The organism is Desulfosporosinus sp. BICA1-9 (assembly GCF_000802135.1).
Window position 1 is genome coordinate 1 of record NZ_JUEE01000066.1, and the last position, 57671, is coordinate 57671.

Sequence of the window (57671 nt, forward strand, 5' to 3'; positions counted from 1 at the left end):
TCAGCAAGAAGAAAAAGGTGGCTCTCGTGGCCGTCATGCACAAACTTCTTCACTACATATTTGCTGTTCTTCGTGACCAAAAGCCCTTTGTGATTAAACGACCTGAAGATCATCAAACTTGGAGGACAACAAAGCCTCAACCAGCAGCTGCTTAAAGGAATAGTTTGGATACGACAGAGCCATTCGGATCGTGTCAAAGGTGATGCGAGGGATACCGGAGGGCGTTAGACCGAGGATATGCTCGCCATCATCCTATTGACACGTGCACTACACCCAAACGCTTGAAGACTGCAAAGTCTCTTTTACTCCAGAGAGTTACCCCAAATTGAAAGAGAGTTTGCTTGGCTAGCGCCGAGCGTCCCGTTTCTCTAGGTGGGCTTCCCAAAAATTAACGTTTAGGTCATTGTTCGGATTTTTCAATGGCTTAGTTTGTTATGCCGTATTTTACAAACCGAAAATTAAAAGAAATAATCAGACAAACTCTTGACTTTTATTAGCTGGTCTATTTTTTAAGTGTACGGTAGCCTTGATCCTATCTGCTCCATTCATCCCTTCCAACTCTTGCAGAAGAGTCTAAATTTACGCGCAACTTATTCTTAAGCAAGATCCATGCCAATAGCAAATAGAACCCTGAAAGCCTTAGCCTCCACGGTTCTATAGAAAAAGCTATTATTGAAGTAGTCAGCACTATGTAGCCATTACGCAACACTCGCTACCTGTTTAATCTAAAATATCCTTGTTATTCTCCGACCCTAGCATTTTGTGTCGCTTTTTCGCTACATGTTGCGATATAACAACGTAATGAGGAAAAAGGTATATTGTCGGCACTTTATAGACCATACTTCTCCATTTTTCGATAAAGATTCGTCCGATGAATTCCTAAAATCTCTGAGGTTTTAACCTTATTCCCCCCCGTTGTCTTCAGCGCCTTTAGTATGGCCTTACGCTCCGCCTCCGCAAGTTCGAGCGCTAATGGTTGAAGAGATGTGTTTTTTCGCCGTCCCTCTAAATCTTGTAGATATAAGGGAAGATCCTTAAGTTGAATCATACCCCCTTCCGCAACATTGATGGCTCTTTCCATCGCATTCTGAAGTTCACGAACATTTCCTGGCCACGCGTAAAGCTGAAATAGTTCCATAACCCAACGATCGAGCTTTCTCAAGGATAATCCCAGTTCGTGTTGGAATTTGGACAATAGATGTTCACTTAAAAGTAAGACATCACCCTCCCGTTCTCGTAAAGGCGGTATCGTAACCGTAAAAACATTGAGCCGATAATAGAGATCGCGCCGAAATTCCCCTAACCCTATCATTTTTTCCAAGTCTCGATGGGTAGCAGCTATAACTCTTATGTCTAGTTGCTGCAACCGATTGCTTCCTACTCTTTCGACTTCTTTTTCTTGTAAGATCCGTAAAACTTTGGCTTGCATAGTGAGTGGAAGATCACCGATCTCGTCTAGGAAGATTGTCCCTCTATTGGCCAACTCGAATTTTCCGGGCTTACCCCCTTTCTTGGCTCCGGTAAAGGCACCTTCTTCATATCCGAAAAGTTCTGACTCCAAAAGCTCCGCTGGAATTGCTCCACAGTTCACTCTCACAAACGGTTGATCATGGCGCGTACTGGCTGCATGAATGGCATGGGCAAAGAGCTCTTTACCCGTCCCGCTCTCCCCACGCAAAAGGACCGTTGATTTCACTAGCGCCGCCCTTTCCGCCAACTCGATCGCCCGGAGAATGGCTTGGCTTTTGCCAACGATATTGCTAAAAGTGTAGCGGAATTTCTGATAGTGTTTTAATTCCTTCTCATAGAATTTCAGCTTATTCTCTAATAAATCCAACTTTTCTGCCAAAGTACGAAGGTCCCGAACATCCCGAAACATAACCTTGCCCACAGCACCGATGAGTTTACCCTCTTCTCTGCGAGGAAGGCGCATCACCATCGCTTCTTTACCGTTAATATCCATAACTTCTCCGATTTCTGCGACTCCAGTCTGGGCAACAATATGCATACGACTATTCGGTAGTACCTCAGTACAAAGACGACCAATCGCCTCCTCTTGCTCAATATTAAGGAACCGACAGTAGCTCTTTGTTATGCGGGTTATAATGCCTTTAGAATCTACGACCATAACACCGTCATAGGCCTGCTCAAAAATACCTTCCAAGCTTGTAAGGCAAGTTTGCGTATGATCTAAACGAGATAATACCCTTTGTAATTCACTGCCATCCTGAAAAACTGCAACCGCACCGACCGTTTCTCCATCTTGATTTATGGGAGAACGGTTGGTAATAAACATCCGTTCCCCGATGAACAGTTGATCAGAGTTGGCTTCTCCATCCTGGATCACGCTATGAAGTTTGGAATTAGGAATAACTTCCATTATTTTCTTACCGATAATACCTTCCACATCTAACCCAATGAATGTAGCTGCAGTGGGGTTACAATAACAGACTGCATCTTGATCATCTGTCACAATAATGCCAGCGTTAACTGCTTGAAAGATTTGATCCAATTTTATTATTTGATGAGACTCCATGCCTTTTCCCTCCCATTTACGGTCATCGTGTGGCGCGAAACAAGTAACGTAAGCTAAATAACACCTTCCCCGCATTGTCCGGTCATCATTATAATGTTTCCGTTCCTGTAAAAAGTTGTTATACTCAAGTATAGCATGTTTGTCCAAATCTTAGCCCATTACATTAAGTCGAGGTGAAACAATGGATGACCTGACTCTACCGCAAGCAATCACGATCGGCCGCCTCCAAGAAACTTTATCTTTACAGGTTCTTGGCGACATTAACGCCTTAGTTCAAAGTGTTTCCCTGTTATCCATTCAGACGATTCACTTCACTGGGATTAATACCTTCTCCTTACCGTTTGTCGGTGAAACGATAACTCTAGCAGCTACCGATAACGGGTTTATTTCTCTAACCATAGGGATTTCCACCGAAAAAATCTGCTTGCTTTTTTCCCAATTGGACCCTTCTCCTTGGCCAATCGTTTGCGAAAAAGCAACAGATTGGTTAGAGCGCGAACTAGGGCGCATTCTTTTAACGAGTGAACGCTATTCACAGATGATCGCAGAACACTTGACAAGCGGAAATGGATTTTCCTTTCTAACCAACTTACAAGATATTTTCAGATGTGATATCTTCCTAATCAATAAGCAACTCGAAGTTCTCAGGTGGGCAGGAGGAAAAGCCCTTCCCTTAACGCCAATCTCTTTTAAATCCCCAGAAACGACCCCTACGTCATCCACCCTGCCCAAACCCTTCGCCCCACTCTATATAGGGCAATGGACTGAGAAAAGGTATCATAGTATTCCACTAACTTGGTGTCCTCTATCTGGGCCAAAAGGAGTCTTGGGATTTCTTGGACTGGCTGCAACTATCCAGGACATAGGGAGTATTGAACAATTTTTCCTTCAAAAAACAACAACATTAATCTTGCTTGAACTTGTTAAAACCCAGAGCATTCAGGACAGTGAACGCCAACACCATAGAGATTTCCTCTTTGATTTGCTTTATAATAATTTCGATTCTCTTGAAGTGATCATTTCACGAGGTAAGTTGTGGGGTTGGAATTTTGCTAACCCTCACTTTGTAGTAGTTGGCGAAATAACAGATTATAATCCCGATTCAGCCGACCGCGAACGTTTCGAAGAATTAGTGACAGAAATGACCACCATTTTGCATAAACGTCAACCCAAGACAATTTGTATCGAACGCAATGGTCAGGTTGTTTTACTTCCCTCCCTATGTTCTGAAAATCCATAACGAACTTCTCCTCGCGCTAAGCCAATTTTTCGCAAAAGGAGGCGAAAAACTACCGCAAACCTTAAGTCCACTCGTGAAATCTTATTCAGCTATATCCGAACATTATAAAGTAGATAAGCTGCTTCTGACCAACGAGGTTTTGGACCAATGCTCTAAAGCGGATGACGACGAATTTCTCGTTATGCGCTTCGAATTTAATCGTCTTTTCGTCGGCCCATCTTCTCCTCTTGCGCCCCCCTATGAATCTGTTTATGTGTCCCCTGACCATTTAGTGATGGGAGAACAAGCCTTAGCAGTCCGCAAGATTTATAAACAAGAAAATTTGCAAGCTACAGGGCAAGGGCGTGAACCGGATGACTTTATTTCAACTGAACTTGAATTCGCCGCTTACCTCCTAAGTCAGATTATGGACGCCCAAGCTACCAAGAACGATGTTAAAGTTCAACTCTATAAAACCTTATACCACGAGTTTTGGAAGCAACACCTTGGCCTCTGGTTAGGAACATTTGCTCACACTGTTACCCAGTCGGCCAAGCATCCTCTCTTCTCTGCCTTAAGTGACGTTCTCGTTACACTCACAACTCTTCATGCCCCATTAAACACGAAGGAGGCCTATTATGAAACTTTCTCGCCGCAAATTTCTCGGGGGAGCAGCAGCTGCTGCCTCTAGCCTAACTCTATTTAACTTTAATTTATTAACAAATTCCCCCGCTGCCTCTGCAGCCGATCAACCCTCTGAGACTATGAAAACGTTCCGCAATGTCTGTCCCCGTAACTGTTACGACACATGTGGGATGATTACCTATGTACAAGACGGAATCCTCAAAAAAGTTGAAGGAGATCCTAAACATGGCTACACCAAAGGAAAGCTTTGCCTAAAGGGTTATGCTTATCCGCGTCGAGTCTATAGCCCGGATCGTATCAAATATCCCATGAAGCAATCCCCTCGTGGTTCCGGTAACTGGACCCGGATCAGTTGGGATGAGGCCATGGATACGATTGCCAAGAAAATTTTAGATTTAAAGAAGCGCTACGATTCCACACTTCCGATCTGCTTTGATAAGTACTCCGGAAACTTTGGCATTGTTCACTATGGTGCAGATGGAACAATGTCTAGCCTCGGCTATACAACTCGCGCCGTAGGCACACCCTGCTGGCCCGCCGGCATTGATGCTCAAACCTATGATTTTGGTACGCTTTATTGTAACGACCCCGAAGACATGGTTAATGCCAAGTATCTTATTCTCTGGGGACAAAATGCTGCCTGGACAGCGATTCACAGTTTCCCATTCATCAACAAAGCTCAGGAACGCGGGGCTAAACTCGTGGTGATCGATCCAATTTTAACGTCAACCGCTTCAAAAGCCGATCTCTATATCCAAGTCAACCCCAGTACGGATGGGGCTCTCGCTTTGGGCATGGCGCGCTATATCATAGATAATAATTGGGTCGACTGGGAATATGCCCGCGCCAACAGTCTCGGCTTCGATGAATGGGTCGACTATATCAAAAAGGATATCACCCTGGACTGGGCTTCTGAAAAAACCGGCGTGCCTAAAGATATCATCATGGAAATTGCCCGCGAATACGCGACAACGAAACCAGCCAGTATGTGGGTTGGCTACGGTATGCAACGCCATGTTAACGGTGGACAAAATGTACGCATTATAGATGCTCTCGGAGTCATGACCGGCAATGTCGGCAAATCTGGTGGGGGGGTTAACTATGGTCACTTAGAAACGTGGGGCTTCAACTATAATGCTATGGTCAATCCTGCACCAAAGGGGTCTAAAGGGTTTATTGGCCCTGATGGCAAAGAAGGGGATCGTGCCATCAACATGAATAACTTTGCGGACGATGTCTCCGCCCAAAGCGACCCTCCAGTAAAAATGCTCTGGCTGGCGTGCCGGAACCCTGGCGCCCAAGATCCCGACACTAACGCCATCGAAAAAATGTTTGCCTCCATGGAATTTGTCGTTACCGTAGACTCGTTTTTCAACAAAACCGTCGAGATGTCCGATATCGTCTTGCCGGTAACCACCCATTTTGAAGACTGGGATGTCATGGCCAGCTATTGGCACTATTGGATCGGTATTAATCAACGCGCTATTGACCCTTTGTATGAATCAAAAAGTGATGTTGAAATTGCCATAGAACTTTCTAAAAAAATGAATGTCTTGGAACCTGGTTCTTGTACCTTCCCAACTTCAGGAACACCGGAGGAATGGTTAGCCAAAGAATTTAACCCAGGAATACACCAGATGCTTGGCATTAAAGACTATAAAGAACTCATCGATGGGCCTCGCAAGGCAAATATGCCTTCGGCTTCCTGGTCCGATGGAAAATTCCGAACCCCTTCTAAGAAGATAGAAATTCACAGTGATCTCGCCGAGAAGAACGGACTACCTGCCCTTCCAATCTGGGTTGAAGAAATGAAGGCCCCCGAGAAGTATCCGATTCGGTTTATGACACCCCATCCGCAGCATGCCTTGCACTCCCAGTTTCAAAACCTAGACTGGATGATGACCACGAACCCCGAACCCAAGGTAGAGATTCACCCTGTTCTAGCCGCCAAATATGGTATCAATGAAGGATCTATGGTTAAAATCTCCAATGACCTGGGTTCAATCACCGTCAAAGCCCATCTTACCCGGACAACCTCCCCCGATGTCATTGTCGCCTATGAGGCCTGGTATAAAAATACTGTCTTTAATGTTAATTACACCTTGAAAGCCATCCCCAGTGATATGGGAAAACAAGCGACTGGCAACGACGGGTTAGCCTTTCACGATAATTTTGTAATGATTGAAAAAGCATAAGGAGGAATCCCTTTGAATAAACAGCTTGGCTTTTTACACAACTCAGAGAAATGTGTGGGCTGTCGGGGGTGTGAAATGGCTTGCAAGAACGAGTATCAAATTGACGCAACCCCCGAGTGGCGTAAGGTTTTCCAACTCCATGAAGACGACTATTCACTGCCTACCCGAATGTTTTTCTCGATGGCTTGTAACCACTGCGCTCATCCAGAATGTCTCCGGGTCTGTCCGGTAATGGCCTACACTAAACGTGACGATGGTATTGTGATCCATGATCCTAATCGATGCATTGGCTGTCGCTTATGTACTATGGCCTGTCCCTATGATCGTCCCCAAATTAACCCTGCCAAAAAGAAAGTCGAGAAATGCAATTTATGTTACCAGCGAATTGACAACGGAGAACAACCAGCTTGTGTCGCCGCCTGCATTCCGGGAGCCCTAGAACTAGTGGAAATTAATGATACCCTCGACCAAAAAACCGGTGTACTCAAAACTTTACCTGGGCTACCCAGCCCGAAACTTACAACGCCGTCGATTCGTTTCATCGGACCGAAACAAGGCAAACAAATTAGGAGGGATTAACCTATGGGAGACTGGGAATGGCCTTTAATTCTTTTTACCGTTCTTGGACAAATCGCGATCGGCATAATCCTTATGCTCTGGTGGCTCGACCGTGGCCGGGATCATCTTGATACCCAATTATTCAAACAAAGTGTCCTTATTTCTGGGGGCCTATTGATACTTGCTCTATTGGCCTCACTTTTCCATCTGGGGCATCCAGAAGCGGCCTACCGCGCCTTAGCCCACCTTGGCTCCTCTTGGCTAAGCAGGGAAATCCTCTTGTTCCTCCTCACGTTTCTGGCCTGGATCTACCTTTTTTGGCAGTCCAAACAACAAACGGGTAGCCGCACCCTCGGTTTAGGAATCACCTCTGTACTAGGTCTATTGGGCGTAGTAAGTAGCGCCATGATTTATGTTCTGCTCCGAGTTCCTGCTTGGAATAATGCCGGCCCCGTTCTTTGCTTTCTACTCACCACAGGATTGCTAGGCGCTCTCTGTACTTTGGTATTAGGTAGAAAATTGCTTCAAACCACTCAAAAAAAGCTTCTTCTTCAATTTTCACTCGGGTGCACCATCGCCAGCCTACTCCTCTATATAATTTATAGTTCTATGCTAAGTGCAAGCACGGAAGGAGCAGCCACCTTAAACTTCCTTTTAAACAGCCCTCTATTTTGGAGTCGTGCTCTTTTAGGTTGGTTTGCCCCACTCCTTCTTCTGATTAGCATTCTTAAAAATCCTCAAGTCGACAAAACTAATCTTATCTTAACCGTTACTCTACTAGCAGGTTTAGGAGAAATCTTAGGTCGAGCACTGTTCTACCTTAGTGCAACAGGCATTCAGATCACTGCTTTGTTCTAAACGTGACTCCCTACTTTTTTGAAGCCCAGGAACAGCAGTTTGCGCTTACAAGCATCTAAACTACAGTTCCTGGGCTCTTTTAGTTTGCTAATGGATTTTTTTGATCATTTCGGATACTATTAAATTAACCATTACGCTTTAAGTTTTAGTCTTTAGCTCTATGGATTAACGTTAGGCGGAGTGATTCATAAATGGCTGCTCAAAAGACTGTATCCAATTCTCCAAAGAAGCTTACAAAATTTAGCAAATCCTTAATATGGGGATTGTCAATAAGCGTTTTACTTCTTGCTATATTTGCGAAATTAAGCAATGATCTTCTTTATCATGAACTTGAAACCTTCGATAGAGTTATCGGAGAACTTATCAGAGGATTCGACACTCCATACTTGACAAGTGTTGCCATAATTATCACCCATTTAGGTTCAGCTTATATAGAGATTGGCTTGATGTTCATAGTAGGTGCTTTGTTGTGGTTTCGCTTAAATCATACATGGGAAACTGTTCTTCTGGCAATCAGCTTTGGTGGGGCTTGGTTACTAAATACTATTCTAAAAGAGCTATTTCATCGGGCTCGACCAGATATTGTACATCTTGTCAAAGCAGGTGGTTATAGTTTTCCAAGCGGTCATGCAATGGTTGCTACTGCCTTTTACGGCGTAATTGGTTATTTACTCTGGTTGCATCTCAGAAATCGATCTAAACCCTCATGGTATATTATTGTCCTCACATTTGCGCTTATTATCATGATTGGAATTAGCCGCATCTATCTTGGAGTGCATTTTGCCAGCGACGTGATCGCGGGATATGCCTCCGGAGGAGTATGGGCAATTGCCTGCATCATTGGTTTAAAAGAGATCCGAAAGTATAAAGAAAAAAGTTGTGCTTAAGTGAGTAACGAATGACCATTGCTAAGATATGGGGGATAAACTATGGAATTTCATCAGACTATCTGCCCTCGTAACTGCTACGATACGTGTAGTATTATTAGCACTACCCGCAAGGGAGTCCTGATCTCTGTTGAAGGCAACCCCAAGCACGAATACACCTCAGGCAAACTTTGTCCGAAGGCTCTTGATGAAGTGAAAAAGGTTTATAGTCCTCAGCGCATCCGTTACCCCATGCGCCAAAGGAGTCGTTATAGTGGTTTTTGGGAGCGGATTTCATGGGATGAGGCATTAACCCTGATCGCTGAGAAAATTCTTGACCTAAAAGATCAGTATGGCACCTCATTACCCCTCGCTTTGAATAAGTACTCTGGGAATTTCGGCATCTTACACAATGCCATGGAAGGCCTCTTCACAGGCATCGGAGCAACCACGAGAGCGGTCGGGTCGCCATGTTGGTCAGCAGGGGTCGAAGCTCAAACCCTAGATTTCGGGACGTTCTTTTGTTCGGATCCACTAGATATGGCTAAAGCTAAGCTAATATGGCTCTGGGGAATAAACCCGGCCTGGACAGCTGTTCACCAGATGCCGATTATTTTTGACGCCATCGATCACGGTGCAAAGGTGGTTTGTTTCGATACACATTTTAGTGCTACAGCCGCCCGCGCCCATCAGTATATACAGGTTCGCCCAGGAACAGATGGACTTCTAGCTCTAGGGTTCGCCAAGGTTCTTCTAGAAGAAAACCTTATAGATCCTAACCTGGAGTCCTATACGTTCGGGCACAAAGAATTCAACGACTATCTCCAAACAGAAATTTCCCTTGATTATTGTTCAGAAATTACCGAAGTTCCAATGTCGACCATTCGCGAACTTGCCGTAGAATACGGTCAAACACATCCAGCCTGTATATGGGCAGGTTTTGGTTTACAACGTTATACCAACGGGGGACAAACCCTACGCGCTATTGATGCCTTGGGGGCACTTGCCGGACACCTTGGTGAACAAGGAGGGGGTGTTCAATACGCTCAATTCGAAACCTGCCGTTTTTCCGGGGCCATACAGAATCCATCCCACCCGATTAATAGTTCTTCCAACGCTGGTCAACCCACTCTAGACGGCCTAACTCTCAATCAAAAACAGACGGATCGACTCCTAAATATTAATCGATTTTCGGAGGAAGCTCTCATTTGCACCGATCCTCCTGTTAAAATGCTCTGGATTACCGGTAGAAACCCTCTATCCCAGGATGGTAATCTGCAGCAATGGAAAAAGCTCATCAGACAACTTGACCTACTGGTCGTGAGCGACCTCTTTCACTCCAAGTCCTCTGAAGCGGCCGATCTTTTTCTCCCGATCACGACTCATTATGAGCATTGGGATTTGAACGCCAGTTATTGGCATTATTGGGTAGGAGTCAATGAGCCTGCCATTCTCCCAGTTGGTGAATCTCGCTCTGATTTACAAATTGCGTGGGACGTTTCCCAACGATTAAATAATCTTGCACCTGGAAGTTGCACTTTCCCCACCTCTGGTGATGAAAAAGAAACTCTTCTGCGTGAACTCAATCCCCAAATGTTAGAACTACTGGATTTAGAAAATCCTGAAGACCTTCTCAAAGGACCCGTTCGGGCAAAGTTCCCTCGTACCGCCTGGGAAAATCGGACCTTCGCAACTCCTTCAGGACGCTATGAATTTTTCTCCGCCCAAGCCGCAAACGTCCATCTTTCTCCACTTCCTATTTTTGTACCCCCTCTTTCTCCTTCCATCAATACTCCGTTACGCCTTTTGACTCCGCATCATTTCTCGACTATCAACTCTCAAGCATATGCATTAGACACTCATAAAATTGAGCACATCTTACATCTTGCCCCAGAACTTGCCCAGCGTTATGATTTAGCCGCGGGTAACAAGGCACAAATTTGGAATGAGTTAGGTGTGTTAGAGGTGATCATTGAACCTGAAATTGGCATTTCAACAGATGTTGTAGTTATTTTCCAGGAACACATCGAAGGGAATGCTCCCCTGAATTGCTTGCTAGGATCCCCTTTAACGGATATGGGACAGTTTACCCTCGGAGCCCCAGGGTTAGCGCTTAATGAAACCTTTGTGAATTTGCGAAAAACCCTAGATTAAATGGAGCGTGCATCTTTATGGTTAAACAATTAGGTTTCTTACTGGATGTTAATCGGTGTCTTGGCTGCGGAGCCTGTGCCAAAGCCTGCCAGAATCAAAATCACTTGCCTCCCTCTCTTGGATGGCGTCGGATTCATAGGATGGAGAAACTCTCCACAGAGACTATTCAGAGGTTTTATTTATCCACTGCCTGCAATCATTGTGGTGATCCAGAATGCCAGCGGGTCTGCCCGTCTGGAGCCTATGCTAAACGCCGCGATGGTATTGTTTCGCATATTTCCGAAAAATGTACGGGCTGTAAATCCTGTGTGGCCTCTTGTCCCTTTGGAGCTCCCCAAATCAATTCTCAGACGAATAAAGCCAGTAAATGCCAGCTCTGCTATGAACGATTAGATCGGGGAATGCCTCCTTTTTGTGTTCAAGCTTGCCTAACTGGGGCGCTTAGGCTCAAAGAAATGAAAGACATTCTAGAAAACCAACTATTACGGCTTACGGCCCCTGTTCCAAGCCTTCGCTTGACGCGCCCCTCTGTTTTTTATAAACCGCCCAGAGCCACTAGAGTGTCAACCACCCCTTATACCAGATCATAGTGGGTAAGAAAAAGACTGGTCTTTGTACAAAATTACAAAAAAACCAGTCCTTTTTTGTTATAATTTACAAACTTCTAACTGGAAAAGAGCTACTGGACAGTATTCATAGCTTGGGTCGCCTTTTGTGCAGCCTGGTGACCGAGGTCAATAGCCTCACCAAGTACACGCAAAGCCTCTGTCGGATTATGGAAACCAGTACTGTTTTCTGAAGCGACGAAATCCCAACGGTAATTAGCATCTCTGTGCAACTGACGGGCCTCTTCCAGAAGTTTTTGATCGGCCTTCGGATCATTAGTCGCTCTGGTCAAAACCTCGATAGCTGCAACAATCGCCTTTTCAGCCAGCATTTGAGTATTATACACCTTGTCCTGTCGATCGATAATTTGGTCTTTTAAATAACCTTCCGATTGTTTGTGGCAAGTTTGGCAAGACTGGGCAAGTGAATTGAGCGGACTTTCCCAATGATGAGAGGAAATCTTGCTCTGTCCCTGTTTGAGATATGGCATATGACAGTCGGCGCAAGCTACTCCATTGGCTGCATGAACACTACTGGAGAACATTTCATACTCTGGATGGCGAATTTTTGCCATCGGAGTTTTCGTATTGGGCATCGTCCAATCCGAAAATTTCTCGTCGTTTTCATGCTTAAGCATCTGTTCAACTTTCAATCCGTTTTCCCAAGGAAAAACCACCTTGTTGGTTTTCTCTTCAAAATAATAGCTAACATGACACTGCCCACAAACCGCACTCCTCATCTCTTGACGGCTGAGATTATTGGGATCCTTCCCCAAGGCTTTCAGCCCTTCAACTAAGGCAGGACGAGTAATAGTTAAGGCCATCGTTTGCGGATTATGGCAATCCGCGCATGAGATCGAGTAATGCATTTTATCCTTCAATGAATCAAAGGAAGACGTATAATAGCTATCACCCATTTCAGCGATTAATCCCGGTACTTCCGGTCCTTTACAAGTCCAGCATGAGGCACTCGGTTTTTTCCGCTTCGTCTCTAAAACATCTTCGATGGAAAAACTATGGCCGCGTGGTTTTGTGTAATCTATGCCAAATCCATAACCGGCGAATAGGATTTTAAGCAGCGGATCCTTTTCCAGCCGATCAAACTTCGCTGATCCACCATATTTACTGTTTCCTTGTTTCATTTCCGAATTGGTGAGGTAGCTTGCATACTGATCTGGATAATACTTTCCCCAGACAGCTGGGTCAAGAGATCCATCCGGTATACTTTTGACCGCAAGGCTGGCAGCCGGAACAGATGGTTTAAGGCCATATCCAATGATCAGACCTAAACCTAGAACCAGCACCACTGTGACGGCAAAAATCCAAATATTTTTCTTCATATTTTGAACCTCCTATTCTCATCTCCCATGGGGAATTGCTCTATGACATTCGAAACAGCGTTGAGCATCCGTCGTGGCTATAGTCTCAACCGTAGCACTATGGCAGCGAATACAATTTTTTTGAATAATACCCTTGGTCATGGTTGTTGTATGTAAAATTTCTGGAGGTCCCATCACATTGGAGTAGATATCCTTAGCGCCTGAATACCCTTTATAGGCAATCATTCTGACTACATTATCCTGAGGAATATGGCAATCCTTACAATTAACCTGTGGTGCTCGATGCGCAGTATGAAAAGCCGTTTCACGATAGACTTTCATAACATGGCATTGGGTACAAAAATCATCGGTCGACGTATATTCTATAGCCTCCCAACCCGCTATGGGGATGATCACAATTATTGCCCCCAATAGAAAAAGTGCTTTTAGAGACTTCCACTTGCCCACGTTCACCCTCCTCTCTTCGGTCCTAAGCGGGAATCCCATCCGCCCAATTTGATCTCAAAACCCTTTCAACCCCCGCTTAAAAAGCATACTCCTGATGGAGTTAACAATTCCTTGTGTTCTTAGAATATTTAAAAATTATATCACAACTATTCATATTATTTTCGAAAAAGACAGAAGGAAACCGAACCATTTAAGCATTCCTTAGAAACAACTCCCAAAATTCCATATTCCAAATAATGCTAAAATTACCATTAATTTATGTTACTCTTTTTAGTAGATTAAGCATTTTCCTATAAGCTTATAAGCAAACTAAGAACGTAAAGTGAGTCAAGTGATTTATTAACTAGGGAGATGGTCAAATAGCACAAAACCAACATAATGATTAATTAGTTTTCCCTGAAGTATTAAAAGGAGGTCGAGATATGAACGCAAAGAATCCTCTCTTCGTATCAATTATATCCCTTGTATTATTAACGGCCTTAACCGCAGGGTGTAATAAAGCGCCGGCCCCAGCCCCCACTGTCCCGTTAAACGGGGCACAACCTATCGACAACGTCGGTAACGTCGCCAAGATCGCCTATATAGGAGACAACGCCTGTAAACAATGCCACCCTCAGCCATTCGAGACCGTCCCTAAAACAAAACATTTCTCAGCGTTCAAACCCCTATCTGATTATCCTTTGGACAAGCCCTTAACTTCAATTACAATATTTGATGCGGTTAACACCGAAAAACCGACTTCCACGACGCTCGATTTATCCAAGGCGAAGGTCTATGGAGTCATGGTGGACAAATACATTATTGCAGAAATACCCGCCGCCGGATTTAAGGAGAAAATTTATCGCGTCGGTGCGCTTAAGAAAACCGACGACAAATGGACGGTCGAGGCTCCTAAAGAAAATGATATTGACAAAGATGGTAAGCCCGACTGGACTGCAGAAAAATTTACGTGTGGAAAATGTCATGCACCAGGCCTTGAAAATTCTTCCGACAATCTTAGTATATCCTGCGAATCGTGTCATGGCCCCGCTGGAAACCATGCAAGTGCCACTGACAAGAAGGGAACCTTGAGCCGTGAAACCGCCAGAACTTCATGCATGAATTGTCATAAGAGCGATCCGGCCAAAGACGCTCAAGGTAACTTTACTGCGAACAACCACTATGGTACCCGTGACTTCTTTGCCAGTAAACATGCTCAGAGCTCACAATTAAATGGATGTCAGACTTGTCATAACCCCCATAAAGCCAATGCTAACGGCGCTACTCTTGTGGCGGATAAGCCGACAGAAATTTGCGCTAAATGTCATGCTGGAATAAACTTCGACCTCGATAAACTCATGTGGAAGAACCCAACTGATCCCCAAGGACATTTCACAAAAGATCACAGCTTCGGGGCCATAAAATATGAAGATCTTCAAGATGATCCAGCAACAAAGCCTGTCGAGATTAAGAATCCGACTGTCATAGAGTTGATCAAGAAACTCTTACCAGAACTAGCAAAATAACTCTTTATTCCAATATAATAGACCATACGTTACCAACAATACTAACCAACGGGGTGGGTGATGCATATTTCATGCATTACCTGCCCTGTTTTTTGAACAATTTTTTAGGGCTCACTCATCTTTGTAATTATTCTTTTAGTGATCTTCCCATTCGATGTTAACTATGACGATCCATATTACATTCTTTTGTCAAATCTTCATCTGGATTCGGGAGTTGAAAAACGTTTTGTAGCCTAACTGTACAAAAAGTAATACGGTCAACGAAACACTGCCAACAATCCCCAGCATCACAGCGATTTGATACTCGATCGCTACAACGGGCGAGGCCCCGCCAAGAATCTGACCGGTCATCATGCCCGGTAAAAAGACAATACCCATCCCGACCATGGAGTTGATGGTCGGCAGCATAGCGGCATCAAAGGCATTGTTCACAATCTGCTTAGAGGCCATTTTTGGTGTCGCTCCAAGAATCAAAGCTGCCTCCACAAGTTGTTTATTCGTCGTCATTCCTTCTACAAGCGTTTTAACGCCAAGGGAGATGCCCGTCATCGAATTGCCAATAATCATGCCTGCAATCGGAATCACATATCTTGGCTCGTACCAGGGTGACACCTGTAACACGACAAGAATAAAATAGATCAGACTGGCAAGGATGCCCACGGTCATGGAAAGGGCTATGATCTTTTTTATCTCAGCTGATAACGGTGATTTGGTCCGGTTAAAGATGTTATAGATGGCGAAGATGAGCATAATCGCGATTATCACCAGAGCATAAACGGGATGGCTATGTTCGAAGACATAAGCAAGTATGTAACCTACGAGTACCAGCTGAATCGTCATCCGCAAGGAAGAAATCAGGATTTCTTTCTCTCTCGGAATCCCTTTGAGCCTAACAATTACAATGAGTAAAAGAATAAAAATATAGGCCGCAGTCAATTGCCAAATCGACAAGTCGATGCTCCCTTGCATGGCTAGGCCTCCTTTGTTAGGACAATTTTACCTTTTTTGGTTTCAACGACATGCTCTGCAAAGGCTTGAACCACAGCTTTAGAGTGGGTAACCATAAGCATGGTTTTCTTTAAATGCTTGACATGCTGGACCAATTGTTCCATCACAAATTGGGTTGTTTCTTCATCTAGGGCGGAGGAGGGCTCATCCAAAAGGAAAACTTGAGGTTCCAGCAGCAGTACTCTAGCCAGAGCTAAGCGTTGTTTTTCCCCTCCAGATAATGAATTAGAGTCTTGTGATAGATCTTTATGAAATCGAACGATTTCCAATGCGTCCTGCAGTTGACTATCCTCTACGGGCGGCTTTTCGCAAAACTTAAATCCGATCAATAAGTTATCCCTTACAGTTCCCTCAAAAATTGCCGGAGACTGAGAAAGCATCATGACTTTCCGCCTTAATTCAATTGGATTCCACAGAGATAGTGGAGTTTTCTGAAAGCAGATTTCCCCTTCGTCATAGCTAATTAAATGATTTAATAGCCTTAACAGGGTAGTTTTGCCGCTTCCACTTTCCCCTACGATGCAGGTGATCCTCTGCTCAGGAATATCCAGTTCATTAATATCTAAAATATCCTTGTATTTCACTCCGCGTAGCGTAAACATCCGCGCAACCACTTCCTTACTGTCACTATTCTTCTATTTCTTTGATATTTAATTCTCACTGTGTGTTTTTTCCATCGGTTGGGAGAATCGGACTAAAAAAGTAGTTCCATCTGGACCAGATTCAAATTCTATTAGTGCATTATGCCTACCGGCAATACTGTAACACATCGGCAAGCCCAGACCCGTGCCACTTTCTTTAGTCGTAAAAAATGGGGTCCCAAGTTTAGATATATGTTCTGAATTGATGCCCGGTCCTTCATCTCTAACACTTAAGACTATGTTTTGTCCATCCATAAATGTGCTAATAGTAAGGCACCCATCTGGGGGCATTGCTTCAAGACCGTTACGGGCAAGGTTTAACACCAGTTGAGTAATTTCATTTGTGTCAATATCCAGATCAGCTAAATCTCCTGGTTCAAAGATACACTTCTTACCTTGGCTATAGGCATCTGCTAGTAGTAATGGAAATAGGTTAGCTAACAACTTGTTTAAACATTGTCGTTTCAACTCTGTTGGTTTATTCTTGGCTAGAGATAAAAAACCAGTAATTATCGAGTTGGTTCTATCGAGTTCCTCTATCATTAGGTCGAAATAGCTCTTGTATGTAAGCAAATCAGTTTTGTTCTGGAGCATCTGGAGAAAGCCTCTTATTGTAGTTATTGGATTTCGAACTTCGTGTCCAAGACCAGCTGCCAATTGGCCGATGATGTTAAGCCGTTCTAGTTTAGCTACTTCATGTTCAATTCGTTCCCTTTTCTCAGTCTCTTGCTTCACTTCCTTTGTTCTTTCATCAACCATTCTTCGAAGGTTAAGTAGTTGTGCCTTTAACTCTATCAATTCACTTTTCATATTTACAAAGCTTTCCCAATCTTCAATGCTATAGAATCTTAATGTAATCATGCAAAACTCCATTCCGTCATAATACAATCCTCTTATACCATGAGGTGGTTAATTCTTGCCAGATACCAGGGTCTAACTGAGTTCAGTATCTGACGGTTGAATTCCTTCTGAAGAAGAATGACCATTTAGTGTTACTATCAAAACACATGGCAAAGCAGAAACATTCTTAATCAGCTAATAAACTTCACCTCCAACTATTTCTATATCCGAATTTATTTCATAAATACTTCTACATAATATAGATAAATCCTTCAAAATATAGCGCCGTATAGTATCTAATAGCCTGTTAAAATAAACCCTTTACATAATTCCATTTATTACGAAAAAAACTAAGTATAGTGAAATCCCGCTAAAATAACGATAGGCCTCCCGCAGTTACCCCCAAGAGGTCTTATTTAGGTTAAATTATTCTTTTATTCCATGAGATAAACTGCCAACCAACTGAATTCTTCGCTCTATCTTATTTAGGATTCTTTTTCCTTAAACTTAACCCAATGCCTATTATTAATAACAAAGCTAAAGCGGAAATCGTGAGGTTAAAAAGCAGTTTGTAATTCGTTGGACTCTCCGGTAGTTGCGTCTTAGGTGGGGTTGAAACTTCTGCTCCCAACGTAGCGGGAATCAGAGTTTCCTTTTTTACGGTAGTTTTATAATCCATGATATCGTAGTGGGGTGAGTTGATAGCGTTGTTTCCATAAGCTAATCGATAATGAGTGTTTCCTAAATCCTTAAAGATCAGTTTGTTGAGATAGTAGCTGATCCTTACGGACTTCAGATTAATGGGTTTATCATCACGGTTATGGATAACGAGTTGGAGTTGATCGACGGGGTTAGTATCCGACCACACGATATCCTTTTTAATTGGAAGAGAAGGGTCTAAGGGGAGATTTGCAAGTCTTCCTTCTAAGAGATACCGTTTCGTCTCACCGTTTAGTCCATAAAGGGCGTAATTCCGTTCAAACATGTCGTTAGTGTTTAATTCTAAGCGAAAGGCAAAAAGATGGTTCACCTCAATCGTAATCACTGTATCGTTTCTCACCTGAGTTATGACAAAGGGGGCTTCTTCAGAAGATTGAATAAAGCTTTCTTTTTCTTTGGAAGTCGCTGCATCACGGATCGAGTCGAGGAAATAAGGGACTTCTTCGTCCGTTTCATCAAAAATCCTTATGTCCTGAAGCTGGTTACTGTGGGCATAGACCTCTTTATCCAATACAACGAATTTATACCCAGGCGAGTTATCCGTTTGAATTGGTTTCGAATATAGAAAACTGTTCTCAGCGTACGCGGGTGCCACAAGCAGAAAAGTGCTAAGTAGGATAGTAATGATAAGTTTATGCATCATAAGTCACTGCTTGAATCTTGCTCATTTTTTGGTACGCATAGGAGATCAGCAGGGCAATGGCTCCAATCCCGAAGAAGGAAATGATTCTGCCCAACGTATCAAGACCCGCCAAATCCACGAGAAAGAGTTTAACACAGACCAAAAGTGCTAATCCCAAACCTGCCCGACGAATAAGAACATAGTTCCTATTAAATCCATAGCGTATGAAGGCAAAGGCATACCCCATATACATCACGTTTAAGGCAAAATTGATATAACGTACCCAATAGAATTGACCCGTTAAAAAGCATGAACTCGTAATAAGCAAGTAACCCGCCAAGACAACGGGATATATCTCTAAATTGAGTTTTACTAAGGCTAATACGCGGAGTACAGATTCTTTTAAACTCATAAACGCTAAACCATTCAGCCCGACTAAAACAATCAGAGAGAGTATCTCTAACAAAAGGTTGGGGTGGGTTAAATTAAAAACACGGGTCACAGCATTCATAAGAATTATTCCACCTGCGAAACCTACAGATAATCCTGTGACAGCCCAGAGAATTACTTTGTCATGGAGCCAACTCGTCTTTTGAAGAACTTTTATATAGAGATAAATAGCTAAAAAAAACACCACCGCATGGTAAAACGTTTCATTATAGATCTGTTGCAAGTAGTTTTCGAATAAATATCGCAATTCATCTATTATATAAATTAAGACTCTTGCAAGGGCAAGATACTTAAAGATATCTAAGAAAGTATACTTCCAAGTGAAGAGGTAGTTTCTATGCCTTCCTGTGACGAAGTAGGAATATAGTAAGAAAACAGAACTTGCCACCATCAGCAAATAGGTTATGTGATAATACTGTTGATAAAAAAAGGGTTTAATAAAGAAATTGCAGTACGCCAAAAGATAAGCAATCCAACCCATCCGCTCAAGTAAGTTACTTTTGATTTTTAGGGCAAAAAGGATAAGGATAAGACTTTCGGTCACCCACCCTAAACTAAGCCATACATAGCCGAATTGAAAAGGGATTATAAGAAACGAGAAGGTTAACGAAGAGATATAGAACAACCAGACAGTGTTAGCGTCATGTTTAGGTATTTTCTTCTCAACCCCCTTGGCTAAGACAAAATAGATTGCGCAGAATGCGAGAGAGAGGATTCCTTTATAATCCTTGAGTAAGGGATCTCCTGCAAATAACAGATAGGTAATGATAGAAGTAAGTAAGGTATTAATCCCTAAAACCAAAATATCTGCAGGAATTAATTTGCCAAAGTTCGCTTTCAATGGGTTTAATAGGAACATTGTAGTGTACATCAGAAAGATGGCAAAGCTGTAGAAGATATTAATATAGACATTTTGACTAAATTCAAGGGTTGCCAAAAAGAAAAGCATACCGGATATGAAACTAAAGTATTTCACACTATTCCACTTCTTAAAGGTGGATGTCGCCATAATAGAAGAATTGAGCATTAGAACATAGGCGACGAGGAGAAGTGAGGACAGATCTCCAATATCTGAGACGGTGAAGTGATAGAGAAATACTGGTAAGTACCCTCCAAGTAAGGCGAAGACGCTGATGGTTCTGGAGCGATATCGTTGAACCAACAGGACGGAAGCCATGGAAACTAGGAAGGATAAGCCAAGGGCAACAGGCGGGGTAATAATTTCTAAAACAAAATAACTAATCAGGATTGAGCTGTACAATCCGCCAACTCCAATGGAAATAACCCCTTTGGCAAATTGGTTATAGGCTTTTCTCATTAGAAATTCCCCAATGACTAAAAACAGGGAACTAATTAAGAAGATAGAAACACCTTTGGCATAGCCCCCTAACCAATGACTATATGAGTATTTAGCGAACGTCATGATGCCTAGCAGAATCAAAAATGCCCCAATCCAGTTAAGCCAATTAAGTCCAAATTTAAGTTCAAAGTTGTTATTGCGAAGTCGTTTCTGGAAAACCTCTTCACTCACCGTTTCCTGAGCCAAATCCGTATAGGAGGCTGCAACACTCTCTTTAAGCTGACTCGTGTTTGAGGAGAAAAGTGTGGATTGGTTTTTGACGGCGTTCTTCACTTTGACTTGAAGGGCTGTGATCTCTTGCAGCACCTCTCTTTTATTTAATTCTAGGACAGTTTCCGTTTCCTTAAAAATGTCGTTTATCTTACCTAAAGCCGTTTGCTCTAAAGCTCGCAGCAAGTTCTGCCCTTTCAATTCGGAGGATAAGAAGTAATTATCGATTTTCTGTTTGGAGAGTTTAAGGATTTGCAGTTTTTCATCAAGAATAAGTTCTGATAAGGATGTTTTTAACTGAGAATTTTCCTGAGTAAGTTTCTGAATATTGGTTTGTAACTCGGATATCAATCTTTTGCTTTTTTCTAATTCGCTTAGCAATTCCTTGTTATAAGCTAGGACTTCATCCGTCTTATAATTGGCAATTACCTTATCGAAATCATTCGTAAAATCATAATATTTCTCTAAAAGCTGTTGTAAATCATCTTGTTTGCTCAAGAATACACCACCTTTCTTGTTAGTTATTATATTGATGTCACAATGTTTCTCACACCGTTATATAAACGTGATTGAAAACTGGTAACCCATTGCTCCACCATTTTAAGAAATAGTCTTTTGTCATAGTCCTATTTCCTGGCAGCTCAGCATTTTCGTCATTACCCTTGTTGGAATCGACGAAATATAGCTCACTTTTATCATCATCAAATCCTACTAATGTCATATAATGCTGCCAAAAGAGCCCATTACCAACCAAAACGATAACCGGGGTAGTCTCTTGAACAAGTCTAGCTTTAAGTGAAGACATGTCCCCTTTATAAATCATTGGTTTTAGTCCCTGGGACTGAAGATATGTTAGTATACCCTTCGGTAAAACATACCCCGAAATAGGGATTTTGAAAGGAATCTTAGCATAAACCTCTATACCTTTAGCTTGTTCACCTAAGTTTCTTAGAACAAAAGCAGCAGAATACGCTGCACACTGGTTTTTCCCTTGAAGTTCGAAGCTGGTATATATAGGTACGGCAAATCTCTTCTGCGAGACAAATGAAATGGAGTCTTTGATTGGAAACGGAGATAGACTATAAATCGTTCCGACCAAAAGAAAACACATAACCGTTACCAATATAATCCATTTTATCTTAACACGGAAAAATTCAGACCTCATATCCACCTCCGAAATTGTGAATTCGCCTTATAATCCGTTATCAGCGTCGTTAAGGTCGCGATAATTGCCACGGCCGACAAAATGCTAAAGGATGATCTATGGAATTTTATCCTAATCAGCAGCCATTTTCTGGTGTTAACTAACTATTCTATGTGGACTTAGATATACCTTTTATTTACTTACCTTTTTTCAAGCTTACATCACACAGGTCAGCTTTGCTCCCGAGCGTTTTGCCCGAGAGGTCTTGTAGAATTAGGTCCTCTCCTTTATCATATTTTTTTGAAATTTTCTTTCCATTTTTTCTATACGATAAACTCAACAAATTCCCTTGTGGTAGTTTATGGGTATGGGTAATAAGTTTAAAAAATAAATGCAATGCTGCACGTTAGCAATAATAGCTTAGTCTACCAATAAATAATTTTTGGTGCTAAATAGCAAAAAAGCTCAGCAGAATTTACTGCTAGGCCTATCGTTTTTATTGATTATTTGCACTAGTTTAGACACTGTGCAACACTCCATTTCAGGTATCGGCGAATTTTCTCTATAGCGTTAATATACTAAAAAGATTACACTTCAATAAACCTCCAACTATCCCCTCTACCCAGATCCACTTCAAAGCCCGCCGACTGAATTCTCCGCTCTATGCAATATCGGCAATCTTCCGGATGATCGTCCCCACAAATCTTGTTTTCGTAAAGTGCGTATTGTTTTCTGACTGACGTTGGAGTAATAATCGGCATAACGACATTAGCGCCCGCTTTCAAGGCAAGCTCCCTGCCTTGCGGATGCAGAGTGCCAAGTGCCGTCGTGGCAGGAATCAGGCTCTCCGGAATAAGTAACCGCGCCAGTGCCACCATCACTAATGTATCTTTAAGCGTTCCGCCCTTTTCTGCACCCAGAGGCGTCTCACTGTGAGGAATAAAGGGCCCGATTCCGATCATGTCCGGACAGAGTTCCTTTAAATATCGCAAGTCCTCTGCCAAATCAGCGAACGTTTGTCCGGGAAGCCCCACCATAAACCCGGCTCCCACTTGGTAGCCAATCTCCTTTAAAGAACTTAAACAGGTCCGGCGCTCCTCAAAGCTCATCATCGGGTGTAATTTTTCATACAGTTCTTTCGAAGCCGTTTCGTGACGCATCAGAAAGCGATCTGCACCGGCGGTAAAGAGCCTTTGATAAGTTCCCACTCTCCGTTCGCCGATCGATAGCGTGATGGCTACCTCTGGATAACGTCTTTTGATCTCTTGAATCAAAGAACTGAGGATCTCCTCTGTATACCAAAGGTCTTCACCACTTTGCAAGACAAACGTCCGATAACCTAATTCATACCCTTGATCACAGCAACCTAAGATTTCTTCCGGGGTTAACCGATAACGTTTTACCTTCGCATTGGAAGCTCGAATTCCGCAATACAGGCAATCTTGACGGCAAATATTTGAAAACTCAATAAGTCCTCTCAAGTAAACTTTATTCCCATAATACGCCTGTTTCGTCTTTAGTGCGTAGTTATTGAGGACCTCTCTATCCTCATGAGTTATGTTTTCTAAGAGGTACGTGATTTCCTCGTTAGAGAGATCGTTCGTTAGATAGATTTTCTCTAATAGATTTTGCATGATACTCATGAAACCACCCCCTCCTCCAGTGTAATTCATATAACCGTGAAACACGGGGACAGTTGCGTTGTTTCAGGAAATGGAAGGTGAAACAAGGCAACTGTCCCCCCGCCCTTTAGCTTAGCTCTTCTTCCAAGATCATCTTAGCCAGTGGGAAAGGTTCAAGCGCTCTTGGCAGTAATCCCTGAATATAGGCTATGAGAATTCCGAAATTCACAATGGGTACCTTCAGATCTTTGGCACGTTCTACTCTGCTGAGCATCCCTGTTCTGTTCATCATACAAGCTCCGCAATGTACTATAAGGGCATATTTCTTGACGTCTTCCGTAAAGGTAATACCCGCAGAGAATTCAAATTCTATTTGCTTTCCTGTTCTCTGACGTATCCATCTGGGTATCTTCACACTACCAATATCATCCGATTGCCGGTGGTGGGTACACCCTTCTGCAATTAAAACCTTGTCGCCATCCTTAAGCGTTTCGATAGCCTTGGCACCTTTAATAAATTCTGTTAAATCTCCTTTTTGCCTGGCAAATAAGATTGAAAATGAGGTCATTAAAACATCCTTGGGGGTATCGGCGGCAACCTTTAAAAAAACTTGTGAATCCGTGATAACCAGCTTTGGTTTATTGACCAAATTATTTAAAGTTTCTCTTAGTTCGTATTCTTTGGTAACAACCGCCATAGCATCGCTTTCTAAGATGTCTCTAATCGTCTGTTGTTGGGGAAGGATTAATCTTCCTTTGGGGGCCGCTTTATCAATCGGAGTAACAAGCACCACAAAATCACCGGGGTTAATTAAATCCCCTACAATTTTAAATTTATCTTCAGCCTCAGGAATAACTGAGATAATTGCATTTTTCAATTCTTTAATTCCCTGCTTTTTAAGAGCTGAGACAGCAACGACCGGGGTGTTTAGTTCTTCTTGGAGACTACTTGCTCTTATTTCTCGATCTTCAACTTCGATTTCATCTTCCTCTTCGTTTTTGTTTTTATTTCCGTTCTCAAGAGTATCCATCTTATTTAAAACTACGATCAGGGGTTTCTTCTTTTCCTTAAATCTATCCATAATAAGCCGATCCTCGTTACTGATTCCTACCTTGATATCTACAATAAGTAGTGCCACATCAGTAATATCGAGAACTTCCAAGGTCTTCTTTAGCCTGAGCTCTCCTAATTCCCCTACATCGTCTATTCCTGCTGTATCGATGATCACACATGGTCCTATGGGCAATATCTCCATTGTTTTAAAAACCGGGTCAGTCGTTGTACCTTTAACTTCCGATACTATAGCCGTTTCCTGCCCTGTAATGGCGTTGATCACGCTGGATTTCCCTGCATTCCTCAAGCCAAATAGTGCTAAATGTATTCTGACACCTCTGGGCGTTTCATTTAAGCTCATGATATCCCTCCGCACGATCACTTCTCTGGCCCTCCTGGCGTTTCGGCCATACTGGCGATTCCTCGTATGCCTGGTATTCCTGGTTTAGTCACTTCAAATGGATTCAATATCTCATCGATCCTGGAATCAGAAAAAGCACTTTCTTCCTTCAATACCTCTCTGATTGTCATATCGTCTCTTAGAGCCTTTCTGGCTATATGGGCGGCTTGATCATAGCCCATATGATGAACTAAAGCAGCAGCCAGTACTGCTGATTTTTCAAGAGTAGCTTGACATTTATCTTTATTGGGGATGATTCCCTCAATACACTTCTCTCTAAAGATCGTAACTCCATTATCTAGAAGCTCTAGTGATTCTAGCAAGCTTTCTGCGATCAGGGGCATAAAGGCATTGAGTTCGAGCTGTCCTGAAGAGGCAGCCATCGTAATAGCAATGTCATTGGCCATGACTCTCATAGCCACTTGGCCGATCATCTCAGGTATGACCGGATTGACCTTACCCGGCATAAGGGTCGAACCAGCCTGCATCTGAGGAAGTTCTATTTCACCAAACCCTCCCTTAGGGCCGGATGATAATAATCTTAAATCGTTGGATATTTTCAAAAGGTTCGTGCTGCAAGCTTTTAAGAGTCCTGAAACTTCTACAAAAACATCGTTGTTTTGGGTTATATCCATAGGATAGTCGGATCTAGCTAAACCTAATCCTGTTAACTCCTGAATGGTATCCGTAATCATAAAGATAAATTTTTGAGAGGCATTGACTCCTGTGCCGATGGCTGTCCCTCCCAGATTAATCTGTCTTAATCGTTCTTCTACTTTGTAAACTCTCCAGCGGTCTCTTTCTATGGCCTTGGCATAAGCACCAAATTCTTGTCCGAGCATCATAGGCAAGGCATCCATAAGCTCTGTCCTGCCAAGTTTAATCACATCGCTAAAGTCGTTTTCCTTTTTCTGCAGTGCTTCCTGAAGTTGCGCAAGGGAATTACTTAATTTCCTGAGCATGTGAATTGCCGTGATTCTCAGTGCTGTCGGATAAACATCATTGGTCGATTGCGACATGTTAACATCGTTCAATGGATGTACAACATCATAATTCCCTTTTGCTCCTCCTAACATCTCAATAGCCCTATTGGCAATAACCTCATTGACATTCATATTCGTGGAGGTACCTGCTCCCCCTTGAAAAGCACTTACGATAAATTCGTGATTAAGCTTTCCTTCAATGACTTCCTCACTTGCTCGAATGATGGCATTTGCTTTATCCTCTGTCAGTTTCTTTAATTCTTTATTCACCATGGCTGCCGCTTTTTTAACCAGAGCAATTTCATAGATAAGCTTCAGATTGACCCTTTTGGACCCTAAATTAAAGTTCTCTAGGGCCCTTTTTGTGTGTATACCATAATAGTTTATTTCCGGGATTCTTCGTTCCCCGATCAGATCCATTTCAAGTCTATAGTTCATATTATCCCCCTACCCAGACTGCCGTTATTTCTGAGCCTTTTTCCCAAGCAATGAAAGTAACTGAAGAAGTTCCCTTTCGTTATTTGTAAAAATTTAGAACCTTAAATCTCGCTCTCCAGCTTCGATTCTCTGAAGTTTTTCAAGGGCTGCTTTTCTAGCCCCCTCTTTAGGAATATCCTGGAGCCCCTTTTCGATGACCTCATGTCCTAATTCTTTCAGCTCATCATCGGCGTAATCTAGGAGAAATTCCCTAAAGGTAAGTAACGCATTGGGTTGACAAACATTACCTATTTGGCCGGCCTTAGCCAAGACCATAAACCGATCCCCGGTTCTTCCTTCTCTATAGCAGGCCGTACAGTAACTTGGTACATAACCACTAACACATAAACTCTTAATGACTTCCATCGGTGAACGATGATCTGCCACTTCAAATTGTGGTTTTTCTTCCGTATTATTGATTCCATGTTCCTTCGAGTATGCGCCTACTCCTGTGCAAGAACCCGCACTAATCTGAGAAATTCCTAAGGCTAACACCTCTTCCCTAAAACCAACTTCTTCTCTTGTCGAGAGAATCATTCCGGTATAGGGAACAGCCAACCTCAAAACAGCAACTATCTTTTTAAAGTCATCATCCTCAACAAGATAAGGCAGATCACTCAGATCCACTCCCTCAGCGGCTCTCAATCTAGGAACTGAAATGGTATGTGGCCCAACGCCGAAGGCTTCCTCGAGATGTTCAGCATGCATCAGCAGGGCTATGGTTTCGTATTTATAGTCATATAAACCATATAATACGCCAATCCCGACATCTCCAATTCCAGCTTCCATGGCTCTATCCATGGCCGTAGTATGCCAATTGTAATTATGTTTGGGACCTGTAGGATGCATTTTTTCATAAATTTCCTGATTATACGTCTCCTGAAATAAAGTATAGGTACCGATATCTGCCTCTTTTAAGCGTCGATAATCCTCTACGGTCGTAGCCGCGACGTTGATATTTATTCGTCTAATACTTCCATTATCAAACTTCAAGGAGTATATCTTCCTAATGCACTCAATCACATAATCCAAGGAGCAATTAACAGGGTCTTCTCCCGCCTCTATGACAATTCGTTTGTGTCCTAGCGATTCTAAGATTTTCACTTCCGCTTCCAATTGTTCCATGGTCAGTTTACTTCTCTTCAGACTCTCATTACAAGCTTGGTATCCGCAATAGACACAGCTATTGATACAATAACTACTAATATAAAGGGGGGCGAATATAACAATTCTCTTGCCGTAAATTTTCTCCTTAATCTCTTTGGCGCTCTTAAACATTTCTGCCAGAACGTTTTTATCCTCTATATTTAAGAGCACGGCTGCCTCTCTATGCGTTAATCCTTGACAAGTCTTGGCCTTTTCAAGAATTGCGCTTACACAGTTTTTATCGTTGGCCTTACCCTGTCCTTCTTCCATAGAACTCTGAATTTCTTCATCAATAATAAAGTCCTTCGCCGAATACTCTTTCATCGTCAATCCTCCAATTTTTTAGTTAAGGCTGATTTAACATTAACCCCTTTAATTTTCCCTAATTTACCCGTCATAGCACTAATTTCATCCGAGGTTCCCTCCACGATCAAGGAGATAATTGATATGCCCCTCTCCGGACAAGGGATACCCATTCTGCCAATTATGATGCCCGCTAAATCGTGTAAAGTCTCATTAACCCTATTAGCGCTTTCAAATTCTTCAATAACTATGCCTATAACCCCTATTCTCTTCTTCATCTTATGTTTCCTCCAGAATAAAAAAAGCCTTCTACAAATAGTAAGAAGGCCCCTTAGTGATTAACCCTTCTCCTTTTGCTCAGAAAATTCCTTACAATCAGGTAAAAGTATGCTATAGATCCATTGTGTCAGAAACCTCCAGCACAACAGATACTTCTATTATATATCAAGTTATTCAATCACATGAACAAAGACGCTCGATATTATAAAATGTTTCCATTCCAAAGCCCTATTATGTATGCTTTTTACGCCTCACATAGCTCACACAATTGATGATAATACAGCGAGAGTCGACTGAGACCCCCACTGTATCATTCGAGCTAATCCAGTTACTGACTAGATTTTCTTACGTGCCGTATAGGTGGTGTGCAACAATTGATGCGCTCTTTCTCCGTATGGTTCGCCCAAATAATCTTTATACAGACCTATAATGGCCGGATTTTCGTGCGACTTGCGCAAGGGCTTGGCGCGGTCTTCACGGTATAAAGCTCCGGCTCGTAATGAAAGAATTTCTAGGTTTCCATGATGATAGGGTTGTCCTCCGCCTCCGATACACCCTCCTGGGCAAGCCATGATTTCTATAACGTCGTAATTGGTTTCCCCGGCTTGGATTCTTTCAAGGACAGTACGAGCATTACCCAGACCATGAATGACCGCAATTCGATAATCCCGTCCCTTGATCGGGATGACCGCTTCCTTAAGTCCAGCCATTCCTCGGAGAGCCTCAAACTCCACTTTCTCCAGAGTTTCACCGGTGAGTACCTCATAGGCTGTCCGCAAGGCGGCTTCGAGAACTCCGCCTGTTGTGCCGAAAATTACGGAAGCACCGGTCGATTCCCCTAAGGGATGATCAAACTCTTGGTCTTTGAGGTGATCAAAATGAATGCTGGCTTCGCGGATCATGCGAGCAAGTTCACGGGTGGTAATAACGATGTCCACATCTGCGGTTTCTGCCCCTTGCGAGAGTTCAGGACGGGCCGCTTCGTATTTTTTAGCAACACAGGGCATGACAGAGACAACGGTAATGGTTTTTGGATCAATTCCCAGGGTTCTCGCATAATAACTTTTAATCAAGACCCCTAACATTTCATGAGGGGATTTACAGGTTGAAGGAATGTCTAAGAGATCCGGGAATTGATGTTCGAAGAATTTAACCCAAGCGGGGCAGCAACTTGTCAGAAGAGGCAGACGTCCGCCATGTTGTATGCGGTGAACAAGCTCTGTTGCTTCCTCCATAATCGTCAGGTCAGCCGCAAAATCCGTATCAAAGACGCGGTCAAAACCAAGCCTCCGAAGAGCAGCCACCATTTTGCCCGTAACAATCGTCCCCGGCTCTAAACCGAATCCCTCCCCCAGAGCGACCCGTACGGCAGGAGCTGTCTGGACAACGACAAATTGATTGGGATCGTTGAGAGCCTTCCAAACTTTGTCGACCTGATCCAGCTCAGTCAATGCTCCAGTGGGACATACCGCAATACATTGTCCGCAGAACGTGCAAGCAGTTTTACTAAGGGATAAATCGAAGGCCGTTTTAACCACCGTTTCAAAACCACGCCCTACGGCAGAGTAAACACCTACAGTCTGTACTTCGTTGCACATTGTTTCGCAGCGTCGGCAGCGAATACATTTGTTAGGATCTCGAACAATGGAAGAACTCGATCTGTCGATTTCAAACTCAGATTCTTCCCCTTCATAGGAGATATGGCGTACGCCTAATTCCGCCGCTAAGGATTGGAGGTCGCAGTCTTGGTTTTTTGCACAGGTCAAACAAGATTTAGGGTGGTCAGAAAGCAGAAGTTCCACCATGGCTCGTCTAGCCTGGATAGCACGTAGCGAATCAGTTTTAACAACCATTCCCTTCGACACTGGGGTTGAACAGGAGGAGGCCAAATTGCGTCGACCCTCGACTTCGACCACACAGATTCGGCAGGAAGCGATGTTATTGTTGTAATGCATTTCGTTAAGCTTTAGGTAGCATAAGGTGGGAATATCTATGTTGATGGTTCGGGCGGCGTCTAAAATGGACATTCCTTCCGGTACTGTCAGGGAAATGTCGTTGATCGTTAGTTGAATATCCATATGGAGTCCTCCTTCAGGGATACCTTAATGGCAGACGATGGCGCCAATGACACGGCATTGTTCCATACATGCCCCACATTTTAAGCAACGTTCTTGGTCGATGATGTGGCGCTTTTTGGCTGAGCCAGCGATGCAATGCATAGGACATTTCTTAACGCAGAGGGTACACCCTACACACTTATCTGTGATTTCATATTTTAACAAGCTCTTACAAACGCCAGCCGGACAGGTTTTGTCAACAACATGGGCAATATATTCTTCTCGGAAATACTTTAAGGTGGAAAGGATGGGATTGGGTGCACTTTGCCCTAAACCGCATAGGGCAGTATCCTTGATGATATGACAGAGTTTCTCCATATTAGCCAAATCCTCTAACGTGCCTCTGCCATCCGTGATCTTGGTCAGGATTTCATAAAGACGCTTGGTACCAACCCGGCAAGCCGTACAGCGACCACAGGATTCATCCATCGTGAATTCTTGGAAGAACTTGGCGATATTGACCATGCAATCGTCTTCATCTAAGACAATCAGCCCACCAGATCCCATCATGGAGCCGATAGCGGCTAAGGATTCGTAATCAATCGGGGAATCTAAATACTTAGTCGGAATACATCCACCAGAGGGGCCTCCAGTTTGTGCTGCTTTAAACGTTTTATGTTGCTTAATACCTCCGCCAATGTCAAAAATTATTTGCCGGAGGGTTGTCCCCATCGGGACTTCCACAAGCCCTACATTATTCACTTTACCTGCTAAGGCAAAGACTTTGGTACCTTTGCTTTTTTCCGTGCCAATCCCGGCAAACCACTCTGCTCCCTTTAAAATTATGGGGGGGATATTAGCCAAGGTTTCCACATTGTTGACACAGGTTGGTTTACCCCACAATCCCTTCTCCGCGGGAAACGGAGGTTTGACAGTCGGTTCCCCCCTGGCCCCTTCGATAGAATGGATCAGTGCCGTTTCTTCACCACAGACAAAGGCCCCAGCTCCGTATTTAAGCTCAATGTTAAAGCTAAAATCACTGCCTAAAATCCCTTTTCCTAGTAAGCCGTAGTCTCGCGCCTGCACAATGGCAACTTGTAACCGGTGAATCGCCGCAGGGTATTCTGCCCGGACATAAATAAATCCTTCGGAAGCTCCAATCGCAGCCCCCGCTATGAGCATAGCCTCTAAAACGCTATGGGGGTCACCTTCCAAGACAGAGCGATCCATAAAGGCACCCGGATCCCCTTCGTCGGCATTGCAAATGATATATCGTTGATCAGCCTGACTTTGGTGCGTAAATTCCCATTTTGCACCCGTGGGAAAACCAGCACCGCCACGTCCCCGCAGTCCACTGACTTTAAGGACGTCAATGACCTCCATCGGTGTCATCTGAAAAAGAACTTTAGCTAAGGCTTGGTAGCCGTCCGCAGCAATATACTCAAGAATATTTTCTGGGGCAATATATCCGACGTTACGTAGGGCTATGCGCAGTTGTCCATCATAAAAAGGAATATTGGTAGCGAAACGCTCTTTGGTGTTCGGATCCATAAAAAGAAGGTGTTCTACCAGCTTTCCCTGTAGGAAGTGTTCTTCGACGATGGTGCTTACGTCTTCTGCCGAGACTTCACAATAAGTTACGTTATCGGGGAAAATTTCGATCATCGGACCCTTTTCGCAAAAACCAAAACAGCCGGGTTGGAAGACTTTGATCTGTTCAGACAATCCCAGTCTGCTCAGTTCTTCTTTGAGACGTTCAGCGATTCTAGGACTGCCCGAAGAGTGGCAACCAGGTCCTCCACAGACCATAACATGCCGAACCAGACCTTGGGCGCTTTCAGGGCTAAGAGAGTCGATAGCCTGCCGTGATTCAAGGAGTTTAAGACTTTGAGCTTGTAATGCATTCAAGGCATCGGTTTTTTTGAGTTTCATATGGCTTTCCCTTCCTTCGGTGACGCTTCCTTATTCGTGGTTCGTGGTTCGACGTACGGGGTTCGAAGTCGGAAGTTCGAAGTCGAACGTCGTGCATCGCGCTTCGAGTAGGCTTAACTTTCCGGGCGGTACTTGGCCAAAGCCTCATTAATGTTTTGTGCCTTGTGCATGCGTCCATGCACTTCGCCATCGACAATCATGACTGGAGCCAGGCCGCAGGCTCCGACGCAGCGCAGAGTTTCTAAAGTAAAGAGATTATCTGGAGAGGTTTCTCCAGCTTTAATTTTCAGCTGACTTTCAAGTTCTTTTTTTAATTTATCAGCCCCTCGGACAAAACAGGCGGTGCCGGTGCATACGTTAACAACATGTTCACCCCTAGGGATCATCGTGAAAAATGAATAAAAGCTTACAACGCCATAGACTGTGGCTGAAGGTATATCAAGTTTCTGTGCGATATGCCACTGTACATTATCGGGTAGGTAGCCATATATTTCTTGAGCATAATGCAGGACCCCAATTAGGTTTTCCTTTTTGTGGGTCAGACCGTCGATATAGTCATCTAGCTTTTGAGCAAATTGATTGGGCGAAGCGGTGTCACACATGAAAATCCTCCTTTATTAAAACTGTTGCTACTTTCACACCTCTCTATTTGTTGTTTTTTAGACCCTAGGTTACATTCAGGCTATCGACATAGTGGTCTGATGGGCAGGCAATGGTTTATGTGACTAGTTTAGCTTTCTTCTCTCTGCCTGTCGTGTTTATGGACATTAAATTAGTGTTTTGTGAATAAAGAAAATTTTATTAATTAAGAAAACAGTGAACTAATTAGCAAAATCTGAAAGGTACCTTGGCTGGTGCCAAGCCTTGGCGAAGACTTCGGGACGGAAGCCTGCCATAAGAACACTTCGCTTCGAAGGATGGGGCACCACCATGGAAGTAAAAAAACTCCACCTTCAAAAGAAGTGGAGTCTTCGAAAAAGCTCAGAAGTGTTTTACATAAAAAAATCCCTATAGGGAGCCTATTATTCACTGCGGAATAAATATCTTAACGGGCCGACCAACTGTTCCGTATTTCTGTTCCGATCTCAATGCCCCACTATGTTCTAGAAATTCAAGGTAACGGCGTACAGTGACCCTAGTTAGCTTAACTCCTTCCGCGACTTCCTCTGCAGAAAGGGGCCGTCGATTTGCTTGTAAAAATTGAACTATTTGGCCGAGAGTGGCCTGATGTAAGCCCTTAGGCAACCCTGTTTCTCCAAAATTCCCAGCAGTATTTAGGCTGGATAATGGCATATACCCAATAGGTAAGGCTTTTTTAGTTTCAAGTGGATCATTCCCGGGACTGCAACTGTTCGCCCGGTTAATTTCCGTTGTTAGAGATTGGATCTGCTCTACCATTTGGTTAAAAGCATCCTCAAGTTCCCCAATTTCCTTGGCGCTAGAAGTTTTAATCTTGTGGGTAAGATGTCCAGTTGCTACATCCCGAGTTCCTAATGCGATATTTTGTAAGGGATAGATGATCACTCTCTGAATGAAAAACCAAGTGAGAAGTGCTACCAAGATTGTTAAAGCTAAACCTAGTTCTGCCATAGTAAGCAAAGATCGAGTGATAATTTCCTGTTCATAGGCACGAGAAATACCTACATAAAAAATTCCAATAATTTGGCCATTCTCAGCGCGCAATGGAACGTAACCGGTTTGGTACCACTGGCCAACTACATTAGCCTCTCCTACATAAGTCTGACCATCTTTTAAGACTGTCTGGGCTACATTAGCAGAAACCTTCGTACCAATCGCTCGTTCGCCATTGGAACCAAGTACCGTGGTTGCTACCCGGGTGTCTCCAAGAAATACGGTCACAGTGTCCCCGGTAAGCTGGGATAAATGATCCACTAAATCATTATTGAGACTGATTTTAACGGGCCCTTTATAAAGGCTCTCGTCTTGCACATGCCACGAGCCGGGATAGGTTTTATCAATTATTTCCCCACAAGTTGCCAAATCTGTTTGTGCTTTGATTATCGCTGCAGCCACGGCTCGATCCTTCATATAAAAACCAAGAACCAGTAGGAAGCTAGCTGCCAGTAGGACGAGCGAACCTATGAGAAGTATAAGAATTTGATGTTTGAGCGAGCGCACAAGTTCACCTCTTTCGAAGACTTTATACCCTAATCCACGTCTAAGCCTCAGTTTAATAAGTGAGTGTTCAATGTTTGAGTTAGTGAATGAGTTCACTTGGTTTTTATTAGTATAATTAGGGATAATTTCGCGGTTAAAGTTGAAAAACCTTTTTTGAGCCATTATAAAGAAATTATTTAAAATAGTACCTAATCTTTATAATTACATCAATAGTTTTACCCTTCTGATAACTACTTCCTTACCCTCCACTAGAAGCTTTCGTCAGTTAAGCCTCGATGTTTAGTTTTAGCTGAAACGAGTTCACTCTGCTAAGCCAAAATCTTACTACAGGCCTTAGTTGTACTTTATGTTCGAATGGATTTATACTAATAATAGTTTAATGACTCCTTAACTTAACAAACTAGTCGCTTTGCGTAATTATCAAGTAACTAATTGAAGAGGTGGCAGAACATCATAATTCAACATGAAGTACTTTATTTTGTTTATGGTTTAGCCTTTTTCACAATGGGACTGGCCATATCCATACAAATTATTCAGCCAAGCCAGTTGAAGTTGTCCAAAACATTATGGTTGTTGGCCGTTTTTGGTTTTACCCATGCGATGTCAGAATGGGGCTATCTTTTTGTGCCAATTCAAACAGCGGGTCGAGAAGAGTATCTATTAATCTTGATTTAAGCAAAGATCAAATTCAAACCATGACGAACTGGGTTCAGGATGGGGCGAAAAATAACTAGTTTTAGTAAAACGAGTTAACAAGGCCTTGGTAATTGCCAGAGAGGCTTCTACCAAGGCTCTTCTTATGCCTAAGAATAGGAAACGTTTTGTCGTTAGCCACTTCGTATGATTATCTTTGAATTTGTAGTAAAATGATAAGAATAAGTATTTTACCCAGCTTAGACAATTTATGAGGTCTACAAATTCAGTACGGTTACTAAATAGGAGGCTTAAACCATGAAGGTTCGTATACTGATCGTCGATGACCACGAAATATTACGTATGGGCTTACGCATCGCTTTAACGCGTGTTGAGAATTTCGAAGTGGTTGCGGAGGCAGGAAGCAAGAGCGAAGCGATTGCGCAGACCAAAGCTTTACAACCCGAAGTGATCGTGATGGATGTACGTTTACCTGATGGAACGGGAATTGAAGCCTGTCGCGAGATCTTGGCGGATTATCCGAACTCCAAAGTCATTATGCTGACGTCTTATGCTGACGAGGAAGCGGTCATTGCTTCTCTGTTGGCGGGTGCAAAAGGTTTTATTATGAAAGAGATGGGAAGTACCGCCCTCTGCCAGGCGATTAAAACGGTTGTAGTCGGGGGAGAAATTATCGATGCTAAGTTGACCAACCGTATCTCAGAAAAAATGAAATCTCTTATCGCTAAGACCCCTGGCGAACCTCTGACAGAGCGAGAGACGGAGATTCTGGAATTGATTGCTCAAGGGAAGAGCAATAAGGAAATCGCCGAAACCCTTTATCTAGGCTATAGCACCGTCCGTAATTATGTTTCCAATATCTTGCATAAATTGGGGTATGGTAACCGCTCTCAGTTGACTGCCTATGCCTTGGAACGTAAGTATCACGAACATTGGACCAACCTTAAATGACAAATCTTGACTCATTTTACAATTTACTCAATATCAATATGCCTGTGATCTATTTCTTATATGGTCTAACTTTTTTCACTAGTGGCATCGTTATTTTAGTTCAATATCGACAAAGTAGTCCATTTTCATTTAACAAAGATTTATGGCTATTAAGTTTATTTGGCATCTTCCATGGCTTATCCGAATGGGGCTACTTGTTTATTCCTTTACAACAGGCTTATTTTGAGCAAAATATAATTTTTTCGATGTATGTTGTTCGTTCTTTCTTCTCGGCCTTCTCTTTTATCGTTTTGCTCAGTTTTGGTTTGCGCGTCTTAGCCATCACTCGACTTAAGTCGCTGGATGAAGTGATTTCATATGGTTTTTTCGCTGCCTGGTTCGGCTTTTCGCTTGTCAATTTGCGTTACGGGGATATGCACTCGCTATTACTTGGGGATACTGTTACTCACTATTTTTTAGGTATGACTTCAATTTTCATTACATCATTGGCCCTTTTCCGGCAGGCGAAATATGGGCATAAGCACCTAGCTGCCCCCGATATCTTGCGAAGTGAACAGGCTTTAGCCATTAGCTTTTTCTTCTATGCCTTTTTTGAAGGCATTATTGTATCCCAGCAAGACTTTTTCCCAGCTAATTTGATCAATTCGAGTTGGTTCTTTCATATTACAAAGTTACCTGTGCAGCTTTTCCGGACCCTCTGCGGAATCTTCATTTTGTACTATACCTTAAATTTAATGGGAGCATTTCAGCGTGCCACCGACAACTTATTCTTACAAGCGAAAGAAGAAGCCTTACGTTTAGCAGAACGTGAACGGATTAGCCGTGATTTACATGACGGGGTTCTACAGACTCTGTATGCAGCGGAACTTATGATTGAGTCTTGCCAATATAAACTTGGGCCAACCTCCCCAGTACAAGCAGAAATGCAAAGGAGCATAACAACGTTAGACGTGGCTATGCATGATCTTCGAAGTTATATTATGGGAATCAAGAATGAAGCCATTTACCACCAACCTCTATCGTTGATGTTCAAGAATATCATTGATGAGTTTCAGAACAGTTATAAAATAACCGTTGATTTCAACTGTTTGACCGACCCAAATCTTCAGTTGGCCCCCAACCGGCAGGATCATCTGTATCACATCATCACAGAACTGTTCAATAATGTGGCCAAACATGCCAAAGCCCAGCATGTAGCCATGCACGTTAAAGACCATCGGCATCAATTATATATCTCTTTTACTGATGACGGAATTGGACTTCCCAAAGAGTGTTTAGACCCTGCAGGCTGCAACGGTTTAGGGATGCGTCATATCCATGAACGCGTCCTGATTTTGCAAGGAGCCATCTCGTTCGACCTCCCTTTGCAGGGAGGTACTTTAGTTGTTTTGGCAATTCCCCTAGTCTAGACCCACAGCAAATTAAGTACTTTTGTACTGACCTTGATATGACAGGATACTCTAGGCCAGTAATGTGAATACTGTCATACTAATAAAGACGAAGCATCTTGCCAAAAATGAAAGGGGTAGTTATATGAATAAGAAACGTCTCCTTCTCCTAGTCAGTTCGCTTTTAATGGTTGCCTTAGTTGTCGTAGGATGCGGTAAAGCAGCAACTCCAGCTCCAGCTCCAACTCCAGCTCCGGTTCAACAAGCTGCTGCTCCAGATCTTGCAGCCAAAGTTGATGCTCTCCAAAAATCCATGGATGTTCAAACCAAAACCATCAATCCCAGCACTGCAACCGTTATGCTCGAGTACAATCAGCGTTTTGCTGCCTTATGGTATGCTGCACAAGCTCAAAACTGGGATTTAGCCGCTTATGAGGCTAAGGAAATGGGCGGAGTTCAAGCTGTTGCAGAAAACACGCGTCCCAAACGGGCCGAAGCGCTCCAAGCATTTAAAAAGAATACCCTTGAGCCTCTTCAAGCTGTCGTCGCCAAAAAAGATAAAGCAGCCTTTGAAGTAGCTTATGACAAAACGATCGCATCTTGCAATACTTGCCATGCTGTCTCGGACAAAAAGTATATTAAAATCCAAAGACCAACTCAAGTTCCTGCATCCAACGTCGATTACGCAGGTCAAAAATAATGTTCTGTTCCTAGAGCAAGCAAAACAATGGCTGACGGTAGAACGTTATCCATTGTTTTGCTTGCTTTACCCAATATTCCCCCAATGAAGGAGAGGGTCAGAAATGAAAAGTTCCAATCAAGATAAGAACTCAGCTTCAATAGGAAGACGTAAATTTTTGAGTATAGGGATCGGTACGGTCGGCGCTGCTCTCGGGGCATCTTATGTGAGTCTCTTGGGCAGTTTTTTGAATCCACCGTCAGCTTCAGGCGCGACGGAGCTGCAGTCTGTTGGTAATTTAGATAAGTTTCCGGTCAATACCCCGACTTTAGTAAGTTATAAAGGATCGGGCGTCGAAGAGGGTGTTTATGTCGTAAATCTGGGGTCTGAAGGAGTAATCGCCCTAGATTTTCACTGTACCCATTTAGAGTGTGCTATTAATTGGGTAGCAGCCAGTAAGCAATTTATCTGTCCTTGTCATGGCGGGGTTTTCGACATGAAGGGCACCATCCTTGCCGGGCCGCCACCCAAATCGTTGCGTCGCCGTGTGCTCAAAATCGAGGGTACTAATGTGCTGATTGGTGGGATGCTGGTATGATGAAATGGTTGGATGAACGATTAAATTTGAGTAGCCTAATAGGCTCTCTGTTTGAACATCCGGTACCCAAACGCAGCAGTTTTTTAGATTACTTAGGTTTTGCCACCCTCTTTGTGTTTATCAGTCAAGCGCTGACAGGAATTCTCTTGGCCACGGTCTATAAGCCGACGGCGGCCGAAGCCTATACCAGCATTCAAGCGATACAAGCCTCACCGATTGGCAATTATGTCCGTTCCCTGCATTCTTGGAGTGCGGACTTCATGGTGGTCTTGGTGATCATGCACCTATTACGTGTTTTTTACGAAGGTGCTTATAAACGGCCCCGTGAATTGACTTGGATTGCCGGGGTTATTCTGCTGATAGGAACCATGGGACTGGCCTTTACGGGTTACTTGCTCCCCTGGGATCAGGAAGGATATTGGGCGACCACAGTGGGTACGGCGATGGCTGGCTTTGTGCCTGGTATCGGTGATTTTCTGGTCCGCTTCTTACGGGATGGATCTCAAGTCACTGGAGCAACTTTAACCCGTTTCTATTCAGTGCACATGTTGGTGCTCCCCGCCATCATCCTCTTGGCTTTCATGCCTCATTTTTTCTTTGTTTTACGGCAGGGAATGTCGTCAACAGATGCCTTGAGTGAGGCTCACAAGCGTGGAGAAGATGTAAGTAAGAAATCTTTGCCCTTCTGGCCGGACGTGGCCTTGCGCATGATTATCGTGGTTTTGATTGTCGCCGTAGGCATCTGGGTATTAGCGGCTATTTATCCTCAGGGTCTGGGAGATCCGGCTGATGCTCTGAATAAGAGTCATTATATTCCGGAGCCCGCTTGGTACTTCTTCGGTGTCTATCAACTTCTCAAATACTTCCCAGGTTCCTTAGACGTCGTTGCCATGGTAGGACTCCCAGTGGTTGCTATGGTGGTGCTCTTTGGGTTACCTTGGCTGGATCGTAATCCGAGCCGTAGTCCCAAAAAACGTCCGATCGCCTTGGGTGTGGCAGCCGCTGTCGTCATAGGCCTGGCATTTTTGACCTATCAAGGGATGAGTTCAGTCCCTAAACCGATAGCGGCAGCCGGGGTCGTGGCACATCCCAGCTATAAAAAGGATATCCAGCCTATTTTACAAAGCAAGTGTGTCCAATGTCACGAGACTATAGCCACTTATAGTAAAACGGTAGAAAAAGTGACTCCCAGTAATCCTGGGGCAAGTGCTCTAATTAAATTAATTGATGGTTCTCAACAACCGCAAATGCCTGTAGGGCAGGAGCCTTTAAGCAAAGATCAAATTCAAACCATGACGAACTGGGTTCAGGATGGGGCGAAAAATAACTAGTTTTAGTAAAACGAGTTAACAAGGCCTTGGTAATTGCCAGCGAGGCTTCTACCAAGGCCGCCTTTGTTAGGCTCATTCGCATGATTATTTTTTGAATTTGTAGTAAAATGATAAGGATAAGAATTTTTCTCATTGCGGCTAAAAGAATAATGTCCCGGATAAGGTGGAAATGGACCATAGAGATTTCCCGTAAATTGAAAACAACGTCTGCTAAAGACATTCAGTTCGACGATCTCGCTAAAACCTACTCCTTTGCAGTTGCTGCCTTTGATAATTCCCAAATCGGTTATGCCTATGAGAATTTAGGCACAAACTGGCCTTTAAACAGTAAAATCCATCCTAAGTTTTAAAAGCCTTTGCTTGGTTAAAATCAAGCAAAGGCTTTTCTCTAGTAGTTGCAATTACGGTAATATGGGTTAGACCTTTCTTAGACTACTTTTCACTTTATAGTCTTTGAAAATTAATTCGTTTATGCAGGATTATCGTGTAGAAACGTAGAAGAAAAAGGATGTGGACAAGCTCCATAAACGTGCATGTAGGGGGGACTATTAAATGAAAATACGTTCTCTATCTAAGCTAACACGCACATATGCTTCAGCTTTAAGTTTGATTGCCTTATGGACCCTTGCTACTTTCATTACCATGCACCAAGTAATTTTGACTCAAAAGGATAGTGCACGACTTGTGAATGTAAGTGGAAGTCAACGATGGTTGTCACAGTAAGCAGCCCTTCTAAGTGTAGAGCTTGTTTACTTCTCTGATACTAGTGAGCGAGATCAATTTAGAAAGCAACTGTTAAGCACAATAGATCAATTACAGAAAAATCATCAAGAATTAGTCCAAGGTTGTCCTCAGATGATTTCACCGCGACCATTATCTCCTCAAATGCAGAAGATGTATTTTAACCCACCAACAAATATGCAAACACGAATTAACCGCTATAATCTTGAAGCTCTAGCTCTAGCCAATGAACCAGCACACTTGCTTACCCCCGATAATCCTCATCTAACCTACATACTTCAAAATAGGGAGAACCTCTTAGAGTCCTTAGATCAGATTGTATCCCTATACCAGCAAGAAAGTGAAGCTAAAGTCCAGCGTCTTCAGATGTTAGAAACAACAAGCGGTGTGATAATTCTTCTAACTCTCGCCTTTCTAGGATTGTATATTTTCCGGCCTTTAGCAAACACTCTTCTAGAAGAGCGGGCTCAATTGGAACGCGCTCTTCTAGAAGAGTGTTTGCTCTCCTCAGTTGATGGCTTAACTGGTATAGCCAATCGTCGACATTTTGATCAGTTCCTTTCTCAACTATGGTCACTAGCAGCACGTAATGGCGAACCCATAGCACTCATAATGTGTGACATCGACTTATTTAAAGCGTATAATGATACTTACGGTCACCTACAAGGAGATGAATGTCTTCAAAAAGTAGCGGCTGCCTTAAAGAACTCCATGAAACGCCAAGTCGATTTCGTTGCTCGTTACGGTGGAGAAGAATTTGTAGTTGTTCTTTCGAACACCGATGTGGAGGGTGCCACAAAAGTAGCGGAAACTTTACGTGCCAATGTGGAAAATCTAGCAATACCCCATCGCCTTTCCTCTATTACACCAAAAGTAACCATTAGTTTAGGGGTTGCCATTGGATATGCTAATTCTGCTGTCTTACCTCAAACGTTAATTGAGGCCGCAGATAATGCCCTTTATCAAGCGAAACTGGATGGCCGAAACCGCTACAAATTATTTATATTAATTATAAAATAATAATATTTATAATTGCAGTATTAACCTAAGTAGTGTAGAATATATTTATCAGCTTGTGCAATGTATAACCATTGACTTAACTAGATTGTATCCCGGCACCAGCAAAAAATGAGGTTAAAGTGTCCCCCCAAAAAATTATTAGGAGGTTTACCATGAGTTTTGAAATTAACAAGAGTGTAAAATGGGTTGGTAAGATCGACTGGGAATTAAAAAAGTTTCACGGTGATGAACTCTCGACTCACCGCGGTTCTAGCTATAATTCTTACCTTGTTCGGGATAAAAAGACAGCCCTCATCGATTGCGTTTGGGCACCGTTCGCCAAAGAATTTGTCGCTAACTTGAAGAAAGAAATCGATTTAAATTCGATCGATTATATCATTGCGAATCATGGTGAACCGGATCACAGTGGGGCTTTGCCAGAATTAATGAGGGAAATCCCGAATACCCCCATTTATTGTACCGCTAATGCCATCAAATCCTTAAAAGGCCAGTACCATCAAGATTGGAACTTCATACCCGTCAAAACGGGCGATAAATTAAGCCTAGGCTCCAAAGAGTTTATTTTCATTGAGGCTAGAATGCTCCATTGGCCTGATACGATGTTCACCTACTTGACCAGCGATAACATCCTGTTCAGCAATGATGGCTTTGGTCAGCATTTAGCGTCTGAGCATATGTTCAACGACTTAGTCAATCAGGCAGATTTATATCACGAAGCCCAGAAATATTATGCTAATATTTTGACTCCGTTCAGTAAAATGGTAGTCAATAAAATTACTGAAATCTTAAGCTTTAACCTGCCGGTTGATATGATCTGCCCAAGCCATGGCCTCATTTGGCGTGATAATCCCTTGCAAATTGTCGATAAATATATGGCATGGGCTAAGGATTACCAAGAAAACCAAATATCAATCATCTACGATACCATGTGGAACAGTACCCGAAAAATGGCCGAACAAATAGCCGCTGGAATCAAACTAAGTGACAAAGACGTTACTGTTAAATTGTTTAATTGCAATTCGACCCATACCGATAAAAACGATATCATTACAGAAGTCTTTAAATCCAAGGCAATCCTTGTTGGTTCACCGACCATTAATAAAGGCATATCGTTTGCCGTCGCTGGAATCCTAGAAATGATCAAAGGATTAGCGCTAAAAAATAAGAAAGGCGCTGCCTTTGGTAGTTATGGTTGGAGTGGTGAAAATACTAAACTGATTTCTACTGAATTAGAACACGCTAAGTTTGAGCTACTCAACGAAGGGCTTAGGGTAACCTGGAATCCGGATGACGAGAGCCTCATTAAGTGTCAGGAATTTGGTCGGACCATCGGAGAAGCACTCAAGTAAATAACAAATAAATCATAAAGGAAGGGGAGCATTTTTAAAAATGCTCCCCTTCCTTTAGACACGGGGACGGTTCTCCTGTCTCACCACACTAGTTAGACAAAAGAACCGTCCCCCGCGTCTTCTGACGACACTTACTTTACAACCGTTAGTTCGGGCACCTCGCTACCCTTCTGAGACTCCTGCCATCTAACCTTCCATCGTTTCCACAGCTTTTCCGACGCTTCCACTGCTACGGGGTCAAATTGTAGGCCTTTGTTGATCAGTATCTCTTCCCAGCACTCCTCCCAGGACAAGGCTTTTCGATAAGGTCTTATGGAAGTAATGGCATCCACAGAATCTGCTACCCCAATAATCCTCGAACCCAGGGGGATTTTATCCTCCTTCAAGCCGCCGGGATACCCTTTCCCATCCCATCTTTCGTGGTGATGAAGAACAATTTCGGCAATTTGTTTAAGACCTTTCGATTTAGCCAAAATCTTATAGCCGATCTCCGGATGTGTTTGGATCTGAGCAAACTCATGGGGAAGGAGTCTTCCTTTTTTATTTAAAATAGTTTCTGAAATGCCCATTTTACCAATGTCATGGAGGTGAGCCGCGATATGAAGATTTTCAAGTTCAGAACCTTTCAGGCCCATAGCTCGCCCCAGATCGTACGACATATCCCCTACTCTTGAAGAATGTCCACTGGTGTATAAATCTTTCGCTTCCAGTGCTGCGGCTAAACATTCAATAATGTCGTGGAAATGGTGCGGACGGAAAATCCTTTGAATGTATTGAAACATGCGAGCAAGTACCTTTCATGTCTTTACTTTCCTGTGGCTACACCGCTAGCTGTCGCTTCAAGCTCCAGCAACAAGCCTTCCAATGAAGTTCCACTACTGGTATGGCATCTGAAGACCGGAATCTTCTTTCTTTTTGCTTCTTTTACCGCAACATGAATCATTTGATGGGAGACAGTCGAGGTGAATAAAACGATCCCATCCGGAGTTCCGATCGCCTTACCAAACTTAGCTGGCATTTGTGTATAGACCTTAACACGATGTCCACGCTTGGAGCATATTCCCATGTATTCACTATGCATTCTATCATGACCTCCAACTAGCACGATACTCATAGTCACCCTCCTTGTGTTAGATTGCTTATATAAACTCATACTTTATAAATGCCCTTTGTTCCTATCGCACAGCACAAATTGAATCGCTTCATGGTCGTATTTATTTAGAACAATTGCACCCGGTGCAATTTCCACAGCAATTACTTTCTCCTTTGCGCATGCGCCTAATCGTTCGCAAAATAATAAATGCAGTCACTCCAACTATGAACCCGCCAATAAGCCAATTAATCATTTATTTCACCTATTTCCTTTTTTGATCAACTAAAACCCAATAATTTTCCCACTTGGAAGATCAGGAATGCTACTAGCCAAGCTACCCCTGTTGAATATCCAACTGCAATGAAAGTCCACTTCCAGGAATTCATCTCTCGTTTAATCGTTGCAAAGGCAGCCATGCACGAGGACATGAAGGGTATGAGCATAATTGTTAAGCGTCGATCCTTTTCGTTTTCTAAGGTTCTGGCACTCATAATTGCCGGGACACTGCACCCGAAGCCGATTAGCATGGGAATAAATGATTTCCCACTCAAGCCCGATAAAGTCTCTAGATATGATTTCCTCCATTGAATATGGGGATAAGGAATAGATTCCCGGTAGATCAACGATCCGAATGTCTTCTTTGAATTTGTTGGCCTTTCCTTCTCTTTTTTCAATGGTGACACCTGGCCAGTTTCCAACATACTGTGCACTTCCTGTGATTTCATTAAACAAGGTGGTTTTTCCGCAGTTTGGATTTCCCACCAGTGCAAACTTCAAGGACATAGGTATTTACATCTCCTTTAAACCTAAGCACTAATGATAACCATTCTCAATGTTGATTCTAAAATAATGCTCCTTTGTATTCAGGAGCATCATTTATGTAATAATGATGTTTTCCGCTTCTGATTTTCTAAGTGTTAGCTCGTACCCTCGGATATTTACCTCCATGGGATCCCCCAAAGGCGCTACTTTTCTGACCAGTACTTCTGCTCCACGAGTCACACCCATGTCCATTAGCCTTTTCTTAACCGCACCTTTCTCTCCCAAAACTTTGGTAATTGTCGCTTTTTCACCCGGTTTTAAGTCCTTAAGAGTCCTCTCCAAACTACTTACCTCCTATATATCAAGCCTGCACCAGCACCTGCTGGGCGACTCCTCTATTCAGAGCAAACCTCGATCCTTTGACGGCCACAATGAGATTTCCACTAAATTCCGAAATGACCGATATACTTACACCTGGAATAATACCTAGACCTTCCAAGAATTTTCTAGTTGTATCCTTGGTCCTACAGACTTCAATTACAGCCTCTTTACCGGGGGAAAGCATCGTTAAAGGCATTTTCCTAACTCCTCCTTATCGCAAATAGTTGTAATTGATAATCAGTATCACCTTTGTATGTGCTAACTTTATCATTATTATTTCGTTTCGTCAATAACAATTTTTCGACTGAAATTACGTACCTTAGGCTTGCTTTCCACATTCCCACTGCAGTTCTTTAAGCATTTCAACCAGCTGATCCGAAAGAACATGAATTTGCCCAAGATATCTCCAGGACTCTTCTTTCTGCCCTGAGTTCATAGCGGTAACTGCTTTCTGGGCAAGGCCGTGAAACCTCTAAAGTGCGCTCTACAAGGATTTACAATTTTGCTTATTAATAACCTTATTTTGGGACATTAATTTTGCGTTTAAAAAAAGAAGGACAAAATCCGAAGCGATTCTGTCCTTCTTTTATAGTTCTCACAATTAGCGCCTAAGTCTTTTGTTTTAAACTATTTACTCACTAAACCTAATCGTAATATCCACAATCTCCGGAGTGTTGCCAATTCGTACTGGCGGACCCCAAGTACCATAACCTGAAGAAACAATCAGTTGGAAATCTCCCTTGCGTAGGTATCCCCAGTCATTTTCAAAGATTCGGCTTGTAATAAACTGAATGGGAAACATTTGTCCACGATGGGTATGTCCGGACACTTGTAAATCGACCCCTTGTTCCACGGGCTCTGCTAGTTGTGACGGTTGATGGTCCATTAAGAGGACGGGAAGAGAACGATTGACGCCCTGCATTAAGGTTTCAAGGTCTTGTCGTTTGGCACCGCTAAAACGAGATCCCGATCGATCATCTCGGCCGATCAGATAAAAACTTTCATTGATCTTTTGAAAGCTGTCCCGTAATACCTTAACCCCTGCCTCATTCAAATATTTTATTGCTTCTTCGGCATTTCCTCCAATATACTCATGGTTACCAAGAACCGCAAAAACACCGTAGGTCGCACTTAATTGGCGAAAGGTATCGGATACTTCTTGTTTATTTGATGACTCGATGTTTTCATCGAACACATCTCCTGCAAATAAGATCAGGTCAGGTTTAAGTTCATTAATTGTATTAACCATTTTCGTCAGATGCTCATTATGAACGATCGTCCCTAAATGGATGTCGGAAACCATGACCACATGCAACTGTTCAAGAGATCCAGCCTGTTTAGCGATCGACATATCGTAATGGTTAACCCTCGGATGGCGGGCATTCCAAGCACCATAACTCACAATACCAACAACTAAAATCAACACAGTTAAGCCCAAAGCGGGGTTTAGACTTTGTTTTATCCCCATCGGGATAAGTCTTATCCAACGATCCAGTAAGCGCAAGATATCGAGCGTTGTTATCAACAATAATGAGTAAAACATTACAGGCAGCCAATAAGCCCCTAACACAGTCAATCCTTCGTATAAAACCGGGGGAAGATATTTCTCAGCTAAACGACTGAATAAATAGGAAATAGAAATCAGCGAAAAGACGGGCCAATATACTCTAGGGCTTAAGAAAGGCAAGTAGCTAAAGACGGTCTGCCACCCCCGCAGGCCGATGTAGTAATTGAGACCACCGTAAATTAGTAAAACTACAAAAATAACTACAATAAAGAAAGGGTTCATCATCTCTGTGTTCTACCTCCGCCTATAAATGTTTCGCTAGCATTTTCTTCACTTTATGTATAGGGGTATCCATATAACTTATTGCGGTTTACGATACATGCTTGATATTTTATCACTAATCAGCAGCTAAGCAAAACTTTTACTTCATATTAAAGGAATACACAGATGAAAACAAGAATAAAGAAATAATTCTAGTTCTAGAACCACATTAAACTTGCACTATAACCTATGGCAGAAATAATAGTGGAGGTCGATTGTAAGTATGACTAACAACAACCATTATGAAGGTGGATATGCCCCAGCATTTATGAAAAGCAGAGAAAACCTGTGCAAATTGGCGCCAGAGTCAATTTCGAAAGGATCACAATGCAACTTCTCAAATGGCCGCTTTACAATCGAAAGCTTTGGCAAGACAATCGAAATATCCTATCCAGAAGGGCAAATAATCAGTCAGGGTCTGAATACCTCATTCGATGCAAGATTACTGCTTCTTAATTATTTATCTTACGCAAAAAACGTCCCCTTCTCCGACCAATGGGTCTCTTACCGTGATTTGCCACACGGGAATGTATTCTACCCAAACATTAAAAAGAATGTGATTGATGCTTTAGGTGGTTTTTTTGCTAACTGTGACAAAGATATCTTGCGTCATAGTCTAATAGAAGCAGGGTTCATCTTGCTACAAGGCAAAGCTGATATTGCTGCCAAGGGCTTCTTTGCTCCCAGAATCCCAATACTTCTGCACTTCTGGGAGGGCGAAGAGGACATACCCTCGACGTGTCAAATTCTCTTTGATAGCTCCATCAGAGATCAAATGCATATTGAAGATAGTGCCGCATTGTGCGGTATTATTAAAAACCATGTGATAAATCAATATACGATTGCGTTTATTGAAGCCCGATAAAGCTCTGGAAATGACTAGTTAATCCCCATACATGATAAATAAACATGCCAGAACGTCGAAACGTTCTGGCATGTTTATTTAGCTAAGAAATCTAGTAAAACGCTTACTGGGGTATCTATTAACCTATGACAGCTTCTAACTGTTAAGTCAACGACGCTTCCACTCAAAACGGACATAGGTATATGGGATACCGGGACTACGTTCGCGATGAGTATTTTTAGGGACGCAAAATGACCTTGATTGCTGTATCATCTTTATCCACTAACTCAAAGGCTTCTTTAATCTGATCGAGCTTAAACTCATGGGTAATCAAGGATTTGATATCAATCAGTCCTTGAATGACGGGCCGGAGGGTTTTGGGAGTCCAGACAAATCGTTCACGCCAGGAATGATGAACGAGGCAGGTATTGATAAATTCTATACCATCGTCATGCCAGCGACTGATATCTAACGTAACTGGTTGGGTAATCCAACTATACCAGACAAACTTTCCATTGTGGCGAAGCATTTTTGTACACATATTAATCGATTCTTGGCTGCCTGCTGCCTCTACCACAACGTCTGCACCTTGCCCTTTGGTTAATTCGGCTACTAATTGAACAGCATCTTGTTGTGTGGAATTTATAACAATATCCGCACCAAGCTTTTTAGCTAGGGCTAATTTTCCCTCTAACACATCGACAACGATCACTTTCTCCGCGCCCTTTTGTTTGGCACATTGAGCGATAATCTGACCCGCAAAGCCGCCACCCATGACTACAACAGTGTCCCCTAATTGGACACCTGAGTTCATGCCGGAATACATCGCACAGGCTGTGGGCTCGCCTAAAGACGCCAACTCCATATCTAATCCTTCCGGTACCGGTTGGAGTTCCCATTCTTTGGCATTAAAATATTCCGCCAAGTTATTATTCCAGCCAAAGGCGATTACCTTGTCCCCAACCTTATATTCCCTGACTTTTGAGCCCACTTCTACGACGGTACCGCCGCTCTCGTGCCCTAATTTGAAGGGGAACTCAGGCTTTTGCCTAAACTCAGCTGTCTGGGGGGGCATCTGTCCTCTGTAAAAGGTTTTATCAGACCCACAAATTCCAATCAAATGGTTTTTTACAATAACCTCATCAGGCCCACATTCTAACTTACGTTCGACAAGAAAAATGTCGTACGCTTTATTAAGTAAAGCTGCTTTAGTTGTTATTCCCATTAAATACACTCCTATTTGCAAATTTTAATCAATTTCTTAAGACCCCCACTTCTAATAAGTGGGGATAGGTTAGCCCTTGGTAAGGCTCCTATGAGCCTGGTCAAGCTAGCATATCCTCAACATCGAGCAGTCTTAAAGAACCCCAATATCCTTGGTTCAGTTGCTGGCCCAATTTGTGATACAAAACACCGGCTTCCTGAACTTCCCCTGCAAATAGCAGACCTGTTAAGCGTCCATCTTCAAGTAAAAGCTTTTGATAGACCCCTGAGGCGGGCTGGCGAAGAATAACTTCCTCCACGCCAGGTCCACCTTCGATTCTTCCCAAGGAAATAATCGGCAGCCCAAAAAGTTGAATTGAGTTCATGGCGTGACTCCCTGGATAAGCGGTCCTCGAACCGGCCATACTAGCTCCGGCAATTTTCCCTTGTTGAACCGCTGTAAGCCACAACGCCCTGAGCATTGATTCACCTGTGAGCAAACTCGTTGCTTGAGCGATATCCCCCGCGGCATAGATTGTCGGGACACTTGATTGCATGAATTCGTTGACGACAATCCCCTTTTCAATTTGAACTTCACTTTCAGTCAAAAACTCTAGATTGGGTCTTACCCCTACGGCTATAATCACGAGCTCAGCTTCGAGGAGTTGATCGACTGTTTGAACTCCCTCAACCTTGTTATCTTTAACTTGTAAAGATTTAACCTCGGTCTCTAAGCATACCTGTACACCATGGTTGGCAAGGGCTTTTAATAGCATATCCGCGGCAGCTTGATCTAGTTGACCTGGCATTAGGCGGTTCGCCATTTCCATAACACTTACCTTAATGCCGTAAGTATTTAAAGCACGGGCGGCCTGTAAACCCACCAGACCTCCACCGATTATGACAGCATTTTTAACTTGGGGCAAAAATGAGTTTATCTCCTCAGAATCTGCTTTATTCCAAAGGGAAAATACCCCTTCAACCTCCAGATCAATCCAGCTTGGAATGAAGGGCCGGGAACCTGTAGCAAGCAGAAGCTTATCATAGGAGATTTTCTCACCATCCTCTAAGATAACCAGGTTTTCCTGCGCGAGGACTTGTTCCACCCTGTGTCCAAGGCGAGTTTCTACTGCATAGTTCTCATAGAAATCCGCACTTCGAATATAAATATCTTGTTCTTCAAGCTCATTTGTCATATATTCCGGGGTTGTTATTCGGCTATACGGAAGGTTAGCCTCTTGAGCTATCAAGATAATTTTCCCCGTTGGGTCGATGTTGCGAATCTGTTCGATCGCATTTGTCCCCGCAGGGCCATTACCCACAATCACATAAACCAATGGTGTAACCCCCTGTCTATACTTCGTCAAAGCACCATACTTCAGCCAGTTCTTCAAGAAGTCTCTGCGCCCTTTGGGGGTTAAAGACTCCACACACACAAGGCGTGGCCAGATATTCCCCTGCCTCTTGAGCCGTGCGTTTGCCTCGTTTGAGATCGAGCAGCATTTGCCGAACTAAATGCTGTGAAACCATCCCATGTCCACACATGGTCGTAATTTCAAGGAGCTCATCCTCGGGAAGCCGCGTAAGCTTACCGCGGATACCGACTGAGTATTCTACCGTGTGAGGATCAATCCCGGCATCCTGACAAGCCTGTTCCACATGTTCAACGATTCCTGAAACAATGACCGAAACTCCGAGTTCCGCTTCTTTAAGTTCTTTTAGAGCATCTCTGAGCTGTCCGCGATCCGAAAATACAGCGTGAACGATGGAGGTATCTGCGACATTATTGATGATTTGATCCTTATTGACGAGAAACTTCCCACCGGTTTTCATATCACCCATATTGACATGTTCATATTTATCGAGGATTCGTAAAAATTCCTGTAAAGCATGCCTGGAATTAACTTCATTAAACCCTTTGGCAGTCATAGAAAAAACAATATAATCTTGTTGTAAATTATCCTCGGTTCCTCGTCGATGAAGGGTATGGCTCATTTTACATCCGCTCCCTTCACGTTCATGTGACCTAACCCAAGATTAATTTTTCCGTTGATGGAAAACCATTTATTATTTTCATTCATAATTCGTGCCGTGGGAATGGAAAAATCCTCATCGGTCCTCGCCACTAAGTCGATTGAAAAAACCGTATTGATTTCCTCTGCCACCCTTTCCATCGTTTCCAGTACAGGGATCACCTTATCTAAGGGAATAATCATTTCAATAATCGCCGAAAGCACCTTTTCATTGAGAACCTCCGGGTTCATCTCCCCAGTTGCTTTATCTTTGAGTAATCCGGTCAACGGGTTATTGGGTTCAAACTCGACACCTAATTTGGCTAAGGCTTTAAAGACCTTTTCTGCTTCGCTCATTCGAGCTCCCGTACCTGGACGGCCCATCTCAGCGGCCATTCCGGCGTAGCCTCGTTTAAAGCGATTGGTAATATCATTGGTTTTCATTTCCTCTGTACCACGGCCTGGCACACGAGTTTCCTTATGTTCTGCTAACGGATTACTAAAGGTTCCTCTGATAGAACGCGGCCAACCGTAGAGTGGTTGATGAAGGGCCTCCACTGGGCATACCTTGGCCCGGTAGCATATTCCACAATCTACACATTCATCCTCATCAACATAGCAATGGACTTTGGTTCCTTTTCCACTGCGAGTAAAATTAATCACTCCCATGGTGCAAAACGGCCTACATTGTCCACATCCTACGCACTTATTAGCGTCAATTTGCAAAACTATCCCTCCTTTCAGCTTGACTATCGGGTCAAGCTACTCTTTTATTGCAAAGTATTTAACCACAGTATCTGCTAATTCTTTCGGTCCACAATACTCAATGACTTTACCGATTTCCTCTGAAATCTTGACACTACCTGCAACAGGTAATTGTACGCCCGTAAATACCTTAGCCCCCGTCTGGGCTATTGCTAAAGCCATTTGCAAATCTCTAGCACTCGTTAGCTCAGGGAAGACGGCTACCGCTTTTTCTCCTCCGGCAACTCTAAGTGCTGCGAGGATCTTAGCTGCATCACCTTCGCCACCGATACTATAGATCAGTGGTGCAGTCTCGATATCTAACTCACCAGCCAAGACTCTGTTTCCCAGATCCCCTGAATTTAAGAAGCCGTATTTAGCAAGTGTTACCGCTGAATTCCCATAGGTTAGGCAGAGAATCTTCTCAGCACTTAGTCTGCCAGCAAGTTCCAAAGTACCTTGATCCTCAGTTAGTTTAAGGTTTGACCCTCCACCAATCACACAGATCCCCTTGACTACCCCTTGATCAAGTAGCACCTTAATCTGCTGTGGATCGATCTTACATACCGCTTCAGCTTTTTCGACGTGATTAGAAACCTTTACTTTGTTCAAATCACGTTGACCGTAAGCAGCAATGCCCTGCAAAAAGACCTCTTTAAGGGCCTCTTTGCTTGAACCTGCGGAAGCAACTACAGTATGATAACTTGCGGCAGGAATCCTTGCTTTGCCAAGCCCATCTCCGATCAGATATAAATCTATGAGGCCGGTTAAAACAGCAAATTCAATCGTGCCCTGATTGCAGGCAGTATTCAAGTCAAAATTTGAGGAAAAATCCCCGGCTAAGACGATATTTAGACCCTCACTTGCCCCTTGTTGGAACGCTTCATCCTCAAGTTCAGCGCCTAACTCCTGGGCAGTAGCAAGTAACGTAGGGCTCACACCGTCTAAGCATATGTTGACGGCTTTTTCTTTAATTACTGCTAAACCAACCAAACGGGACTGACTATCACACTGACCATAGAGGACCTCCGCCAGGTCAGAGTTAAAATCTAGTAAGCTAATTTGTTGCGACCCTAAGCTCTTCAAATAACTTTTGATGCACTTCTTAGACTGGGCCTGAGGATATGCCAACTCTGCATACTTTAAGCTTAAACCCATCACTAAGTCGCCTAAGCCTTCCCCACTAACCGACCATTTAGCTGCTTTGGATTGGAGCAGATCCAGGGCAACTTCGTTAGCCGTTACTTTAAGCCTAAGCTCTGCTAAGAGTTGCGAGCCTGAAGCAAGTAATTCACGATTTTCACTAGCTTGGCGGGTCAACCATCCTAAGACAAGCTCATCTTTTCCTAAACCACAAACCGTACTGTCTTCCTCCGGGCGAAACGGGTTTAAACGGCAAGGCCCCAGCAGACACTCATGACAGCTCAGCCCTATTTGACTAAATCCATCTTGGGGTAACATACCCTCATATTTATTCCAAGAAAGTTGAAGCCCCTCATTTTTAGCCTTCAACAAATAGTCCCTAGCGGCGGTGTCCATTGTTTTTCTTCGAACTTGACGCATGAATTAAAATCCCTCCTATATTCAGCTCTACAAGAGCTACATCTTTAAAATCTTTGCTCAAGTAGGCAACACGGACTGTCTCTTTTGTTTTAGACTAAGTTCATAGTCCTCAGGGGATATCTCCTGTAAGGCACCTGTTGGGCAGGCTGCCACACAATAGGGTTGCGGCATTTGGAAACATTGATCACATTTATCTGCAGAGTGTTTCTCATGAGCTGGAGCAATCACTCCATAAGGGCAGACCATAACACACATCCAACACGAAATACATTTGCTTCCATCGACAAAAACGCAACCACTCTTCTCATCTCGTTGCATTGCCCCAGTTGAGCATATTTCCAAACATGGGGCGTCTTCACAATGCCTGCACTGAATAGGGACTGAATTTACCCCATCCCATTCGACATAAACCCTTGGCCGTGGCAAGATTTGTTCCTGGACAGCGTCCGTCAAAGATTTACCGATAGAGCTACGTTCTACTGCACACCTTAATTCACAGGTCTTACATCCCAAACAACGGCTTTGATCAACAAAAATTCGCTTACAAGCGGGATTTTCCATCACCATCTTGCTATCCCCCTTTCAATAGAATTATTATTCGAGCTTCATTTTTGAACTCCTACTTGTTTTCATTGTTTTCATTGTTTTCATCGTTTTGGAAATATTACCTTTAATTTTAATATTGCTTTAATTATCTCTTGTCAGATAAATCATATAGCAATAAATAAAACAATCTGTTAGTATAAACGAGTATGATTTTATAGCATTAATTCATAGTAGCAATTCGTTCTTGGAGGGTGATATGGGAAAACCACTGCCTTTGCGTGTTCGAGTCTTTATAATCACTGCAATTAGTAGTTTAATACCACTAATTCTAGCTGTAAGCATTTTGCATTTTAGTTTTATTGATAGCTTTGAACAGCAAATTGCTAATCAAGCCATGGATATTGCGACACTCGCCGCTCAACGCGAGGATGTCAAAGCAGCCTATTTTTTTGAAACACCAGCCAAAGATCTACAGACGATCGCTGAAGAAATCCGTCGAAACACGCACGCTGCGTTTGTCGTCTTTATGGACAGAGATGGTAACCGCCATAGCCATCCGAACAAGGAATTAATTGGCCTACCCTTCACGGGTGGGGATGAAGGACCCGCTCTGCTGGGTAAATCTTATACCTCTAAAGCTGTAGGAATATCCGGTCCCTCGATTAGAGCTTTTGCTCCCATCTATAAGGACCATCAACAGATTGGCGCTGTTGCTGTCGGCTACTTTGAACCGGGAATTTCCTTAACGCTTTCCAAGATTTATAAAATCTTTTATATGGTCATACCAGTCAGCTTTTTTTTGGTTTTGTTCTTTTCGATTTTATTGGCTAATAACATAAAAAACTTAATTTTCGGTATGGAACCCTTAGAAATTGCGACCTTGCTCAAAGAGCGCGACTGTATGCTACAATCCGTTAAAGAAGGGATTATTGCCATTGACCAGAATTGTGAGGTTACAGTTGTTAACCAAGTAGCCCAGAACCTTTTCCCACCGGGCACGGAGTTTATAGGTCGGCATATTTCTGAACTGATCCCCGATTCCCAACTTCCGCTGGTCATGAATACTCAACAACCCTTAGCAGACGAGCAGTTGTTGATCAATGGCAACATTGTCCTAACGAATCGTCATCCCTTAGTGATTAAAAAAAAGGTCATGGGTGCCATTGCCACATTCCGCCCCTTAACAGAAGTTAGCCATATTGCTGAAGAACTCACCGGGGTAAGGAAAATTGTCGAAGCCCTTCGGGCACGTACTCATGAATTTCTGAACAAACTCCATGTTATTTCTGGCCTCATTCAACTGGAAGCTTATGACGAGGCAAAAAACTATATTTCGACTGTTACCTTGAAAGAACAGTCCTTAGTCAGTTTTCTGATGGTGAATATTCAGTGTAGTGCTGTTGTCGGGCTATTAACTGGCAAAGCTAGTGAAGCCCAGGAAAAACAAATTAATCTGGAAATCGACCTTGAAAGCCAACTCCTGGCTCTCCCTGAGTATTTTGATGAACATGCCATGATAGTGGTTTTGGGTAATTTGATTGAAAACGCCTTTGATTCAGTCACTCACCAGCCAAAAAGCTTAATCCGGGTGCTTATAAAACAAAGCCCCCAAGATATTTTTATTGAGGTCATAGACAGCGGAACGGGCATTCCTCTGGAATATCGCCACCGGGTATTTGAAGCTGGTTTTACCTCTAAGGAACATGGCCAAGGCTTTGGTCTGCCAAACTGTAAGAACCGTATTGACGTGGCTGGTGGAACGATTACCTTTGACACTAATGATCAGGGAACGACTTTCCGAGTCCTAATTCCTTATAAACTACCTTAACACTTAATTCTAGCTGGTGCTGTTATGAAAGGAGTTGTTTTCATTTGGAACCCATCAAAGTGTTTATTGTCGAGGACGATCCTATGGTAGCAAGTATCAATAAACGATTTACGGAAAAAATGGCTCCTTTTATAGTCGTTGGGATAAGCAATAATGAAAATGATTCTTTACAACAAATCATCGAATCTCAGCCCGATTTAGTTTTATTGGATATCTTTTTAACGCATGGTAACGGTCTAAGCATTCTAAAACAAATTCGTCAAAAGAAAATCCCCACGGATATCATATTAGTGACTGCCGCTAAGGATAGTTCAACCATTCAGGAGGCCTTACGCTACGGTGCTGTTGACTATCTGATTAAACCTTTCGATATGGAGCGTCTCCAACAGGCTCTGCAAAGCTATTTAAGGCAACGACACCTGTTGTCGAAAAACTCGGATTTAAGTCAGCATGATCTTGATAAGCTTAATACACCAGTTGAACCTATTAGAGAAATCATCCCCCCTAGCAAATCCACTCCACTGCCTAAGGGTTTTCATCAATTGACCCTAGATCAAATTTTGGGTTTCTTGAATAAACAGGAACAAACCCTCTCTTGTCAGCACATCGCAGCAGAACTTGCCATTTCTAAGATTACTGTTTGGCGTTACTTGGAATACTTAGTAGAAACCGGAAAGGTTCATATTGAATTGGAATACGGCACAATCGGGCGTCCGACGAAACGTTATCGGATAAATCATAATTAATTTTGCTCTGATCACGTTTTACCACGTAATAAAGCAACCAATGATCGCTGATATTTATCAAAGCACACTGGTTGCTTTATTTCTTTGCCGATTAAGCCTTTATTTACAACCGTTTATATAATCTATTTAGTAACCGAAATGATGCGGACTTATATTCGTGTCTTACATTATCGAAGGCAAGTAAGTACTAATGATCGGAACATAAGTTATCACTGCCAGAATTCCCAGCATGACGGCAATATAGACTTTTAGATAAGGAAACGTCTGAACCAAAGGAACATTTCCGACTGAACACGCTGTCAGTAGGACAGATGCCACGGGTGGTGTTTGCTGACCAATCCCAAGGTTGATGGTTATAATGATCCCGAAGTGAATCGGATCGATACCCAAGTCGCGAATCAATGGCATTAAGATCGGAATAAGCATAATGATCGCTGCTGCGGAATGCATGAACATCCCAACGACCAAGAAAAAAACATTTAGGATCGCTAAAACGGCGATTGGGTTATTTGTTATGGTCGTAACCCAAGCAGCCAAACTCTGCGGGATTTGCTCACTGGTTAAAAACCAACCAATAACCGCCGACGCGGAAATAATGATCATGACAACGGCAGTCTGATTGGCTGCTCTTAGTAAGAGATCAGGTAAATCTTTCAGCTTCAATTCCTTGTAGATAAACATACCGATTAAAAATGCGGCAACAGACGCTACAGCTGCAGCTTCGGTCGGGGTAAATATTCCGCCCCAGATTCCACCGAGAATAATAAACGGTATGGTTAGTGCCCAAAATGCTTCTTTAAATGTCTTCCCTACTGTCGGAAAGGAAAATGTGGAAGCGGCTTCCCAATTATTTTTCTTGGCAAAAAAGTGATTTACTGTCATTAAGACGACTGCGACAATCAATCCTGGGATAATACCTGCGATAAACAAATCCGAGACACTGACCCCAGCCATAACCCCGTACAGAATCATGGGAATACTAGGGGGTAGAATGATTGCCATGGTCGCTGCCACAGACACTAAGGCCGCAGCAAAACCCTGTGAGTACCCTTTTTTCTTCATCTCCGGTATCAAAACACCGCCTAGGGCAGCCGCA

At 43.0% G+C, this 57671-nt stretch carries 54 protein-coding genes and 2 pseudogenes (1 of these 56 running past the window's edge); 23 read left to right on the forward strand and 33 right to left on the reverse strand.

The window, feature by feature from the left end; translation table 11 throughout:
• Positions 1–155, forward strand: a pseudogene (locus JL57_RS33875) (IS110 family transposase); the annotation flags it as partial.
• A 674-nt stretch (positions 156–829) separates the two neighbouring features.
• Here the strand turns inward: JL57_RS33875 and JL57_RS08215 are convergent.
• Positions 830–2536, reverse strand: a complete 1707-nt coding sequence (locus JL57_RS08215; protein WP_034141572.1) for a sigma 54-interacting transcriptional regulator — start codon at positions 2534–2536, stop codon at positions 830–832.
• 181 nt (positions 2537–2717) lie between these two features.
• Between JL57_RS08215 and JL57_RS08220 the strand changes: the two genes are divergently transcribed.
• The 8 genes from JL57_RS08220 (at position 2718) to JL57_RS08255 (ending at position 11621) form a co-directional block, all read left to right on the forward strand.
• A complete protein-coding gene (locus JL57_RS08220; protein WP_291299846.1) occupies positions 2718–3776 on the forward strand; it encodes a CdaR family transcriptional regulator in 1059 nt (352 codons plus the stop codon).
• A 73-nt stretch (positions 3777–3849) separates the two neighbouring features.
• On the forward strand, positions 3850–4446 hold the full coding sequence (locus JL57_RS33880; RefSeq protein WP_291299847.1) for a molecular chaperone: 597 nt from the start codon (positions 3850–3852) through the stop codon (positions 4444–4446).
• The gene (locus JL57_RS08230) at positions 4394–6595 is read left to right on the forward strand and encodes a molybdopterin-dependent oxidoreductase (protein WP_034141573.1); all 2202 of its coding nucleotides are present in this window, start codon (positions 4394–4396) and stop codon (positions 6593–6595) included. The genes JL57_RS33880 and JL57_RS08230 overlap by 53 nt, the downstream gene beginning before the upstream one ends.
• A 12-nt stretch (positions 6596–6607) precedes the next feature.
• A complete protein-coding gene (locus JL57_RS08235) occupies positions 6608–7174 on the forward strand; it encodes a 4Fe-4S dicluster domain-containing protein (RefSeq protein ID WP_034141574.1) in 567 nt (188 codons plus the stop codon).
• A gap of 3 nt (positions 7175–7177) precedes the next feature.
• Positions 7178–8011 (forward strand): DmsC/YnfH family molybdoenzyme membrane anchor subunit, encoded by an 834-nt coding sequence (locus tag JL57_RS08240; RefSeq protein WP_034141575.1) that lies wholly within the window; start codon positions 7178–7180, stop codon positions 8009–8011.
• A gap of 191 nt (positions 8012–8202) precedes the next feature.
• The gene (locus JL57_RS08245; protein ID WP_034141576.1) at positions 8203–8898 is read left to right on the forward strand and encodes a phosphatase PAP2 family protein; all 696 of its coding nucleotides are present in this window, start codon (positions 8203–8205) and stop codon (positions 8896–8898) included.
• A 42-nt stretch (positions 8899–8940) separates the two neighbouring features.
• Complete coding sequence (locus JL57_RS08250; RefSeq protein WP_034141577.1) at positions 8941–11031, forward strand: molybdopterin-dependent oxidoreductase; 2091 nt, start codon at positions 8941–8943, stop codon at positions 11029–11031.
• 17 nt (positions 11032–11048) lie between these two features.
• On the forward strand, positions 11049–11621 hold the full coding sequence (locus tag JL57_RS08255; protein ID WP_034141578.1) for a 4Fe-4S dicluster domain-containing protein: 573 nt from the start codon (positions 11049–11051) through the stop codon (positions 11619–11621).
• An 89-nt stretch (positions 11622–11710) separates the two neighbouring features.
• On the opposite strand, the gene JL57_RS08260 is transcribed toward JL57_RS08255, so the two are convergent.
• Together JL57_RS08260 and JL57_RS08265 are read right to left on the reverse strand one after the other, a co-directional pair.
• Entirely contained in the window at positions 11711–12976 is a 1266-nt protein-coding gene (locus tag JL57_RS08260) for an ammonia-forming cytochrome c nitrite reductase subunit c552 (RefSeq protein ID WP_034141579.1), read from the reverse strand.
• Between the two features lie 18 nt (positions 12977–12994).
• Entirely contained in the window at positions 12995–13423 is a 429-nt protein-coding gene (locus JL57_RS08265) for a NapC/NirT family cytochrome c (RefSeq protein ID WP_291299848.1), read from the reverse strand.
• A 422-nt stretch (positions 13424–13845) separates the two neighbouring features.
• On the opposite strand from JL57_RS08265, the gene JL57_RS08270 reads away from it, so the two are divergent.
• Complete coding sequence (locus JL57_RS08270; RefSeq protein WP_034141580.1) at positions 13846–14928, forward strand: cytochrome c3 family protein; 1083 nt, start codon at positions 13846–13848, stop codon at positions 14926–14928.
• A gap of 189 nt (positions 14929–15117) precedes the next feature.
• Here JL57_RS08270 and fetB read toward each other — a convergent pair whose 3' ends face one another.
• From fetB to JL57_RS08345, 15 genes are all read right to left on the reverse strand, one after another.
• Entirely contained in the window at positions 15118–15897 is a 780-nt protein-coding gene (gene fetB / locus JL57_RS08275) for an ABC transporter permease (RefSeq protein WP_034141581.1), read from the reverse strand.
• A 2-nt stretch (positions 15898–15899) separates the two neighbouring features.
• Positions 15900–16538, reverse strand: coding sequence for an ATP-binding cassette domain-containing protein (locus JL57_RS08280; protein WP_034141582.1), 639 nt, complete (start codon positions 16536–16538; stop codon positions 15900–15902).
• Positions 16539–16586: 48 nt separating this feature from the next.
• Positions 16587–17438, reverse strand: a complete 852-nt coding sequence (locus JL57_RS08285) for an ATP-binding protein (RefSeq protein WP_291299849.1) — start codon at positions 17436–17438, stop codon at positions 16587–16589.
• A gap of 460 nt (positions 17439–17898) precedes the next feature.
• On the reverse strand, positions 17899–18780 hold the full coding sequence (locus tag JL57_RS08290) for a hypothetical protein (RefSeq protein ID WP_291299850.1): 882 nt from the start codon (positions 18778–18780) through the stop codon (positions 17899–17901).
• Entirely contained in the window at positions 18770–21277 is a 2508-nt protein-coding gene (locus JL57_RS08295; RefSeq protein WP_034141584.1) for a DUF2339 domain-containing protein, read from the reverse strand. The genes JL57_RS08290 and JL57_RS08295 overlap by 11 nt, the downstream gene beginning before the upstream one ends.
• Before the next feature lie 49 nt (positions 21278–21326).
• Positions 21327–21944, reverse strand: coding sequence for a hypothetical protein (locus JL57_RS08300; RefSeq protein ID WP_034141585.1), 618 nt, complete (start codon positions 21942–21944; stop codon positions 21327–21329).
• Between the two features lie 566 nt (positions 21945–22510).
• Positions 22511–23557 (reverse strand): [FeFe] hydrogenase H-cluster radical SAM maturase HydE, encoded by a 1047-nt coding sequence (gene hydE, locus JL57_RS08305; protein WP_034141620.1) that lies wholly within the window; start codon positions 23555–23557, stop codon positions 22511–22513.
• A gap of 115 nt (positions 23558–23672) precedes the next feature.
• Positions 23673–24959 (reverse strand): [FeFe] hydrogenase H-cluster maturation GTPase HydF, encoded by a 1287-nt coding sequence (gene hydF, locus JL57_RS08310; RefSeq protein ID WP_034141621.1) that lies wholly within the window; start codon positions 24957–24959, stop codon positions 23673–23675.
• Between the two features lie 17 nt (positions 24960–24976).
• The gene (locus JL57_RS08315; RefSeq protein WP_291299851.1) at positions 24977–26419 is read right to left on the reverse strand and encodes an aspartate ammonia-lyase; all 1443 of its coding nucleotides are present in this window, start codon (positions 26417–26419) and stop codon (positions 24977–24979) included.
• A 93-nt stretch (positions 26420–26512) separates the two neighbouring features.
• Positions 26513–27928, reverse strand: coding sequence for a [FeFe] hydrogenase H-cluster radical SAM maturase HydG (hydG, locus tag JL57_RS08320; RefSeq protein WP_034141586.1), 1416 nt, complete (start codon positions 27926–27928; stop codon positions 26513–26515).
• A 2-nt stretch (positions 27929–27930) separates the two neighbouring features.
• The gene (locus tag JL57_RS08325; protein WP_034141587.1) at positions 27931–28185 is read right to left on the reverse strand and encodes a TM1266 family iron-only hydrogenase system putative regulator; all 255 of its coding nucleotides are present in this window, start codon (positions 28183–28185) and stop codon (positions 27931–27933) included.
• Between the two features lie 336 nt (positions 28186–28521).
• On the reverse strand, positions 28522–30264 hold the full coding sequence (locus tag JL57_RS08330) for an NADH-dependent [FeFe] hydrogenase, group A6 (RefSeq protein WP_034141588.1): 1743 nt from the start codon (positions 30262–30264) through the stop codon (positions 28522–28524).
• Positions 30265–30288: 24 nt separating this feature from the next.
• The gene (locus JL57_RS08335; protein ID WP_034141589.1) at positions 30289–32175 is read right to left on the reverse strand and encodes an NADH-quinone oxidoreductase subunit NuoF; all 1887 of its coding nucleotides are present in this window, start codon (positions 32173–32175) and stop codon (positions 30289–30291) included.
• Between the two features lie 113 nt (positions 32176–32288).
• Positions 32289–32777 (reverse strand): NAD(P)H-dependent oxidoreductase subunit E, encoded by a 489-nt coding sequence (locus JL57_RS08340; protein WP_034141590.1) that lies wholly within the window; start codon positions 32775–32777, stop codon positions 32289–32291.
• A gap of 424 nt (positions 32778–33201) precedes the next feature.
• Positions 33202–34314, reverse strand: coding sequence for a cache domain-containing protein (locus tag JL57_RS08345; RefSeq protein ID WP_034141591.1), 1113 nt, complete (start codon positions 34312–34314; stop codon positions 33202–33204).
• Between the two features lie 432 nt (positions 34315–34746).
• Here JL57_RS08345 and JL57_RS33885 point away from each other — a divergent pair, with 432 nt between their 5' ends.
• The 10 genes from JL57_RS33885 to JL57_RS08380 all read left to right on the forward strand — a co-directional run bounded on the left by JL57_RS33885 (position 34747) and on the right by JL57_RS08380 (position 43025).
• Positions 34747–34989, forward strand: coding sequence for a hypothetical protein (locus JL57_RS33885; protein WP_291299852.1), 243 nt, complete (start codon positions 34747–34749; stop codon positions 34987–34989).
• A 276-nt stretch (positions 34990–35265) separates the two neighbouring features.
• A complete protein-coding gene (locus JL57_RS08350) occupies positions 35266–35919 on the forward strand; it encodes a response regulator transcription factor (RefSeq protein WP_034141592.1) in 654 nt (217 codons plus the stop codon).
• Positions 35916–37328 carry a sensor histidine kinase gene (locus JL57_RS08355; protein WP_034141593.1) on the forward strand — a complete coding sequence of 471 codons (1413 nt, stop codon included), beginning with the start codon at positions 35916–35918 and terminating at the stop codon, positions 37326–37328. Before JL57_RS08350 ends, JL57_RS08355 begins: the two co-directional genes overlap by 4 nt.
• A gap of 124 nt (positions 37329–37452) precedes the next feature.
• A complete protein-coding gene (locus JL57_RS33890) occupies positions 37453–38007 on the forward strand; it encodes a hypothetical protein (protein WP_291299853.1) in 555 nt (184 codons plus the stop codon).
• A 103-nt stretch (positions 38008–38110) separates the two neighbouring features.
• Positions 38111–38584: a ubiquinol-cytochrome c reductase iron-sulfur subunit gene (locus tag JL57_RS08365; protein WP_045691183.1), complete on the forward strand. Its 474-nt coding sequence runs from the start codon at positions 38111–38113 to the stop codon at positions 38582–38584.
• A complete protein-coding gene (locus JL57_RS08370; protein WP_034141594.1) occupies positions 38581–39915 on the forward strand; it encodes a cytochrome bc complex cytochrome b subunit in 1335 nt (444 codons plus the stop codon). Before JL57_RS08365 ends, JL57_RS08370 begins: the two co-directional genes overlap by 4 nt.
• Positions 39916–40109: 194 nt before the next feature.
• Entirely contained in the window at positions 40110–40265 is a 156-nt protein-coding gene (locus JL57_RS33895) for a hypothetical protein (protein WP_291299854.1), read from the forward strand.
• Between the two features lie 202 nt (positions 40266–40467).
• Positions 40468–40638 (forward strand): hypothetical protein, encoded by a 171-nt coding sequence (locus tag JL57_RS33900; RefSeq protein WP_291299855.1) that lies wholly within the window; start codon positions 40468–40470, stop codon positions 40636–40638.
• Positions 40639–40770: 132 nt separating this feature from the next.
• Complete coding sequence (locus JL57_RS33905; RefSeq protein ID WP_291299856.1) at positions 40771–41676, forward strand: diguanylate cyclase; 906 nt, start codon at positions 40771–40773, stop codon at positions 41674–41676.
• 152 nt (positions 41677–41828) lie between these two features.
• Positions 41829–43025, forward strand: coding sequence for an anaerobic nitric oxide reductase flavorubredoxin (locus JL57_RS08380; RefSeq protein WP_034141595.1), 1197 nt, complete (start codon positions 41829–41831; stop codon positions 43023–43025).
• 131 nt (positions 43026–43156) lie between these two features.
• Here the strand turns inward: JL57_RS08380 and JL57_RS08385 are convergent, their stop codons facing one another.
• The 8 genes and pseudogenes from JL57_RS08385 to JL57_RS08410 form a co-directional block, all read right to left on the reverse strand.
• Positions 43157–43807: an HD-GYP domain-containing protein gene (locus JL57_RS08385; RefSeq protein ID WP_034141596.1), complete on the reverse strand. Its 651-nt coding sequence runs from the start codon at positions 43805–43807 to the stop codon at positions 43157–43159.
• 23 nt (positions 43808–43830) lie between these two features.
• Complete coding sequence (locus JL57_RS08390) at positions 43831–44139, reverse strand: DUF2325 domain-containing protein (RefSeq protein WP_034141597.1); 309 nt, start codon at positions 44137–44139, stop codon at positions 43831–43833.
• Between the two features lie 100 nt (positions 44140–44239).
• The gene (locus JL57_RS36315; protein WP_366557000.1) at positions 44240–44371 is read right to left on the reverse strand and encodes a FeoB-associated Cys-rich membrane protein; all 132 of its coding nucleotides are present in this window, start codon (positions 44369–44371) and stop codon (positions 44240–44242) included.
• A gap of 25 nt (positions 44372–44396) precedes the next feature.
• Positions 44397–44645, reverse strand: a complete 249-nt coding sequence (locus tag JL57_RS36320) for a nucleoside recognition domain-containing protein (RefSeq protein ID WP_366557001.1) — start codon at positions 44643–44645, stop codon at positions 44397–44399.
• Positions 44646–44673: 28 nt separating this feature from the next.
• Positions 44674–44901 (reverse strand): annotated as a pseudogene (locus JL57_RS33910) (FeoB small GTPase domain-containing protein); the annotation flags it as partial.
• Positions 44902–44994: 93 nt separating this feature from the next.
• Positions 44995–45222: a FeoA family protein gene (locus JL57_RS08400; RefSeq protein ID WP_034141599.1), complete on the reverse strand. Its 228-nt coding sequence runs from the start codon at positions 45220–45222 to the stop codon at positions 44995–44997.
• A gap of 19 nt (positions 45223–45241) precedes the next feature.
• Positions 45242–45457 carry a FeoA family protein gene (locus JL57_RS08405; RefSeq protein WP_034141600.1) on the reverse strand — a complete coding sequence of 72 codons (216 nt, stop codon included), beginning with the start codon at positions 45455–45457 and terminating at the stop codon, positions 45242–45244.
• Between the two features lie 435 nt (positions 45458–45892).
• Positions 45893–47053: a metallophosphoesterase gene (locus JL57_RS08410; RefSeq protein WP_291299857.1), complete on the reverse strand. Its 1161-nt coding sequence runs from the start codon at positions 47051–47053 to the stop codon at positions 45893–45895.
• Positions 47054–47312: 259 nt separating this feature from the next.
• Here JL57_RS08410 and JL57_RS08415 point away from each other — a divergent pair, with 259 nt between their 5' ends.
• Positions 47313–47954 (forward strand): DUF3786 domain-containing protein, encoded by a 642-nt coding sequence (locus JL57_RS08415; RefSeq protein WP_034141601.1) that lies wholly within the window; start codon positions 47313–47315, stop codon positions 47952–47954.
• Between the two features lie 217 nt (positions 47955–48171).
• Here the strand turns inward: JL57_RS08415 and JL57_RS08420 are convergent, their stop codons facing one another.
• The 6 genes from JL57_RS08420 to JL57_RS08445 all read right to left on the reverse strand — a co-directional run bounded on the left by JL57_RS08420 (position 48172) and on the right by JL57_RS08445 (position 54022).
• Positions 48172–49158, reverse strand: a complete 987-nt coding sequence (locus JL57_RS08420; protein WP_034141602.1) for a zinc-binding dehydrogenase — start codon at positions 49156–49158, stop codon at positions 48172–48174.
• Between the two features lie 100 nt (positions 49159–49258).
• A complete protein-coding gene (locus JL57_RS08425) occupies positions 49259–50464 on the reverse strand; it encodes an NAD(P)/FAD-dependent oxidoreductase (RefSeq protein ID WP_291299861.1) in 1206 nt (401 codons plus the stop codon).
• A gap of 25 nt (positions 50465–50489) precedes the next feature.
• The gene (locus JL57_RS08430) at positions 50490–51131 is read right to left on the reverse strand and encodes a hypothetical protein (protein WP_034141603.1); all 642 of its coding nucleotides are present in this window, start codon (positions 51129–51131) and stop codon (positions 50490–50492) included.
• A complete protein-coding gene (locus JL57_RS08435) occupies positions 51128–51874 on the reverse strand; it encodes a ferredoxin family protein (RefSeq protein ID WP_034141604.1) in 747 nt (248 codons plus the stop codon). The genes JL57_RS08430 and JL57_RS08435 overlap by 4 nt, the downstream gene beginning before the upstream one ends.
• A gap of 36 nt (positions 51875–51910) precedes the next feature.
• Positions 51911–53455 (reverse strand): hypothetical protein, encoded by a 1545-nt coding sequence (locus JL57_RS08440; RefSeq protein ID WP_034141605.1) that lies wholly within the window; start codon positions 53453–53455, stop codon positions 51911–51913.
• A gap of 57 nt (positions 53456–53512) precedes the next feature.
• Positions 53513–54022 carry a 4Fe-4S dicluster domain-containing protein gene (locus JL57_RS08445; protein ID WP_291299858.1) on the reverse strand — a complete coding sequence of 170 codons (510 nt, stop codon included), beginning with the start codon at positions 54020–54022 and terminating at the stop codon, positions 53513–53515.
• A 235-nt stretch (positions 54023–54257) separates the two neighbouring features.
• Between JL57_RS08445 and JL57_RS08450 the strand changes: the two genes are divergently transcribed.
• Positions 54258–55829 (forward strand): sensor histidine kinase, encoded by a 1572-nt coding sequence (locus tag JL57_RS08450; RefSeq protein WP_034141606.1) that lies wholly within the window; start codon positions 54258–54260, stop codon positions 55827–55829.
• Between the two features lie 44 nt (positions 55830–55873).
• Positions 55874–56575, forward strand: a complete 702-nt coding sequence (locus tag JL57_RS08455; protein ID WP_034141607.1) for a response regulator — start codon at positions 55874–55876, stop codon at positions 56573–56575.
• A gap of 162 nt (positions 56576–56737) precedes the next feature.
• Here the strand turns inward: JL57_RS08455 and JL57_RS08460 are convergent, their stop codons facing one another.
• On the reverse strand, positions 56738–57671 hold the 3' portion of the coding sequence (locus JL57_RS08460) for a TRAP transporter large permease (RefSeq protein WP_034141608.1). Its footprint extends 338 nt past the window's final position; the window shows 934 of its 1272 coding nt (coding positions 339–1272); its start codon lies off the right edge, out of view — the gene reads right to left on this strand; it ends in the stop codon at positions 56738–56740.

Bases quoted from the DNA above. Each gene is read 5' to 3' on its own strand.
- JL57_RS08215 (WP_034141572.1), bottom strand. From the start codon at position 2,536: ATGGAGTCTCATCAAATAATAAAATTGGATCAAATCTTTCAAGCAGTT.
- JL57_RS08220 (WP_291299846.1), top strand. From the start codon at position 2,718: ATGGATGACCTGACTCTACCGCAAGCAATCACGATCGGCCGCCTCCAA.
- JL57_RS08230 (WP_034141573.1), top strand. From the start codon at position 4,394: ATGAAACTTTCTCGCCGCAAATTTCTCGGGGGAGCAGCAGCTGCTGCC.
- JL57_RS08240 (WP_034141575.1), top strand. From the start codon at position 7,178: ATGGGAGACTGGGAATGGCCTTTAATTCTTTTTACCGTTCTTGGACAA.
- JL57_RS08245 (WP_034141576.1), top strand. From the start codon at position 8,203: ATGGCTGCTCAAAAGACTGTATCCAATTCTCCAAAGAAGCTTACAAAA.
- JL57_RS08250 (WP_034141577.1), top strand. From the start codon at position 8,941: ATGGAATTTCATCAGACTATCTGCCCTCGTAACTGCTACGATACGTGT.
- JL57_RS08255 (WP_034141578.1), top strand. From the start codon at position 11,049: ATGGTTAAACAATTAGGTTTCTTACTGGATGTTAATCGGTGTCTTGGC.
- JL57_RS08260 (WP_034141579.1), bottom strand. From the start codon at position 12,976: ATGAAGAAAAATATTTGGATTTTTGCCGTCACAGTGGTGCTGGTTCTA.
- JL57_RS08270 (WP_034141580.1), top strand. From the start codon at position 13,846: ATGAACGCAAAGAATCCTCTCTTCGTATCAATTATATCCCTTGTATTA.
- fetB (WP_034141581.1), bottom strand. From the start codon at position 15,897: ATGCAAGGGAGCATCGACTTGTCGATTTGGCAATTGACTGCGGCCTAT.
- JL57_RS08280 (WP_034141582.1), bottom strand. From the start codon at position 16,538: ATGTTTACGCTACGCGGAGTGAAATACAAGGATATTTTAGATATTAAT.
- JL57_RS08285 (WP_291299849.1), bottom strand. From the start codon at position 17,438: ATGATTACATTAAGATTCTATAGCATTGAAGATTGGGAAAGCTTTGTA.
- JL57_RS08290 (WP_291299850.1), bottom strand. From the start codon at position 18,780: ATGATGCATAAACTTATCATTACTATCCTACTTAGCACTTTTCTGCTT.
- JL57_RS08300 (WP_034141585.1), bottom strand. From the start codon at position 21,944: ATGAGGTCTGAATTTTTCCGTGTTAAGATAAAATGGATTATATTGGTA.
- hydE (WP_034141620.1), bottom strand. From the start codon at position 23,557: ATGCAAAATCTATTAGAGAAAATCTATCTAACGAACGATCTCTCTAAC.
- hydF (WP_034141621.1), bottom strand. From the start codon at position 24,959: ATGAGCTTAAATGAAACGCCCAGAGGTGTCAGAATACATTTAGCACTA.
- JL57_RS08315 (WP_291299851.1), bottom strand. From the start codon at position 26,419: ATGAACTATAGACTTGAAATGGATCTGATCGGGGAACGAAGAATCCCG.
- hydG (WP_034141586.1), bottom strand. From the start codon at position 27,928: ATGAAAGAGTATTCGGCGAAGGACTTTATTATTGATGAAGAAATTCAG.
- JL57_RS08325 (WP_034141587.1), bottom strand. From the start codon at position 28,185: ATGAAGAAGAGAATAGGGGTTATAGGCATAGTTATTGAAGAATTTGAA.
- JL57_RS08330 (WP_034141588.1), bottom strand. From the start codon at position 30,264: ATGGATATTCAACTAACGATCAACGACATTTCCCTGACAGTACCGGAA.
- JL57_RS08335 (WP_034141589.1), bottom strand. From the start codon at position 32,175: ATGAAACTCAAAAAAACCGATGCCTTGAATGCATTACAAGCTCAAAGT.
- JL57_RS08340 (WP_034141590.1), bottom strand. From the start codon at position 32,777: ATGTGTGACACCGCTTCGCCCAATCAATTTGCTCAAAAGCTAGATGAC.
- JL57_RS08350 (WP_034141592.1), top strand. From the start codon at position 35,266: ATGAAGGTTCGTATACTGATCGTCGATGACCACGAAATATTACGTATG.
- JL57_RS08355 (WP_034141593.1), top strand. From the start codon at position 35,916: ATGACAAATCTTGACTCATTTTACAATTTACTCAATATCAATATGCCT.
- JL57_RS33890 (WP_291299853.1), top strand. From the start codon at position 37,453: ATGAATAAGAAACGTCTCCTTCTCCTAGTCAGTTCGCTTTTAATGGTT.
- JL57_RS08365 (WP_045691183.1), top strand. From the start codon at position 38,111: ATGAAAAGTTCCAATCAAGATAAGAACTCAGCTTCAATAGGAAGACGT.
- JL57_RS08370 (WP_034141594.1), top strand. From the start codon at position 38,581: ATGATGAAATGGTTGGATGAACGATTAAATTTGAGTAGCCTAATAGGC.
- JL57_RS33900 (WP_291299855.1), top strand. From the start codon at position 40,468: ATGAAAATACGTTCTCTATCTAAGCTAACACGCACATATGCTTCAGCT.
- JL57_RS33905 (WP_291299856.1), top strand. From the start codon at position 40,771: ATGATTTCACCGCGACCATTATCTCCTCAAATGCAGAAGATGTATTTT.
- JL57_RS08380 (WP_034141595.1), top strand. From the start codon at position 41,829: ATGAGTTTTGAAATTAACAAGAGTGTAAAATGGGTTGGTAAGATCGAC.
- JL57_RS08385 (WP_034141596.1), bottom strand. From the start codon at position 43,807: ATGTTTCAATACATTCAAAGGATTTTCCGTCCGCACCATTTCCACGAC.
- JL57_RS08390 (WP_034141597.1), bottom strand. From the start codon at position 44,139: ATGAGTATCGTGCTAGTTGGAGGTCATGATAGAATGCATAGTGAATAC.
- JL57_RS36315 (WP_366557000.1), bottom strand. From the start codon at position 44,371: ATGATTAATTGGCTTATTGGCGGGTTCATAGTTGGAGTGACTGCATTT.
- JL57_RS36320 (WP_366557001.1), bottom strand. From the start codon at position 44,645: ATGCTAATCGGCTTCGGGTGCAGTGTCCCGGCAATTATGAGTGCCAGA.
- JL57_RS08405 (WP_034141600.1), bottom strand. From the start codon at position 45,457: ATGCCTTTAACGATGCTTTCCCCCGGTAAAGAGGCTGTAATTGAAGTC.
- JL57_RS08410 (WP_291299857.1), bottom strand. From the start codon at position 47,053: ATGATGAACCCTTTCTTTATTGTAGTTATTTTTGTAGTTTTACTAATT.
- JL57_RS08415 (WP_034141601.1), top strand. From the start codon at position 47,313: ATGACTAACAACAACCATTATGAAGGTGGATATGCCCCAGCATTTATG.
- JL57_RS08420 (WP_034141602.1), bottom strand. From the start codon at position 49,158: ATGGGAATAACAACTAAAGCAGCTTTACTTAATAAAGCGTACGACATT.
- JL57_RS08430 (WP_034141603.1), bottom strand. From the start codon at position 51,131: ATGAGCCATACCCTTCATCGACGAGGAACCGAGGATAATTTACAACAA.
- JL57_RS08440 (WP_034141605.1), bottom strand. From the start codon at position 53,455: ATGCGTCAAGTTCGAAGAAAAACAATGGACACCGCCGCTAGGGACTAT.
- JL57_RS08445 (WP_291299858.1), bottom strand. From the start codon at position 54,022: ATGGTGATGGAAAATCCCGCTTGTAAGCGAATTTTTGTTGATCAAAGC.
- JL57_RS08450 (WP_034141606.1), top strand. From the start codon at position 54,258: ATGGGAAAACCACTGCCTTTGCGTGTTCGAGTCTTTATAATCACTGCA.